Source organism: Natrialba asiatica DSM 12278 (genome assembly GCF_000337555.1).
Lineage (GTDB): Archaea > Halobacteriota > Halobacteria > Halobacteriales > Natrialbaceae > Natrialba > Natrialba asiatica.
This window is the reverse complement of sequence record NZ_AOIO01000023.1, coordinates 1-54,106: the sequence shown is the minus strand read 5'-3', so window position 1 is coordinate 54,106 and position 54,106 is coordinate 1. Positions and strand designations below refer to the sequence as shown.

Sequence of the window (54,106 nt, the reverse complement as noted above, 5' to 3'; positions counted from 1 at the left end):
CTCGAATGAGATCGAGTATCCGAACGAGCGCAGCTCGTGAGGAAGGCGATCTCGACGACGAATAATAGATGACAATGGCACTGACACCCGAGACACTCCCACGACACGAACTCAACGGACTTCCCGTCCGCATCGTCGAGAGTGACGACGCTACACGGGTCGGCCTCGAGGGCCGCGTCGTCATCGAGACGACCAATACGCTCTCGATCGAGGTTCGAGACGACGGGGAATCTCGGGTCGTCATGGTGCCAAAATCGGGCTCGGTGTTCGAGTTCACGATCACAGATGACGCCGCCGACGCCGCGAAGGGGTCGGGGACCGCGTCCAAACTGGCCGACACTCAACCTGGTGGAGTCGAGCAATCGGAAACACCAGACGGCGCTGGCGAGGATGTGGCCTACGTTACGGTCGATGGATCGCGACTGCTCTCACGACCCGCCCGACGCACGGAAACGAATGGTGACTCACCATGGCAATAGGACTAGACGTTGAAACCCCTCCGGAACCAGAAAACCCGGAGGAATACGACTACGAGAAGTGTCCGTTCTACGGCGAACTCTCCGTTCGAGGACAGATCCTCGAGGGGACCGTCGTCTCGACGGACATGGACAAGACCGTAGTCGTCGAACGAGAGTACGACGTAGCGGTTCCGAAATACGACCGCTCTATGAAACGTCGCTCGCGCATTCCGGCACACGTGCCGGGCGTGCTCGAGCCGCTCTCGGTCGGTGACACGGTCAAGATCGCAGAGACCCGACCACTGTCGAAGACCAAATCGCACGTGGTCGTCGAAGTAACTGAGGAAGCGACTGCGGCAGACATCGCCGAGTTGACCCGCCAGGCAGAGCCTGATCGGGAACTCTCGAGTAGCGATGTCACGCAGGACGCAGAACCCGAGGCAACCGAGGGTGAGCAGTGATGGAGGCGCTCAAAGCCGACGTCACGCAAGGCCTGAAGAAGGGCTCGCTGATCACGTGCGCCGACAACTCTGGCGCACGTGAACTCAAGATCATTAGCGTCTCGGGCTACCACGGCACCAAGAACCGCCAGCCGAAGGCGGGTCTCGGTGACAAGGTAACCGTCTCCGTCACGAAGGGGACCCCCGAGATGCGCCGCCAGGTTCTCGAGGCCGTCATCGTCCGCCAGCGGAAGTCGATCCGCCGACCGGACGGCACGCGGCTGAAGTTCGAGGACAATGCGGCGGTCATCATCGACGAGAACGAAGAGCCCCGCGGGACGGAGATCAAGGGACCGATCGCCCGCGAGGTCGCAGAACGCTTCGGAGCAATCGCGTCCACCGCGACGATGATCGTATAGAACCATGAGCAAGCAACCACACAAACAGCGAACGCAGACCGAGCGTGCACCGCTGCACAAGCGACAGAAGCAGCTTCACGCGACGCTCTCCGAGGACCTCCGCGAGGAGTACGACACCCGTCGCACCCGCGTCAACGCGGGTGACACCGTCGAGGTCATGCGCGGTGACTACGCCGGCGACGAAGGCGAAGTCATCCGTGCGATCCTCGAAGACGGCGTCATCCACGTCGAGGACGTGACGGTCGAGACGGCAGACGGCGAGGAAGTTCCACGCCCGCTTGACCCCTCGAACGTTCGTATCACTGAACTCGATCTGGAGGACGAGCGTCGTGAGGCACGCCTCGAAGGCGATACAGAAGGTGATAGTGAATGACGAAACACCAGAAGCGACTGTCAGTACCGAAGTCCTGGCCGGTCGAGCGCAAGACCGAGGTCTTCACGGTCAAGGCTGACGCGGGTCCGCATGGCGAGGAGGGCGTTCCCCTCGTCGTACTCCTGCGGGACGTGCTCGGCTACGTGGACTCGGCGAAGGAAGCGCGGTACGCCCTGTCGGAGGACTCGATCATCGTCAACGGCGAACCGATCAACGACGAGCAGCGACCGATCGGGATCTTCGACATTCTCGCGTTCCCCGGTCGTGGCGAGTTCTACCGCGTCTTCCCGGACGAGGGTGGCCGCCTCGCCCTTACCGAGATCGACGAGGAATCGGCAGATAGCCGCCTCGGCAAAATCGACGGCAAACGGCAGGTTCCGGGTGGCGACACCCAGCTGACGCTGCACGACGGGACGAACGTCCTCGTCGACGACGAGTTCAGTGCGAAGGATTCGGTCGTCGTCGACAACGAGGACAAGTCGATCGTGGCCCACTTCCCGTACGAGGAGGGCGCGCTCGTGACGGCTATCCGTGGCAACCACGGTGGCAAGATCGGCGAGATCGAATCGATCGACGTCACGCCCGGAAGCGGCTCGAACACCGTTACCGTCTCGACGGACGACGGTGCGTTCGAGACCGTCGAGGAGTACGTCGTCGTCATCGACGAGAACTTTACGGGTGATGGCGAATGAGCGACGCTGAGACCGGCGAATTCCACGAGATGCGCGAACCCACCGTCGAGAAGGTCGTCGTCCACATGGGCGTCGGACAGGGTGGTCGCGAACTCGGTCGAGCGGAAGACATCATCGAGGAAGTCACCGAACAGGAAAGTGTCCGGACGCAGGCAAAGCGGACCGAACCCGACTTCGGGATTCGACAGGGCGATCCGATCGGTACGAAGGTCACCCTTCGTGGCGACGACGCCTACGAGTTCCTCGAGAAGTCCCTGCCGCTTGCGGATCTGTCGGCGACGCAGTTCGACGATACGGGCAACTTCAGCTTCGGGGTCGAGGAGCACACCGAGTTCCCGAGCCAGGAGTACGACCCGAACGTCGGTATCTACGGGCTGGACGTGACCGTCAACCTGGTCCGTCCGGGCTACCGCGTGGCCAAGCGGGATAAGGCGACGCGGCCGATCCCGTCGAATCACCGGCTCACCCCCGAGGACGCCATCGCGTACCTCGAGGCGAACTTCGACGTAACCGTCTCCGCGGAGGAGGAAGACGATGAGTGAAAGCGAACAGGAACCGGAACCAGAACCGGACGAAGACGTCGCAAGCGAGCGCACAGGCGAGCACGCGGCAAAGCGCACTGGCCAGATCGAAGAGTGCCAGCGCTGTGGCCGCAAGCAGGGGTTAGTCGGCAAGTACGACATCAACCTCTGTCGGCAGTGCTTCCGTGAGATCGCCCGCGACATGGGATTCAAGAAGTATCGATAATATGACTGGAAACGATCCACTCAGCAACGCGCTCTCGGGACTCGATAACGCCGAGAGCGTGGGGCATCTCACCCACGAGGTAACACCCGCCTCGAACGAGATCGGCAGCGTGCTCGAGGTCTTCTACGACCGCGGGTACATCGACGGCTTCGAGTTCGTCGACGACGGCAAGGCCGGTCAGTTCGAGGTCGAACTGAAAGGAGCGATCAACGAGTGTGGCCCCGTCAAGCCCCGCTACAGCGTCGGTTCCGAGGACTTCGAGAAGTGGGAGAAGCGATTCCTCCCGGCTCGAGACTTCGGTGCGCTGGTCGTCACGACGAGTGACGGCATCATGAGCCATTACGAGGCTCGTGAGAAGGGAATCGGTGGCCAGGTGATCGCATACGTCTACTAACCATGCGAGTCGAACTGGACATCCCTGACAACGTAACCGTCGAGATCGACCACCTCGATGTGACCGTCGATGGACCGGAAGGCACCGTTTCCCGGCGTCTCTGGTACCCCGACGTGACCGTCGACGTGGAGGATGACACCGTGGTCATCGAGAGCGAGGCCGAGGACGCAAAGACGAACGCGACCGTCGGCACCTTCAAGAGCCACGTTTCGAACGCTTTCCACGGCGTGACCGAGGGCTGGGAGTACAAGATGGAAGTCTTCTACTCTCACTTCCCGATGCAGGTCCGCGCGGAGGGCGAGGAGGTCGTCATCGAGAACTTCCTCGGCGAGAAGGCAGCGCGACGTACGACTATCCACGGTGAGACCACCGTCTCCGTCGATGAGGAACGAATCGTCCTCACTGGTCCCGACAAGGAAAATGTCGGCCAGACGGCGGCGGACATCGAGCAGCTGACGAAGGTCAGCGGCAAGGACACCCGCGTCTTCCAGGACGGGGTCTACATCACCGAAAAACCCGCCACCGAAACCGGAGGTGCCTGATAGATGGCAGACGAAGAACTACAGGAACTCGAAGACATCAGTGGCGTCGGTGCGAGCAAGGCAGACGCCCTTCGCGAGGCCGGCTTCGAGTCCATCGCGGACGTCAAGGAAGCCGACCAGGACGACCTGGCCGAAGCCGACGGCGTCGGCAACGCGCTCGCAGCGCGTATCAAGGCCGACGTCGGCGATCTCGAGGTCTCCGAGGAGACCGAAGCCGAGATCGAAGACGAAGGTGCTGAAGAAGAACCTGCCGAAGACGTCGAGACCGAACTGCAGGCCCGCGGCCTGACCGAGAAGACGCCGGACCTTTCCGACGAGGAACAGCGCCTTCTCAACCGCCGCAAGAGCGAAGGAAAGCCGCAGTTCAACCGGCAGGACTACCACATGAAAAAGCGAACGCCGGAATCCTGGCGACGCCCGCGCGGTCAGCTCTCGAAGCAACGCAAGGGCATCAAGGGCAAGGGCCCGAAAGTCGAAGCCGGCTACCGCACGCCCACCGACGTTCGCGGAAAACACCCGAGCGGTTTCGAAGAGGTCTACGTCGAGAACGTCGACGACCTCGAGGGTGTCGACGGCGACACGGAAGCGGTCCGTATTGCCTCCGCCGTTGGCGCACGCAAGCGCGAACGCATCGAGGAGGTCGCCGAAGACGAGGGCGTTCGCGTCCTGAACCCAACCTACGAAGAGGTCGAGGTGGAACCCAATGACTGATCTTTCCGCACAGAAACGACTCGCTGCCGACGTCTTAGACGTGGGCAAGAATCGTGTCTGGCTCGACCCCGAAGCCCAGGCCGACATCGCCGAGGCCATCACCCGCGACGAAATCCGTGAACTCGTCGAGGACGGCCGTATTCAGGCTGACGACGCCAAAGGGAACTCCCGCGGCCGTGCACGCGAACGGAACGAAAAGCGTGCCTACGGCCACCAGAAGGGCCCGGGCAAGCGCCGCGGCAAGAAAGGCGCACGCCAGAACGAGAAAGAAGAGTGGCAAAACCAGATTCGCGCACAGCGACGGAAGCTGCGTGAACTCCGCGACAAGGGCGAACTGACGCCCACGCAGTACCGCGAGCTCTACAAGAAGGCTGGCGGTGGCGAGTTCCGTAGCGTCCGGTACCTGTTGAACTACATCGACGAGAACTACGGTGACCAATAATGGCGACAGGACCACGATATAAAGTGCCAATGCGGCGTCGCCGTGAGGTCCGGACGGATTACCATCAGAGGTTGCGCCTGCTGAAATCGGGCAAGCCCCGCCTCGTTGCTCGCAAGAGTAACAAGCACACTACGGCGCAGCTGATCGTTCCCGGACCTCAGGGGGACGAGACGCTCGCAAGCGCACACTCGAGCGATCTCGAGGAGTACGGCTGGGATGCGCCCACGAGTAACATCTCTGCAGCCTACCTGACCGGCCTGCTGGCCGGCAAACGGGCAGTCGAAGCCGACATCGAGGAAGCAGTCCTCGACATCGGTCTCAACACGGCAACGCCCGGAAACAAGGTGTTCGCAGTGCAGGAGGGCGCAATCGACGCCGGCCTCGAAATCCCGCACAACGACAGCGTGCTCGCAGACTGGTCGCGTACTCGCGGCGAACACATCGCCGAGTACGCCGAACAGTTAGACGAACCGCTGTACAGCGGTGACTTCGACGCAACCGAGCTCCCAGAACACTTCGACGAGGTACGAGAGGCGATTCTCGAATGAGTGGAAACAACTACAACGACAACGGATGGGAACCCGTTACCCGTCTCGGCCGGAAGGTCCAGGAGGGCGACATCGATACGATGGAAGCCGCCCTCAGCTCGGGACTCCCGCTCAAGGAACCCGAACTCGTCGACCAGCTCCTCCCCGGACTGGACGACGAAGTGCTCGACATCAACATGGTCCAGCGCATGACCGACTCCGGGCGACGCGTGAAGTTCCGCTGCGTCGTCGCCGTCGGCAACCGCGACGGCTACATCGGCTATGCGGAAGGCCGAGACGACCAGGTCGGGTCCGCTATCCAGAAGGCAATCGGTATCGCGAAACTGAACATCATCTCGGTCCCGCGCGGCTCCGGTTCGTGGGAGGACCGCTCGGACCGTCCACACTCGCTGACCCGCCAGACGACCGGCAAAGCCGGCTCCGTCGAGGTCGAAGTCATCCCGGCCCCCGAAGGGCTCGGACTAGCCGCGAGTGACACGGTCCGTGCCGTCCTCGAACTGGCCGGCATCGAAAACGCCTGGACCAAGAGCCACGGCAACACGCGAACGACCGTCAACCTCGCGAAAGCGACGTTCAACGCGCTCGAGAACGCCTCGCAGTCGCGACACTCGCAGGTACGCGAGACTACCCGTGACGAAGCCGAGGTGACCGAGTGATGAAGGCAGTCGTTCAGGTCCGTGGCGAAGTGAATCGCCAGCAGACCGTCCAGGACACCCTGGAGATGCTCAACATCCACGGCGTCAACCACTGCGCACTCATCCCCGAAACCGACACCTACCGTGGCATGATCACGAAGGTCAACGACTACGTCGCACACGGGGAACCCGACGCCGACGTGCTCGAAACGGTGCTCGCAAAGCGGGCAGAACCGCTCGAGGGCCGACAGTCCGATGTCGACGAGGAGTGGCTCAGCGAGAACACCGAGTTCAGCGACTTCGCTGAACTCGCCGAGGCGCTACTCGACGAGGAAACGACGCTTCGCGAGGAGGGGCTGTCGCCGACGCTGCGACTGCACCCGCCACGTGGCGGTCACAATGGGATCAAAAAGCCAACCGCGGAGGGCGGCCAACTCGGAAAGCATACAACCGAGGACATTAACGTCCTGTTAGAATCGATGCGATAACAATGACGAGCAAAAAACGACGCCAGCGTGGATCGCGAACCCACAGCGGCGGCTCCCACAAAAACCGACGTGGGGCCGGACATCGTGGTGGACGCGGCCGCGCCGGGCGAAGCAAACACGAGTTCCACAACTACGAACCGAAGGGGAAACACGGCTTCAAACGACCGCAGGACATCCGCGAGGATGTCGCCGAGATCGACGTTCAGAAGTTAGACGAGGACGCGATCCTGTACGTCGCCGACGATCTTGCCGCGGAGACCGACGACGGCTACGAACTCGACGCTCGCGATATCGTCGAGGACGGCCACGAGGTCGATGTCGTCAAGGTCCTCGGATCGGGACAGGTACGCAACACACTCGAAGTTACTGCAGATGCGTTCTCGGAAGCAGCTCGCGAGAAGCTCGAGGCGGCCGGCGGTGAGGCGATCGTCTCGGAGCGAGGACAAGAGCGGGCGGAAGCTGACGAAACTGCGTCCGATCAGGAAGCCGAAGAACAGGACGAGGAGTAACATATGGGATGGAAGGAAGCCGCTGAACCGGTCTTAACGCGGATGCCCGCAGTCCGCCGTCCGGAGGGACACGTTCCCTTTAAACGCAAGCTTGCGTGGACGGCTGGCATCCTGATGTTGTACTTCTTCCTGACGAACATCTCGCTGCTCGGGGTGCAGTCCGGTGGCGCAACCGACCTCTTCGGTGAGTTCCGCGCGATCCTCGCCGGCTCACAGGGATCGTTGTTGCAAGTCGGTATTGGACCGATCGTCACCGCGAGCATCGTCTTGCAACTGCTTGGCGGTGCGAACCTACTCGGTCTCGACACCGACGACCCGCGCGACCAGGTCCTCTATCAGGGCCTGCAGAAGCTCTTGGTCGTCGTTATGGTGGTGCTGACCGGGCTGCCGATAGTGTTCGCCAGCGGCTTCCTGCCAGCTCAGTCGTCACTGCAGTTCGGGGGACTCACCCTCGACCATATGCAGGTCCAGCTTCTGATGTTCGCCCAAATCTTCGCCGGCGGTATCCTCATCCTCTACATGGACGAGGTCGTCAGCAAGTGGGGCGTCGGGAGCGGGATCGGGCTGTTCATCATCGCCGGTGTGAGCCAGCGACTCGTTACTGGGCTCATCCAGCCAACTGCGGGTGGGTTCTTCTACGACTGGTATCAGATCATCACTGGACAGGTGGCCGTCGGCTCGGTCTTCGCTGGCGATGGACTGTACACCATCCTGTTTCAGGAGGGGCACATTATCGCACTGCTAACGACGGTCCTGATCTTCGCGATCGTCGTCTACGCGGAATCGGTTCGCGTGGAAATCCCACTCAGCCACGCCCGCGTCAAAGGCGCTCGCGGTCGCTTCCCGGTGAAGCTCATCTACGCGAGCGTCCTGCCGATGATCCTTGTCCGGGCGCTGCAGGCGAACGTCCAGTTCATCGGACAGATCATGTCCTCGCAGCTGGGAGCCAACATGCCCGCGTTCCTCGGGACCTACAACGCTAATGGACAACCCGTGAGCGGGTTCTTCTACTACGTCGCGCCGATCTACTCACCAAACGACTGGATGTGGTGGACCGGCGAAGTCTCCCAGGCGGCGTGGATGGTGATGATCCGCGTCTCCATCGACCTGGCATTCATGATCGCCGGCGGTGCGATCTTCGCCGTCTTCTGGGTCGAGACCACCGACATGGGCCCGGAATCCACAGCCAAGCAGATCCAGAACTCGGGGATGCAGATCCCCGGCTTCCGCCAGAACGTCGGCGTCATCGAGAAGGTCATGGAACGGTACATTCCGCAAGTGACCATCATCGGTGGTGCACTCGTCGGCTTGCTCGCCGTCTGGGCGAACATGCTCGGCACCATCGGTTCCATCAGTGGAACCGGTCTACTGCTGGCTGTCTCCATCACCTACAAGCTCTACGAAGAGATCGCCGAAGAGCAGATGATGGAGATGCACCCGATGATGCGCCAGATGTTCGGCAAGGAATAGCAGCTGTCACCGGTCTTCGGGTTTTTCTTTCTCGCAGGTTCGTAACCGTGCCTGTAGTAACAACTGCAACGATTTACACACCGCTTGCATAACCGTCGTGCGATCGGGCATACAGTAACTTGCAGTAGCTACTAGAGTCGTCCCTTCGATGGTCGTCGAGAGTGAGATCTCGGTTGTGAACTCTATCCACTGGCTGTCGAGAACAGTATCCTGAGTTGTTTGTCCTCCCCCAGCGACAAACGCGACCTGCGTGCACCTCTATTAGTCGCGTGCGGGGACCGTTCGTCATCCCGCGGTACCTAAGAGAAACCGAACCCGGTAGTCTCTACCGCCTGTTTTCGCTTTACTCTCCGTTCGCCTCGTCCCACGACCCGACCTCGTACACGTCCGTTTGTTCGTCGACGATAGGAAGGTCCACAAGCGCCTCGGTATCGAGAGCGTCGGCGTTCTCCGGGGCTGCATCTCCAAGATCATCGACAGCGACGTACGTTTTTCCGACACCGTCGTCCTGCTTATTCGTCGGTATCAGCTGATCGAGCAGTGCACCGAGATTTTCGAACGTTGCGCCCCCGTGAACGCGTATCGTCTCCCCGTCGAGTTCAACGTTCGTCCGCGTAAGATCGAGATTCCACTCGTCGAGAGCGGAAACGAATGCAGCCCCGTCCGAACCACCGAGCGGGTCGAACTGGACCGACTTGGCCAGGTAGTCCGCAGTCCGATTAGCAACAGTAGCCCGTGGCAGTTCGAACTCTCCTTCAAGATCGATGGCGCTTCGATCGGCTGTGATTTCGAGATCAAAGGCGGTATCCGCTCGCGAATCGAGTCCGCGCGCAGTGCGTTCGTCAACGTAGTCGGACCAATTCTCGGTCGCGCCGGTTATAGTCGCAGTAACGTCGTAGCGCCGGTTGGACTGTCCCCGCGTGCTTGTGTCGTGTGCTTGATTCCGTGTCGTCTCTCCCTCCGCGTTCCATTCGAGCACCGTTTGGAGGTCCGCCTCCCGCTGCGCATCGAGTCTCGCTTGGAGGTTCGTCTCGGTGTCGGTCCCGTTCGCGTTCGAGGACTCCCTCTCGAGGCGTTCCGGTTCGATAATCGCACGAAGTGCCCGCTCGTAGTTTGCCAGTTCCACGTTCCAGTCAGTTCGAGTCGTCTGTCCCGTCCCCTGGTCCGTCTGTATCGGCGTCGTCTCTTGAGTGAACTCGGCGGTCTCGATCTCGAGTTCAGCGAGCGCCGTCGTAAGGACACGCTCGTTTTCCGGGGTGGATCGCTGTATTCCCTCCGTCGCGGCCCCGTCACTTCCCGTTAGTGTCGTCGATAGCGCGCGTTCGATCCCCTCGTTGAGCCCCGTGTAGGTTACTGTAAACTCGAGGTCGAGTTCGTAGTCCGACTGTGCAGTCGTCGAAGCGGCTGTTTGATTCGAGTCGGTCGTCGTATTCGATGCCGTTTCCTCCGCCACCAGTGCGTACTGTTCGAGTTCGACGCTGCTCTCGCCGCCGAACCTGGCCGCAATCGAGGCGAACTCCGTCTCGAGGGTCTCACTGGCGTTTGCACGTGTCTGCCAGCGGGAGACAGCACTCGAATCGATCCGGGTACGGCGCTCGATGTGCATCCTGTACTCTCCGTCGGTACTCTCGCTCTCGGCGACAGAAACTGACAGATATCGCGGTGTCCCTGTCGTCGAGGACGTACTCGTGGCCGTCCCGGTCGTTGTAATCGCATCCGGCGTGAGACGGATCTCACCGTTCGTTGATCCCGAAAGGCGCTCTTCCATATGCTCTGTCGGCCCTGTCGCCGAGAGTGCGGCCTCGAACTCGTTTGTGTCCTGACTGAACTCGCCGGACACGTCGAGGTCGAGCGTCGATCCGGGAGTTGGCTGGTCGAGAACCTGTTCACCGTCAGCGAGCTGTGCCGGTGTCACTGGGATCTCCGTGCCCTCTGTTTCGCGGTCCTGTCCAGCGAGTTCGGTGGTGAGCTCAGTAAGCGCAGTCGCCGCAGTAACGCTCCGTCGAACCGGGCTCTGCGTGTCGTTGAGCGAGTTCTCGTAGACGAGGATGGCCCCACCGTCGGTTGTGAGATAGACGTCATCCGCCGGGCCGTGTCTAGCACCGGCCTCGGCAGGCGTGTCGTAGGTTGGTATGTCGTCCGGTAGCTGTGGACCGTTCTCGGAGAGAAGCGAGTCCTGCGGCGTTGAACTGTACATATATGTCAGCCCGAGACTGAACACAGCGAGACAGGTGAACCCGATAATGAGGAGGGCTGCAATCGCGTTACTGGCCTGCGTTGTTTCGGTGTCTGACCATGGCCAGCGATCCATGTCAGATGCTACTGGCTAGATGCGTATAAAGTTCAACAATTAGATGCGAGTCGACTCTCCCGCGACCGTTGGCTCACTGGATCGAGTATCCAGCGGCGATGACGAGCAGGAAGACCATGAATACAGCCGTTGCCATCATGTAACTGATCGCTCGTGGCTCCTCGATCAGGTGCTGATAGTAGCCGGCGATCAGCAGGATCTTTGTGATTGCCAAAAGGATCGTCCCGCCGATGGCCGTTGCGTACGCGAAGTTGAACTCGAAGAAGACGAATTTCCCCGTCGCCAGTGCCACCAGGAGGATGTAGATCAGGGTGTACGTTCGAAGGTTGGCCATTAGTGTGGAATGTGGGTGACGGATACTTATACCTTCCTCATACGTACTGCCACTCCTCGTACCGTGGTTTTATCCGCCGAATCGGTTCCGTTCCCGTGGAGACAAAATCGGGCGTCGAGTTCGTAACTGGGCCACGCAACGGTTCGGACGAAGACGGTGCCACAGCGGCTCAAAACAGGCGGAAAGGAATCAGTTTCGCATCGCATGCAGACCGGGATCAAGCGGTGTGACCGCTTGAGTGGTCTACATCAGGTAGAACAGTGGGAACAGGAGCACCCACACGATGTCCACGAAGTGCCAGTAGAGTCCGAAGAACTCCACCGGTCGATGGTCCTCGAGGTACGCATCGATGCTGATGATCCGGTAGATCATAAACAGCGCGACGAGTACGCCGAGGATCACGTGTAAGGCGTGGAGGCCGGTCGTCACGTAGTAGATCGAGTACTCGATGCTGTACCACCAGTAGTGGCCGTCGCCCATCTTCTGGGTGTACTCGAAGGCCTTGACGCCCATGAACGCCAGTGCGAGTAACACCGTCGCACCCATCGCACCGAGGAGTCCACTCTTGTTCTTTCGCTCGGCCATCACCAGTGCGATGATGACGGTAAAACTCGAGGTGAGCAGGATGTACGTATTGACCAACCCGGCCATCGTGATCGGGTCGAACTCCCAGTCCATCCAGCCCATGTGTAGGCGCATAAAGATGTAGGCGCCGATCGCGGCACCGAAGACGATGACGTCGGACGCGAGGAACACCCAGATGCCGAACTTGGTGTTTCCGATCCCGCCGAACGGCCAGCGTTCGGCGATGTTCATCACGGGTGCATCGAACTTCTCACGACCGAACTGGAACAGCGTAACGGCCATAATCGCCATCCCGAGGGCGATCAGCACTGGATACATGATATCCGGCTGGGTCGCAAAGCCATCCAGTCCTTCCGGCGGTTCGGCCGTTCCCTCGGCGAAGTTAGCGACGAACGGTGTCAGCCCGGACAGTCCAAGGAAGAACACGAACGTTCCGACGCCGATTCCGAACGGCCAGATACTGGCGTGGTCTGCGTGTTCGGCTTCGTGTTCGACGCTCGCTTCAGTTGTGGTGCCCTGTCCGTGTGCAACACCGCCGTCGGTTGCAGCCGGCGAGTCGTCAACGAACTCGAGTCGACCGCTAGCGTAACTCGGCCGCCCGTCCCAGTTCTCGAGCGGTGGCGGCGAGGGGATTGCCCACTCGGCCGTCCGGGAGTACTCCCACGGATTATCGGGAGCCTTGGGCCCGGAAATCCAACTCTTCGCGAACGTGAAGAACATAATCAGGAACGAGAGCCCGAGGACGAACGCCCCGACAGTCGCGATCTGGTGGTAGATCTGAGCACTCTCGCCGTAGTGGAAGACACGCCGTGGCGTTTCCCAGGCGAGGAACATCGGGAAGTACAGCATGTTGAACCCGATGAAGTAGACTGCGAAGTTTAACTTCCCGAGTGCCTCCGAGTACATCTTTCCAGTTATCTTCGGCCACCAGTAGTAGAGGCCGGCGACCAGCGCCGTCACCCCAGAGACCATCACGTAGTGGAAGTGAGCGACGACCCAGTAGGTGCCACGGAACTCGTAGTCGAGCACGACGGCCCCAAGGAAGACCCCCGTAATGCCACCGAGGATGAACAACACGAGCGCGCCGAGGCTAAAGAGGAACGGTGTCGTAAACCGAACCCGCCCCTTGACCATCGTGTAGATCAACGAGAAGACCATCAGGTCGAACGGGAGCGAAATCCCGATCGTCGTGGCCATGTACAGCGTCTTGATCTCCAGGTTGATCGTCGTCAGGAACATGTGGTGCATCCAGACGAGGAACGACTGGACTGCCACGAGAACCATCGCGATGATGACCCATTTGCGGCCGACGAGGCGCCGTCCAGTAAAGGTCTGGAACGTCTCGAACATGATCCCTAACGCCGGGAAGAAGACGATATACACCTCCGGATGGCCGAAGAACCAGAACAGGTGCGCCCATAATAGGCTCGATCCCTGATCCGTCATGAAGTACTGGGTCAGGAACAACCGGTCAATCGAGAGCAACAACAGTGCTGCAAGCAACGCTGCGAACGCAAACAGCATCATCCAGACCGTCAGGAGCCACGACCAGGTGAATATCGGCATGTTCCAGAGGCCAAGCCCTTCGGCCCGTGAGCGGTGAATCGTCGTCAGGAAGTTCACCGACCCGATCGTGATCGACATGACGAACAACGTCAGCGCGAGTATCGCTGCGTTATTGCCTGCCGTCGCGTCCATTGCAGGCGTGTACATCGGTACGTTCAGCGGCGCGTACAACGTCCACCCGCCGGCGTACGTCTGTCCCTGGAAGAACGAGAGGACGAACAGAATCCCCGAGAACAGGTAAAACCAGTAACTCAGGGCGTTCAGTCGCGGGAACGCGAGATCCTTCGCACCGATCTGGAGCGGTACCAGGTAGTTCGCAAACCCGGATGCGATCGGCGAGAGGAACCAGAAGACCATCAACAGCCCGTGCGTCGAGACTGCCTGGTTGAACTGGACCGGTTCGAGGATACCGAGTCCACCCGGCTCCCAGAGCTGCACGCGGAACAACAGCGCCATCGCACCGCCCAGCAGGAGGAAAAACAGCGCTGTCGTGATGTAGAGAATCCCAACGTCCTTGTGATTCGTCGTGACGAGCCAGCGCTTGACGGACGTCATCGGCGGTAGATCACTCATTCGCCGTCACCCCCTGTACCGTCTTGCTGTTGGTCGGTTTCGTTTCCGGCACCGTCTTCGCCACCGTTCCCGCCATCAGCGTCGTCCGTTCCGTCGTCATTACTTCCGTCACCTTCCTCACCGGAACCCGCCGTTTCGAACGTATAGGTCTCGTCGACTGGTCCGGTGAAATCGACGCTTTCCTCGATCGGTTCGTACTGATCGTCAGTCGGCGTGATCGTCAGGTTGTACTGGCCACCCTGTTCGATTTCGTTGATGGTGATCGATCCGTTCTCGAACTCATCAGCCGAGTACGTGTAGGTCAGATCCTGCTCGTACTGGTCGTTCTCCTCGTGGACGAGTTCGACTTCGTAGCCGTCGGTCACGCGCGATTCGTTTTCGTCCTCGACCGTGATCGTCATCGTGAGCTGCTCGTCGACCCACTGTTCGAACTCGTCTTCCGAGAGCACGGTAACGTCGGAGTTCATCCCGGAGTGACCGAAGCCACACAGTTCGAAGCACTCGACCGTGTAGTTCCCGCCTTCGTCCGCCTGGAACCAGGTTTCGTCGGTTTCGCCGGGGATCGCGTCGGCTTTGACGCGTAAATCTGAGATGCCGAACGTGTGCCAGACGTCCTGTGATGTTGTCTCTATCCAGATGGGCGTATCGGCAGGGATGACGAGTCCTTCATTGATGGAGCCAGTCTCGATACCGTTCTCGTAGTTAAAGTCCCAACCGAACGCGTATCCTTCGACATCGATCTCGAGCGCGTCCTCGCCGGGGGTGTCCGGGCCGTCTTCGACGACGAGCAGCATGCCGTACGACCAGACGACCAGCGAAATAACGATGATCGCGCTCAGTCCGAACGAGAGGAATAACTTCTTACCGCCCTGTCCGCCTGTCGGGAGTTCCCCAAGCGTTGGCAGATCCTCGTCGGCCTTCGTCTCGCCGTCATCACGATACTTGTACGCGTTGTACAAGGTGTAAGAGATAACGACGACGCCGACGAGTGTCCCGAGACCGAGGAACACGAGGAAGATCTCATCGAAGATATCGACTCGGGTCTGCGTCTGCATCGGGGTCGTGTATGCGTTGAAGATCGTATTCACCTCTGTTGAAGCCGTCTATATGTCGGACCGTGGTTTCCGGGACCACTTATCTATTTGGAAACGGGCCGGGATGCGCATTCTTCCGTCGTGAACGGGCTCTCCGTTTCGGCCAATGACCGGAGTCGATCCGGCCGCCCGTGACCGTCCCAACCGGCCCGCCGACATGGTCCTCTGGAGTCTTGTTGGAGTCAGTCCTTTTCTTTCTGTCGCTAATTCGCCGCGAGTTCGGTTGCAAAGACGAACTCTCACGCGCACGCGAGTGCATGATGCGAACAGGTTCGGTATGGCGAGTGCGGTATAGACAGGGATCCGACGGGTTTGCGCTGTTGTGGCTGCGATTTATGCTCGCGCGCGGTTGAAGTGGAGATGAGAGTCGAACACCGGTGCGAGTGGGGCTGCAATCGATCTCGAGGGGTCACTATTAGAGATCGACCACCCAGACGCGACCGTCCGACGGAAGGTGATAAACGGTCTGAAAGACGGCATCGATAAACTGCGCGATTCGGTTTGGATCCGCCTTTGCACTCACCCGGACGTTGATGCCTGCCGCGTCTTCGGATCGTGTGAGATCGTCGATCTTGAATACGGGAAATTCGTCGAGGAGTCCTTTGAGCCGGTCGAGTTCGTCGTCGGTGCAGTCGATGTTGATCGTGCCGTCACCGAACTGGAGCCACGGGATGCCAAGATCAGGGTCGAGGTCGGGGCCAGTGGACGCGTCAGGGTCGTGCTCCGATTCGGTGTCGCGATCGGAGTGGGACTCGGATTCAGCGTCGGACGCCGACTCGAATGCGTCCGGATCGACTTCGAACGTCACGAACCCGCTGCCACGAGTTCGGTGTGCCGTAATCGCATCGCCGTAGAGTTCCTGGCGCGCTTTCGGTGTGGTCGCATCGAATCGAGTCATACCGGGATAGATGTGCCCGTTTCTTTAAGCCTTTATGCGCCGGCGCTGAACGAGGGAATATGGTACAGCCACGAATTTTGATTCTCGGGGCACCCGGGGCGGGCAAAGGGACACAAAGTGCAAATATCGTCGACGAGTTCGACGTCGATCACATCACCACCGGCGATGCACTTCGGGCCAACAAGGGGATGGATCTCTCCGATATGGACACCGAGTACGACACCCCTGGCGAGTACATGGATCAGGGTGAACTCGTTCCCGATAAAGTCGTTAACGCGATCGTCGACGAGGCGCTCTCACAGGCGGACGGCTTCGTTCTCGACGGCTACCCGCGCAATCTGGACCAGGCCGAAGAGCTCGAGGACATGACCGATCTCGATGTCGTTCTCTATCTCGATGTCGACGAGGAAGAACTCGTACACCGACTCACTGGTCGCCGTCTGGACCCGGAAACGGGCGATATCTACCACGTCGAGTACAATCCCCCGGAGGATGCGGACGTCGAAGCGCGACTCGAGCAGCGAGAAGACGACACGGAAGAGACCGTTCGCGAGCGACTCCGGGTATACGAAGAGAATACGGAACCGGTCGTCGAGTACTACGACGAGAAGGGAACGCTCGAGCGGATCGATGGGAATCAGGCACCGGATGCGGTTTGGGAGTCCGTCGAGGAGACGATTTCGGACGCGGCCTAACGTCGTTAGTTGTTCTCGACGTCGATTTCGTACTCGGCGATATTGAGGTAGGTGAGCTGTGGTGCCGGCTCGTATCCGGGCGGGATCACCTCGATTTCCGAACTATTCATCGGCTGCTCGTTGACGTTATCGAAGTTGCTTCGCTCGGAAATGGAGTGTGCAATAATCGAGCCGTCGAACTCCGGGCTCCCCTGCATGTGGATCTGGTACTCCTCGTCGTTGTTCGAGTTCACTTGCCAGCCACCGAACCCGTCCTCACCGGGCGTTTTGTCGCTGGCGACATACAACAGCCCTTCGACGTAGCCGTTACCGAAATCGACTCCCGTCTCCGAAGTGCCGTAGAGTTGGAGATTCGATTCGTCATCGCCACACGTCTGGGTGAACTCGTTGTTACCGACGTCTATATCGCCGGTCGCGTAGATCTTTGCCTGATTCTCCCCATCGGGGCCACACGCGTCGACTGTGATATCGTAGCCGGAAATATCGTCGTCGACTACGAGTACCGCATTCCCGTCTTCGAGCGAGAAGGTGAGTTCGTCGGCACCATCTAACGATCCGGATGCAGCGAAGTACTTTCCAGCGGTGATCTCGGACCAGTCGCCGGTATCAATGTGTGACTCGTTTTCTTTGAAATCGGCTTTCATCTCGGAGATGATGCCATCTAACGGTTTGAACTGCTCGCTCCCGATATCATCGAATTCGCCGCCGGATTGGTGGGAATCGTAGTTGGATTCGTCGCTGAGAGCGACACCTCTGGAGAACGCGTTATCGATGTCTTCGTAACCAAGCCGGATCTTCAGCGTTCCGTCGTCGTTTGCAGCGTCATAACAGCCCTGTTGTAGCGCCGTATCGCCTGCTTCGCTCGTAAAGTGTTGTTCCCATCCCAGACAGTATTCGCTCTCGATTTCGATGAATACGTGGTCGTCTTTGATGTAATTCATCGAATTAGCATGCGCACTGGCCTGTTCAATCGCGATATCGCCCGAGTCGATCGTCTTGTTCTCGGTTAGTTCGACGACCGGAAACGAGAGCGTATGCGTCCGATGGTCGTAGTTGATCGGTGGAGTCGACAGTACCCGTGTTTGCGTGCCGGTTTCACGGAATACAGCACCGCCCTCGTAGGCGATTTGCGTTCCGTCATCGGCGTCGTATTCGATGGTTCCGATCGTTCCGTTCGCAATCGGGGTGGTCGTCCCGCTATTGTTTTCCGCCCAGATTTCGTACGTTGCGGAGTCGTGATGGGCGATAGCTCCGTGTTCACCGGCATCCAGATTGGAGCCGTGAGTAACGTCGTTGTTCGTCGTCGCCGTCGAAATCTCTTGGCTCAACTCGACGAACGCCTGCTCGACTCGTTCCTGTTCGGACTGTTGTTCCGTCTGCCCGATTCCCTGGCCGGCGACAAACAAGACACCGATACTACCGGCCGCCACCATCCCGATCAGGAGGACGATTCCAAGCAGGGACGATTGTGCCCGGCTTGCTTCTCCCACCGATCGCTCCCTTCGTCGAACGCTCATGGGGACTCAACTCGTGAACGTGAGTATAATACAATCGATTGATCAAATACTTCAATTCAGTTTATATCCCCCATTGAATTCATTATAACAAGTCCGAAGGAGGAGGATATTGGAATAGAGACGACTCCTGTTGTTTTCCACCGACGCGAGTAGCTGGCTTCCGAAGATAAACACTTGTATACCGAACCTGCCCTAGCCCTAGTATACCCAGATGACACGGACAGTCGAGAAGATCAATTCCCTCGTCCACGAGGATTCCTCGATGAATGAGGCACTCGAGTCTATCCGCGAGGAAGCCGATGAAAACGGCGGCGAGGTCCAGTGGGGCGACGTTAGCGACGAGCTGACGAGCGGACAGTGGGGACGACTGATCGAGAAAGGAATACTGGTCGATGGCGACGACGGCTTCGAGATCGCTGACCGGGACGCCTACGATGAGGCACTTGACGGTGATGGTTCCAGTAGCGGGGTCAGTACAGACGTCGATATCGACGCCGAGGCATCCAAGTGGTCTCAATGGGACAAAATAGCCGGAGCCGCCTCGTTGCTTTTGATGTTCGGCTACTGGCTCGACCCAATTAAGCAGGTCGTCGGCAGTACACTTAACAATGCGCTCGGCCCGCTCGATGCTGCGTTACCGTTCTATGCCGTCATCCTCTCTATTGCCCTGATAACCGGCCTGTACTCGACGCTGTTGCAAGCGAACCTGATGAACCCCGAGATCATGAGCAAGTACCAACAGCGAATGCAGGCGATGCAGGACAAACAACAGGACGTTCGCGAACGCAAGGAAGAAGCCGAAGAACGCGGTGCAAGCGAGGCCGAAATCGAACGGCTCGAAGATGAACTCGAAGACGTTCGCGAGGAGCAGATGGAAGCGATGGCGGAGAACATGGGCATGTTCAAAGAGCAGATCCGACCGATGGTCTGGATTATGCTGTTGACCATTCCGCTGTTCCTCTGGATGCACTGGAAGATCAACGGTGTCGGGCTTACCGGAACCGAGGCGACCGTCGTTATGCCGATCGCCGGAGAAGTCCAGTGGACCGAGTCTATCGCCGGTCCGATGCAGGCCTGGATCGTCTGGTACTTCCTGTGCTCGGTCGGCTTCCAGCAACTTCTTCGCAAGTCGCTGAACATCGATATGACGCCATCGGGAACCTGAACGGTCCGACCACTCACCGACTGTCGCCATCGTTCTCGCGATTCAAAACCCATTTTACCTACCACACCGCAGATCGGATATGTTACTCACCGTCTCTGGTCCGCCAGGAAGCGGAAAGAGCACAACTGCAGCGTTACTCGCCGACGCGTTCGACTTGGAACACGTCAGCGGCGGCGACATCTTCCGCCAACTCGCGGACGAACGCGGGTACACCCCTCTCGAGTTCAACAAACTCGCCGAGGAGAACGACCAGATCGATCGCGATCTCGACCGACGACTTCGGGAAATCGCGGTAGATGAGGACGATCTCGTGCTCGAATCTCGGCTCGCGGGGTGGCTTGCGGCCGAACAGGCGGACTTTCGGTTCTGGCTCGATGCGCCCCCGCGCGTTCGAGGACAGCGGATTGCAGAGCGCGAGGAAAAAGCGCCCGAGCGGGCGACGGAGGAGACCCAGGCGCGTGAGGCGAGCGAAGCACAACGGTACGAGGAATATTACGGCATCGATATCCGGGACTTGACGATCTATGACCTCTCGGTCAATACGGCGCGTTGGGACCCTGATTCCGTGCTCGATATGCTCGTGACTGCTGTCGAGGAGTACGATGCTACGGCTGATGAGGGACAGGCACAGATCGCTCTCGACGACGAGTTCTAGGGATGACACGACGCCTTCGCGGTCCACCCGCCGATCGCTCGCCGGCAGAACTGCTCACCTTCGGTGTCGTCAACCTCGATAAGCCGCCGGGACCGTCCTCGCATCAGGTCAGCGGCTGGTTGCGCGACGCCGTCGCCGAGACGCTTGCCGAACGCGATACCGGCGAAACTATCGATCAGGCTGCTCACGCCGGCACGCTCGATCCTAAGGTGACGGGCTGTCTCCCGACGATGCTGGGGGAGGCGACCCGCCTCGCGCAGGTCTTTCTCGAGGGCGAGAAAGAATACGTCGCCGTCCTCGAGTGCCACGGGACGATACCGACTGACGCGAAATCGGTTCTCGCTGCGTTCGAAGGGCCGATTTACCAGAAGCCTCCCCGAAAGAGTGCCGTCTCGCGCCGACTTCGCGTTCGCGAGATTTACGACCTCGATGTGCTCGAACGGGACGGTCGCCAACTTCTCCTGCGGATTCGCTGTGAAAGTGGGACGTACGTCCGCAAACTCTGTCACGACCTCGGACTCGCGCTCGGAACCGGCGGGCACATGGGCCATCTGCGCCGCACTGCGACGACGCCGTTCGACGACACGGACCTGTACACGGCCACCGAGTTCCTCGACGCGCTCGCGTTCTGGATAGAGGACGCCGACCCCGAACCGCTTCGGGCCGTCGTCGACCCTGCGGAGCGAATTCTCGAGGGGATTCCACGACTTACCATCGCAGACAGCGCCGCCCGCGAGGTCGCAAACGGTGCGCCGGTCTACGCGCCGGGCGTCCTCGATAGCGACGTATCCCCCGACGATCCGTCGACCGATCGACCGCTCGTTGCTTGCTACACGCCGAACGGTGCGGCCGTCTGTCTCGGTGAACTCGTCGGTGACCCCGAGGCTACATCGGGCGTTGTCGTCGATCTAGAACGAGTACTCGTCTGATCGATGGAGGGGTGGTCTGGTAGTCGCACGGACGATCGTCGTAACTGGCAGTCGCTCCTCAATCGACGGCTGCAATGTACTGTCCGTCCTTGTCTCGACGGTGTCTCCCACTCGGTGTGCAGTGGCGAGTTGTGGTATCGGGTTAAAACGACACTCTTAAACGGCAGACACTCGTCCTATCACGTGCGGGACCGTGGGGTAGTGGTATCCTCTGCGGATGGGGTCCGTAGGACCCGAGTTCAATTCTCGGCGGTCCCACTCGAAATTTTCTAATCGTTCAACTCTTAGCCGCTCGTACCCCCGAGGCTGGCGAAAATCCAGTTCTCGGGTTCGATATATTACCAGTTAGCGGACAGACCGTCCGGAGGTGGTCGGCGTGACGGTCGCTCCATGACCGTCGACGGGCAGTGAGTCGACGTGTGACACTGCGGAGAGCACGTTACGGAGTGTTTTTCTCGGGTCTACGGCGATGGTAGCAACCGCGTTCACCGCTGCCCCGAGTGCGACAACTATCGGCGACTGACCCGCGGGTCCGCTGCGGGAGTCGACGTCGTGATTCCGGATCCGGAGACGTCACCCGGTCGGCACGGAGGTGAAGCCAATGTCTGAGGGGTTCGTCCCGGCGAGTCGACTGTACGACATCGAGAGTCGGACGCCCATCGCCATCCGGCCAATCAAGCAACCGATGCTGATGTTCGCCGCGCCCCCGAAGAGCGAGAGATCCGTACCGACGGCTAACGCGAGCAGCGGCACTCGTTTCGAACGGTGATCGCGACCCGGACGGATCGGCCCGGATGCTCTCGCGATGGACGTTCGAATACACTCCGGCACGAGAGTTCGTCGAGAAGCGACTCGAGAGACGGATTCTGAACGCGTGTACCGGTCGAACGAAACTCAAATACGACGGCGAGATAGTTCGTAATGACTGGAATCCCGACCGAGACGTCGGTACTCATTTTGACGGCGCGGAGATCGCTGACTACTTTGAGCCGCAGTCGTTCGATACGGTCGTCTTTGATCCGTCGTTCGATCACAAGCAGGCAGAGACGAAACGGACGAGTAGGTTTAATTTGGTCGCGGTAAATCGCTGGTATGGGATGATACGGTCTCAAACCGGACCGGGCCGCCGCTCCTTTGTCACAGCACCCGTCCATATCGAGACTTTTCGGGCTGCACCCTATCCGACAGTCGCCACTTGGCAGATCTACTCCGCTAAAAATTGAAAATCGGGTAGCGTTACGCTGACGGGAGTTCGTGGCTGCTGTCCGTGATAGTCGTGTCAGATGGGACGTGAATTAACTGAATAGTGACCTCACCGCCGTGGCCACCCGAATAATCGACGTACCCACCGCTGGCAGTGCCATCGACCTCCCCATTGAACGAGACCGTCATGGTTGAACCACCGTCTAAAGTACCATCAGATACCGAAAACGCAGCATTAGCGCTTCCACTGACGGTATCTCCTTCTTCAATGGTGGTGATTTCGCCTCCATCGTCATCGCGAAGGACGACTTTCAGATCGCCTGCCTCAACACTGTCTCCCGAGGAATGCTGGATGTAGAACGCCTCAGCATCATTACTGCCGGCATCCCAGTCAGAATTCACTGACGTTTGGACCGCCGTATTCGGCGCTGAATTCCCTATACTGTCACCCATATCGAGCACGAATGCTGCGATCACGGCTGCAAGAATGACGGTAATTGCAACCATCAGAATAACTCCAATAACGGGCGATACTGCACGCTCTTCTTCGTTGCCAATCAGCTTGGCTCGGTATTTTGTAAGGTCCATTGTTTGCTTCGTTTACGCACCCACCAACGGTGAGAAGACTTATTCCGGATACCTGGGTAGACATTCGGTGACGTTCGAGGGGGTTGGAGATCGTATCCTCGATCGTCGTCTTCTCGTCGCCTTCTGGTGCTGATAGCAACCAGTAGAGTACCGGTATATATAACTAATCGATAGTGTACGCTTTCGGGTCACATCAGGAACTCCATGGGTTTCAAATTTGATAATCAAGCCACTGCAGAGCAGTTACAGTTCCCTCTTGAACCGACGCCGTCTTGCATTCTCACATTTGATAGTGTCGAAGGCAAGAATTTTGTTGATCTACTCTGACTGCATCTCTGGACTGAGACTAGCCGGTGATCGACGAACGCGAACTCGCGCGCACACCGACGATTGTGGTGCGTATGCCGATCCGTGGGCCGCCGTTCTCGACTCCCAGCCATCATGCATTACGCGAGTCACCACCAAGACAAAGGCTCCTCCGCGATCTCGACGAACTGGCTGCGCTTATCGAAGACGTTTCCAAGGAAGCGGTGACTCGTGGGTGCACAACAGGTAGCGATCTCGGCTGCCGCTGCACGCTCACTTTGGCTCCAGACACGATATCGAACGTCGGCGACGACATCGGAATAACCGAATACAAGCGGATGTCATAGAAGTTCTCTCACCCTCTGTGTAAGCAGTCGACGAATGGGAAGTACAGTGGAAACAGGTAACGATCTCAAACACTTCATCGGTAATTTCACTGTTCGGGTAGCGGTGCACTTGGTGTCAATTTCCGGCCCGGGAGAGCGGGCATCGGGAACAGCGGCGTCGTGAGCACGGTCCGATCAGTCGTAGGCCTTTACATCTGGAAGCCAACGGTACAAACGATGGCTACCGAGGCGACGTTCACGGTTCCGTTCGACCAGTTTCCCCTGGGGACGGTGTTCGAACAACTACCGAACGTGACGGTCGAACTGGAGCGAATTATCCCCGCGCAGGACGTGGTGATTCCTTACCTGTGGGTGCGGGGAACTAAAGTCGACGACATCGAGAGCGCGTTCACCGCGCACCCGGGTGTGAACGACATTCGACTCGTCGACTCTGTCGAGGACGAATACCTATTACGCGTCGAGTGGGCGCTGGACTACGAGGACGTGCTGACCGTACTGGCGGAGACGGAAGTGCCGCTCATCGAGGCCACTGGAACGGACAAGAAGTGGACGTTCGAGGTTCGTGGCGACGAGCAAAGCGACATTGCGGCCTTGCAACGACGCTGTCGAGAGCTAGACATCCCGATCACGCTGACCGAACTGCACGCGCTGACACCAGTCGAGACCGCGACCGAAGCCGCCCTCACCGACACCCAGCAAGAAGCACTGATACTCGCCTACGAGCGCGGCTACTTCGAGTCCCCGCGCGAGGTCACGTTGGGAGATCTCGGCGAAGAACTCGGCATCTCACAGCAAGCCGTTGGCTCCCGCCTCCGGGGTGGGATCAAGCACGTCCTCGGGAGTACGCTCTCCGCCTTCACGGTCGACTCCTGATCGACTGCTTAAAAGGAATTTGTATACGAAAAAGTGATCCTGATTGTTGTCGACCGGCTGCATTGAATTGATGACCGGGAATGCCCTCCCAGATGACTCGATACTCTCTCTGTGTCAAGACAAGCATCGCCGAATCGTGCTTGCGATGATTGCTCACGAAAAGCGGTCGTTGACGCTGAACGACCTCACGAAGACCGTCCTCAAGTACAATCATCATACACCGATTACAGAGGTGCCCGAAGATGTACTCGTAGAGATTCGTCGCTCGCTATATCACATCCACCTCCCAAAGCTGTCCGCGGCAGGACTCATCACCTACGATCAAGAGCGCCAGTTCGTGGAACCGACCGAACAGTTCGATCAGGTCCAGCCGACCCTGTCTAAGATCCTTGATGTCGATCCCGAACTCGAAACGCCGATTAAACTGTAGTAGCGATGAACCCCTTCCATCCCCGTCCAGCACCGGAGCATTCCACCGGGAAATGAAGACGACCCACTGTACGCGGGCCTACTTAGCGGTCAGTTTACCGTAAAAGAGAGTGGAATTACCACTGTGGAAAGTATGGAAACTATCACGGCTGTCCTTCTAGATCCTCGGCGTCGAGTTCTCCTGTGAGATACGCGCCCGTGATCAGTAATCTGATACGGCCCCTCGTCGACGCGATCGACGAGTTCGGCGTCGCGCAATTTTCCGAGCCGCGTGCTCAGGGAGTGCCGCGAGTAGCCGGTGGTAACCCAAGAACTCGCGATGAGAGGATAAGGCCGCTGTCTGAGAGGTTTCGAGAATGCGGTCATCAGCCCGTGTCATCCACGAAATCCCCGGTCTTCGCATCCGTTGTTCTAGCTCCTGCAAACGCAACTGATGAACGGTTCGTCTAGTCGCTGTTATCACAAGGTCCTTCGAGGTTCCGTCCGTAGACGCTACATGGCTCAGGATGCGTTAGATGAGACTGACCGTGGCATTCTGTATATGCTCCAGCAGAACGCACGGAAGACGACGGCAGCCGAAATCGCTGAGGCAGTCGGGGTATCTGCGGGGACCGTTCGAAATCGAATCGATCGACTCGAAGAACGGGGGGTTCTCGAAGGGTACATCCCGGATATCGATTACGAAACGGCAGGCTTCGAGCTTCATATTTTGTTTACGTGTACGTCCGAAACCCAGCCGACGACCGAGTTCGTCGAGGAAGTGCTCGACCAGCACGGGGTCGTGACTGTTCGCAAACTGCTTGCTGGAGACCAAAACCTCCACGTTGAGGCCGTTGGGACGAGTACAGCCGATATCTCCCGGATTGCAAAGATACTCCAAGAATGCGGGCTCGATATCAGTCGATCGGAGGTTCTCGAGACGGAGTTTCGGCAACCGTTCAATCACTTTGGACAGCAGCTCGCGGACGAGGGCTGAGACGCTGTCCGAGACGGTCACCGTCTCCCCTCGCGTTGCGTTCGACAGTTCGCTCTAACAGATGCACTGGATTTTTCCCTCCGAAAAACCCAGTAATATGGGCGCCAATACCGGTTATCGAGAATGCCGGGACCATTCTTATGACTATCGAGTTCTGGTATCCAGCCATGGCACCCCGTCCTAAATCACATCCCTCAGAGACGGATGAATTCTGTACGAAAATCGTCGAGGCGGTCGCTGAACGAGAACAGTGTGATACGACCGAGTTACCGCCGCTGTACGACACCATCGATCCCGCTGCGATCACCGGCCTCTTCGGATCGACACCGACCCACTCTCGGCCCGCCGGACGGCTCACGTTCGAATACTGCGAGTATCGTGTCGCGGTCGATGCGGGAGGATCGGTTTCGATCACACCACGTGAGTGACCCGCCTGTCAGCGTCGGGACCGTGGCTGTTTTCTCGCTTCCGCGTGGTCGTTCACTCGGAAATATCCCCTTCGTCCATCGCTCGCGTTTCCGAGGCGACGAATTTTGCGAGTTTTCGTTTCGTATGGACTGAGACGAGATGCTCCTCGAGTTCTTGCTCTTGCACCGGAGATTCACGGCACAGTGGACATTCGATGGGTGTTCTGGACGCCATAGAAGAGGCACGGTCGTCTACAGGAAAAGCGTTCGCCGGTAGTGTGGATCGAGTGATTTAATCTATCACTGCTCGTACTGAGAGGAACTGATGACAGTCGTCCTCGCCGGGATCGGTGCCGACAGTACGAACCTCGGTGCACTCGGGCCGCTGTACGACGATAACCGCTTCGAATACGTTCCGATTCCGGAGAAGACTCGTAACACGAGCGAGACAGCGACGCTCGGATCGTGGACCCTCCGCTACGATGACCGGGTCGCCGCAGACCTGACGACTCGGATCGAGCCACAACCGATCCGAAACGGTGTCGACACGGTCTCTGGCGATGCACTCGCGGAGTGGCCGCTGCACCGTGATCCGAACTTCGAGGCGCTAACCTACGGTGAACATCGATCCAATGGCTACGTCTCTCGTCTTCGCTCGCTCGAACCGGGCGATCTCGTTGGCTTCTACGCCGGCCTGCGTCGACCAGGGGGAGACCGGGCACACCGGTACCTGATCGGATACTTCACCGTCGATAGCGTCGCCGTTATCACCCCCGAAATGCGCGAGACGGACCGCGAGGCGATTCTCGCGGCCAATCCGGAGAACGCACACGCGAAACGCGCACGGGAACGAGACGGTGAACTCTACCGGCAGGACAAACCGGTTGTGATCGTCGCCGGCCGCGAGCCAGGCGGCCTCTTCGACCGCTATCCCATCCGTCTCAGCGACTACTACGTCAAACCGGACAACGTACAAGCGCAGTATTATCTTCGTGAGGAAATCGAAGCGGAATGGAACGTTCGCGCGGGTGGACAGAACATGCTCTTCAAGCCGGCCTACCGATGTGACCTCTCGAGCGAGGCGTTTCGGCAACTGGTCGGCCCCCGTACTGATCGAACGCCAGCCGACACGGTGGTTGACGGTTCGACCGGTACGTAACCCGACAGCTGCCGGTGAGTGACCCATGTTAGAATCGGTCAGTTTCTTGTAGTACTCGACCGACAACCCAGACGTGACAGCCGATGACTCCCGTTCCCGCCACGATCGCATTCGACGCCACCCCACCCCTGGCGTTCGGAACTCGCTTGCTCACTGGACGCGGGCAAAGCACCCGCTTCGGGTTGCGCTCAACTACCTCTTCGTCTGGCTTGCTCGCATTTCTCCAAGCCTCCGCCTGCGGCGGTGGTGCTTGCGCCGACTCGGTGTCACCGTTGAACCCGGTGTTTCCTGGGGTCTTGAGGCGACGCCTGACGTCTTCTGGCCGGAACTAATCACGGTGGAGAAACACGCGATCGTCGGCTACGACGCAACACTGCTCTGTCACGAGTTCTTGCAGGATGAGTACCGGACGGGTGAGATCGTCGTCGGCGAACGAGCGATGATCGGTGCTGGGGCGATCGTATTGCCGGGCGTCGAGATCGGTGCGGATGCAAGCGTCGCGGCGAACTCGCTGGTGACGAGGGATGTCGAACCGGGGACTACCGTCGCGGGTGTACCGGCGCGGAAGATGGGCGGTGGGAGTAGGAATGAGTGTGAGAGTTAGTGCCAGAGTTGGGATCGGAGTCGGACAGCGTACACGGCGGATCAAAAACGAACGGAGTGGGGGCAAACGGGTGTTGCGGGCGGAGATAACGGAAACGGCAACGGATCCGGAGACGTCGAAGAGAGCGAGGAGTCGAGAAACGCGTAATCGGCCGTGTCGAGTTCAGCGCGGGCGTCGATGTGTGTTGGTTACTGGGTGCTGGGTACCGGGTGGCGGGCGGCGAGCGTTCGTCGACTACAGTGCCGACCAGGATTTGCGGGCTTCGTTCCAGGAGGTGATGTCGGCGATCCAGCGGGCAGCGATCATCTTCTTCAGGTTCTTTGCGGCGATGCCACCGAAGGTGTCGACGGGCAGTGAGATGCCAAGGGCCGGCTTGACTTCGTGAGCGACTGCCTTCTCGCCGACGGAGATAACGGTCCCTTTGTCGTCGTATTCCCAGGTTTTGAGCGGGCGGTTTTCGATCGCCCGGGAGATGTTTTCACCGACGATCTCGGCGGCCTGCCAGGCGGCCTGTGCGGTCGGCGGCGCGGGCTGGTCGCCTTGGTCGATGAGCGCCGTGTCGCCGATCGCGAAGACGTTGTCGACGGAGGTCTGGAAGTTCGCCGCGACGTTGACGCGGTTGTGTTCCTTTTCGAGTGCAGCGTCGTCGAGTGCGTCGCGGCCGGTAATACCGCCGGTCCAGATGAGCACGTCGTGGTCGAGTGGCTCGCCTTCATCGAACTCGATGACCTCGTCAGTCGCTTCGGTAATCGGGTCGTCCGTGTGGATGCGAACGCCGGCGTCTTCGAGAAGGTCTCGGAGGGCCTGCTGGATTTCCGGGTCGTTTCCGGGGAAGATTTCGTTGAGCGCTTCGACGAGGTGGATTTCGAGCGGCGCGCGGTGGGCATCGCGGAACTCGGCGATTTCGCCGGCGGTCTGGATGCCGGAGAGTCCGGCACCGCCGACGACGACCTGTGCGGGTTCGCCGCGAGTGGCGTCCTGGCTTGCCTCTTTGACGGCGTCGTGGATTTCCAGAGCGTCGTCGAGATTTTTCAGCGTGAGCGAGTGCTCCTCGAGCCCGGGGATGCCGTAGTAGGCGGTCTGGCTGCCCAGTGCGACGAGGACGTAGTCGTATTCGACGGGATCGCTGTCCGCGAGTTCGACGAGTTGGTCGTCAGTATCCAGGCCGACGACTTCGTCCTGAATGAACCGAGTCGACGGATCGGCAACCTGGGTAACGGGGAACGTGATGTCGGATTGCACGTCCGGGTCGCGGATCACGCGGTGGGCCTCGTGTAAGACGAGGTGGTAGTCGACATCAGCGATCCAGGTTAGTCGTGCGTTGCCGCCGAGTTCCGACTGGAGCTTGCTGATCGCACCGGTACCAGCGTATCCGGCACCGAGTACGACGACGTTTTCAGTCATACGTCACAGTCGGAAACACTACGATACAAAGGTGTTGGAACTCGTATCAGTGTGTTTCACGTTGACACGGTGGGGTGATGGGGCGCACCGTAGCTGTGGCCGTCGGTCATATCGGGCTTGACAGGGATCGTCGTCGACAGGTTTAGGGTTAGATGGATCTAAACCGGTGTACGATGATGCTGAGCGACGTGATGGAGGATTACCTCAAGGCGATCTATCAGCTCCAGGGTGAGCACGAGGAACGGATTAAGACCTCTGCGATCGCCGATGCGCTCGAGGTCACGTCGCCGACCGTTACCAGCATGCTCGAGAAATTAGAGGAACGCGGGTTGGTCGACCGCGAAAAGTACCGCGGCGTCACGCTCACGGACGAAGGTGAAACCGTCGCTCTTGAAGTCGTCCGTCACCACCGCCTGCTTGAAGCCTACCTCACCGAACATCTCGATTACGATTGGTCCGAAGTCCACGCCGAGGCGGATCGTCTCGAACACCATATCAGCGAGGACTTCGAGGCCCGCGTTGCAGATGCCCTCGACGAACCGAAGGTCGATCCGCACGGCTCGCCGATTCCGAGTGCCGATCTCGAACCACCTGACCGCTCGGCGGACAAGTCGGTTACCGAGTTCGCCGAGGGCGATGTCGTCGTCGTCGAAGAGGTAGCCGACCACGACCCGGAAGTCCTGTCGTATCTCGCCACTCACGGTGTCGAACCCGGCGTCGAACTCGAGATTCTCGAAGTCGCTCCCTTCGGAATGGTTACTGCACGGTCGAGCGAGACTGTCGACGACGTTTCGTTACCGGAGGGTGTCGCCCATCACGTCCGCGTTACGCCCCTTCCGCAAGCGGAGTCATAACGACGCACCTGCAGTCGAGTTGGTTCTCGACATCCTCCCGCACCCGTGCCCTGATCGTTCCTCGCAATTGGCCTGTGCGATTCTGCTCGCGTTCTCTCCGTCACGAATCCGCCGCCGCGGTTGTGCGGATCTCTCATGTCCACTGTTCGTTCGTTTGAGGCTGTACTGGTATGCTTTCGCACGTCAAAATCGATTCAACGGCCAACCGTACCCGCCGGGTTTAAGGAATTCAACTACGAATAATCCGCTATGTCATCAATCGAGCTGACCCCCAGTCAGAAGAAAATCCTGCGTGCACTGACGAATCTCCACAAAGAATCCGAAGACGCGATCAAAGGCGAGGACATCGCCGAACAGGTCGACCGAAACCCGGGTACCATCCGCAACCAGATGCAGAGTCTCAAGGCGCTCCAGCTCGTCGAAGGTGTCCCCGGCCCCAAAGGCGGTTACAAGCCGACCGCTGCCGCCTTCGAAGCGCTCGAAATCCAGCAGATGGACGATCCGGCCTCCGTGCCGATCAAACACGAGGGTGAACCGATCACTGACGTCATCGTCGAAGAAATCGACCTCTCGAGCGTTCACCATCCTGAACTCTGTCGCGCGGAGATCCACCTGCAAGGTGCTATCAGCGGTATTCACGAGGACGACGCCGTCACCGTCGGCCCGACGCCGCTCTCGAAGCTCCTCATCGACGGCCGTGTCGACGGCAAGGATGACACGAACAACATCCTCATTCTGCGCATCGAGGATATGGTCGCTCCTGCCGAAGAAGCCGCACACTGAGGGGTCACGGAGCGAATTCGTTCTCTCGTCTGTCGTTTTCTCGTTCCGCACAGCGACGCGACTGTTACTGTTGCTCGAGTTCAGCGCGGAAGCGACCGCACTGGCTCCGGTGAACGCGTCCTATCGGCGTACTCTCAGTGAGCTTTCCATCCGCTGATTTCGTCCGCGGATGCCACGTGCGCGAACGCGTTAGCATCCCCGGCCCTGTGAATAGTGATAGACTGTGACACTAAACGACAGCGCGTATCCACAGCCTGAAGGCCGTGGTATTGGCCTGTTCAGCACAGAAACAGCGGTCCTCAATCCGAACACCGAATCGAGCGAGCTGTCGGGTGCGGGTCAGTTGGGTGCGTCCGCTTCAGTCTCCTCGGTTGCGTCGGCCGCCTCGCCCACCGACGCCGGAACCACGTCGACGCTTGCGACCGCGTCGTCGGCCTCGACGTCCATCACGATCACGCCCATCGTGTTGCGGCCGACCTCCGAAATTTCGTCGACGCGCGTGCGGACGATCTGCCCGCGCTCGCTCATCATCACTAGCTGATCGTCCGCCGACACCGCCTTCGCGGCCGTCACGGGACCGTTTCGGTCGCCAGTCTTGATGTCGATCAGGCCCTTTCCGTACCGCGATTGGGTGCGATACTCCGATAGCGGCGTCCGTTTTCCGTAGCCGTTCTGCGTGACGGTCAGCAGATCCTGCTCGTCGCCCTCGTCGGTCGCAACCAAGCCGGCAACGGCGTCGTCGCCCTCGAGTTCAATGCCGTTGACCCCGCGGGCGTTGCGCCCCATCGATCGGACTTCGTCCTCGTCGAACCGGATCGTCATGCCGCCCTCGGTGGCGATGACGAGGTCCTGGCTGCCGTCGGTGACCTCGACGTCGACGAGTTCGTCGTCCTCCTGCAGGTCGGCTGCGATGATCCCGGTCGAGCGGATGTTGTCGAACTCCGAGCCGGCGGTCCGCTTGACGTAGCCGTACCGGGTTGCCATCGTGACGAACTCGTCGTCGCCGAAGGCGTCGGTGTCGACGATCGCCGTGATGTCTTCGCCCGGATCGAGATCGAGAATATTGACTGCCGATTTCCCGCGTGCGGTGCGGCCCATCTCGGGGATTTCGTAGGTTTTGAGCTGGTAGACTTTGCCCTGATTCGTAAAGCAGAGCAGGTAGTCGTGGGTATTCGCGCGGAAGACGGTCGACACGCGGTCGTCCTCTTTGACATCGGCGCCGATGATCCCTTTACCGCCTCGACCCTGGGGGTCGAAGGCCTCGATCGGCATCCGCTTGACGTAGTCGTCTTCGGTCATAACGACGAAGACCTCTTCTTCGGGGATGAGGTCCTCGTGGGTAACCGTGCCCTGATCCTCGATGATCGAGGTGCGCCGATCGTCGGCGTACTCGGCTTTGATCTCGCGGAGTTCGTCTTTGATGACGCCCAGTAATTCGGACTCGCTCTCGAGGATCGTCGTCAGACGCTCGATCTCGGCTTGCACGTCTTCGTACTCGTCCTTGATCTCGGCGGCTTCTATCGAGGTGAGGCTGCCGAGTTGCATCCGAACGATGTGGGTCGCCTGTTCCTCGGAGAACTCGTAGACCTCCTGCAGCGCCGCTTTCGCGTCATCACGCGTCTCGCTGTTTCTGATCAGTTCGACGACATCCTCCGCGTTCTCGACCGCTTTCAGTCGCCCTTCGAGGATGTGGGCCCGATCCTCGGCTTCGGCGAGGTCGTACTCGCTGCGTCGGCGCACGACCTCGCGGCGGTGGGCGATGTACTCCTCTAGGGTTTCCTTGAGCGAGAGCACCTGCGGCTGGCCGTCGACCAGCGCGAGGTTGATAACGCCGAAGGTCTTCTCCAAGTGGTTCTCGAGGAGTTTGTTCTTGACGACCTCGACGTTCGCGCCGCGATTGCACTCGACGACGATGCGGACGCCGTCGCGGTCGGACTCGTCGCGCAGGTCCGAAATCCCCTCGATATCGCCCTCGGTTACGTCCTCGGCGATGCGCTCGACGAGGCGAGCCTTGTTGGTCTGGTAGGGCAGTTCGGTGATGACGATCCGTTCGCGGCCCGACTGCCACTCCTCGACTTCGAACTCGGCCCGGACGCGGATGCGCCCGCGGCCGGTCTTGTAGGCGGAATAAATGGCGTCTCGGCCGACGATGTTCGCGCCGGTCGGAAAGTCCGGCCCCTTCACGTGGTCCATCAGGTCCTCGACCGTCGCCTCGGGGTCGTCGATCAACTCGATCGTCGCGTCGATGACCTCTCCGAGGTTGTGCGGCGGAATATTCGTCGACATCCCGACGGCGATCCCCGAGGAGCCGTTGACCAGCAGGTTCGGGAACGCCGAGGGCAATACCTCGGGCTCTTGCAGGCGGTCGTCGTAGTTCGCGGAGAAGTCGACCGTGTCCTTGTCGATGTCGGCGAGTAGTTCCTCGGAAATCGGGGACATCCGCGCCTCGGTGTACCGCTGAGCGGCCGGCGGATCGCCGTCCATCGAGCCGAAGTTGCCCTGGCCGTCGACCAGCGGGTAGCGCATCGAGAAGTCCTGGGACATCCGGACCATCGCGTCGTAGATCGGGCTGTCGCCGTGAGGGTGGTAATCACCCATCGTCTCCCCGACGATCGAGGAAGATTTGCGGTGGGAAGAACCCGAGGTGACGCCCATTTCGTGCATCGCGTACAAGATGCGCCGGTGGACGGGCTTGAGACCGTCCTCGACGCGCGGGAGCGCACGACCCGCGATGACGGACATCGCGTAGTCGATGTAGCTCTGCTCCATCTCGTCTTCGATGCGGATGTTTTCGACCGAACGAGCCTCTACGTCTGTCGGATCGGGTACGTCTGAACTCATGTTTGTCTCACCCTATATATCGATCCACTCTGCTTCCGGTGCGTTCTCCTTGATGAACTGCTTTCGCGGTTCGACCGCGTCACCCATCAGCACCGAGAACATCTTGTCCGCGGCAGCCGCGTCCTCGATCGTGATCTGCTTTAAGATGCGGTTGTCCGGGTTCATCGTCGTCTCCCAGAGCTGTTCGGGATTCATCTCGCCCAGCCCCTTGAACCGCTGGACCTGCGAGGGATTACCGTTGCACTTCTCCTCGACGATTTCATCGCGTTCCGCGTCCGTCATCGCGTCGTAGGTCTCGCCGCGATAGCGGATGCGATAGAGCGGCGGCTGGGTCGCGTAGACGTACCCACCCTCGAGCAGTGGCCGCATATGTCGGTAGAAGAACGTCAACAGGAGCGTCCGGATGTGCGCGCCGTCAACGTCGGCGTCCGTCGCCATGATGATTTTCTTGTAGCGGACGTCGTCGACATTGAACTCGTCGCCGATCCCCGCGCCGATCCCGGTGATCATGTTCCGGATTTCGTCGTTCTCCAGTATCCGATCCAGACGGTGTTTCTCGACGTTCAGAATCTTCCCTTTGATCGGGAGGACAGCCTGGAATTCCGGATTCCGTGCCTGCTTTGCACTGCCACCGGCGGAATCACCCTCCGCGATGAACAACTCCGCCTTTTCCGGATCTTTCGTCTGACAGTCCGCGAGTTTCCCCGGCAAGGACGTGGAATCGAGAGCGGATTTCCGACGTGTCAGCTCTTCTGCCTTCTGGGCCGCCTTCCGTGCCTTCGCGGCCTCGACGGCCTTCATCACGATCGCCTGGGCTGTATCGGGATGTTCCTCGAAGTACGTGCCGAGACCGTCGTGCATCGCGCCCTCGACCACGCCGCGAACCTCCGAGTTCCCTAGTTTCGTCTTCGTCTGGCCTTCGAACTGCGGATCGGGGTGTTTGATCGAAATAACGGCCGTCAGCCCCTCGCGGATATCCTCGCCTTTGAGGTTCTCCTCTATGTCCGAGAGCAGATCGTTCTCGTTCGCGTAGTCGTTCACGACGCGCGTGAGCGCTGTTTTGAACCCGGTCAGGTGAGTCCCGCCCTCGCGCGTGTTGATATTGTTCGCGAAGGCGTGAATCGACCCCTGTAGCTCCTGGGTCGCCTGCATCGCCACCTCGACGCGGACGTTCTGGTCTTCGTCCTCGAAGTAGATGACGTCCTCGTGCATCGCCGACCGAGTTTCGTTCAGATACTCGACGAACTCGCGGATGCCACCCTGGTACTCGTACGTTTCCGCGAGTTCATCGCCGTCTTCGGTCGCGGACTCTCGTTCGTCACGCAGCGTAATCCGGACGCCCGAGTTCAGGAAGGCGAGTTCGCGAAGCCGGTTCGACAGCGTCGAGAAGGCCATGTCGGTCGTCTCGAAGATGTCGGTGTCCGGCCAGAAGCGGATCGTCGTCCCGGTTGCCTCGCCGGGTTCCATGTCGCGGACGCGTTCCATGTCGCCGGCGGGTTCGCCGGTCTCGAAGGTGTGTTCGTAGACACCCCCGTCGCGTTTGACCTCGGTCTCGAGACGAGCGGAGAGGGCGTTGACGACACTCACGCCGACGCCGTGGAGGCCGCCGGAGACCTGGTAGGACTTGTTGTCGAACTTGCCGCCGGCGTGGAGGACGGTGAGGATCACCTCGAGTGCGGGGCGGTCGTACTCCTCGTGCGTGTCGACGGGGATTCCCCGGCCGTCGTCCGTGACGCTGACCGAGCCGTCTTCGTGGATCGTGACGGTAATCTCGTCGCAGTACCCGGCCAGTGCCTCGTCGATCGAGTTGTCCACCACTTCGTAGACGAGATGGTGGAGTCCTCGAGAGTCGGTAGAACCGATGTACATTGCCGGCCGTTTTCGTACGGCTTCCAAGCCTTCGAGGACCTGGATCTGTCCGGCACCGTACTCGCTTTCCTGGGACATATAACTCTAAAACCTGCTTTCGCATAGCGGCCGGTCACTAATAAAACTCACGTACGCGCGCGAGCGCGACCGCCACGCACGGTCCCCCTCTGCCGTCGGAACGGCCGTTTCCAGTCCCCGGTGTGCAGGGGTCTCACCGCACCAGTGGCTCGATTTGAGTGTAGCGAGTAGTGCGTCCGTATCTACCATCACTATCTTCTCGTTACCTGTACCGGGTCCGATTGTTCCCGAATTATTCGAGGTGCCTGCAGCCGTGGGCAGCAGACTCTTTTCGACCACGGAGTGAGCCAGGTACGACCAATGACCAGACCAACCTGGGATGCCAGTGAGCACGAGCAGACTGCAAAACACGACGAGCGTGACCGGGATGCTGATGCCGTCGCCGCCCGAGACGTGATCGAACACGAACCGAACTCGGAACGGCGGGGAACGTGGCTTTCGGCGAGTATCGTCCTCTTGGGGGCCGTCGTGATCGGACAGGCAATCGCTGTCGACGGTGCGACGGGACAACGCTGGAACGCGTTTCTCACCGGAGGGACGCTGATAGTCGCTGGAGGGTACAATTACGCTCGTCGGGCAGATAGAGACCTGGGAAGTACCGGTGTCGCAGCGCTGAGTACAATCGTCGGGGTCTGGCTCGTCGTATCGCCGCTCGTAATGGGTCCAGATGGTGGGCGCAGTGCAGCGAACGAGTTCAGCGTGGCGGCGATGGTTGGCAGCGGACTCCTGGTAGTCGTGATCGGGAGCTATAGCGCGGTTGTGATCCGCAAACGCCGCCGGAACGCCGGGATGCGCCGGACGGCAGTGTACGATCGTCGGGGGCAGTGAGGTTCTACGGTGGGAGCCATGCGGACCACTGGAGGCGGTGGTCGCCAATGGTTCGAGACGGCAAAACTGCGCAGTGTAGTGTGGTCGACGGTGGTCCCGTGTGGACACTGGTCAGCGGGACGGTCCCGATAAAAGTGGTAGTGACTGGTGAGCGAACGGTGTTACCCGTGGATTCCCATCGCTTCGATCTGTTCCTGGTACCGGTTGCGGATGGTGACTTCGGTCACCTGGGCCACGTCTGCGACCTCGCGTTGGGTCTTCTTTTCGTTACAGAGCAGTGACGCAGCGTAGATCGCGGCAGCGGCGTAGCCGGTCGGTGATTTCCCGGAGAGGAGCCCTTCTTCGGCCGTCTTCTCGATGATTTCGTTGGCCTTGGTCTGGACTTCTTCGGAGAGTTCGAGTTCAGAACAGAAGCGGGGGACGTATTTTTTCGGGTCGACGGGTCGCATCTCGAGGCCGAGTTCCTGCGAGATATAGCGATACGTGCGACCGATTTCCTTTCGTTCGACGCGTGAGACTTCCGAGATTTCTTCGAGGCTGCGCGGGATCCCTTCCTTTCGACAGGCGGCATACAGCGCCGAGGTGGCGACGCCCTCGATCGATCGGCCGCGGATGAGGTCTTCTTTGAGTGCGCGTCGGTAGATGACCGAGGCGACTTCGCGGACCGACCGCGGGACACCCAGTGCGGACGCCATTCGATCGATTTCGCTGAGTGCGAACTGCAGATTCCGTTCGCCAGCGTCCTTGGTGCGGATCCGTTCTTGCCACTTGCGCAGCCGGTGCATCTGACTGCGCTTTTTGGACGAAATAGAGCGCCCGTAGGCGTCTTTGTCCTTCCAGTCGATCGTCGTCGTCAGTCCCTTGTCGTGCATCGTCTGTGTCGTCGGCGCACCGACGCGGGACTTCTCCTGTCGTTCCTGGTGGTTAAACGCCCGCCACTCAGGGCCAGGGTCGATTTTCTCCTCTTCCACGACGAGCCCACAGTCCTCACAGATGAGCTCACCCCGGTCGGAGTCCTTTACGAGATTGTCCGATTCACACTCGGGGCAGGCACGTACCCCCTCCTGATCCTCGGTCTCGTCCGTCTCACGCGTTCGCTCCCGCTGGCGGGTGGACCGTGTCATCGCACTTTTATAGTAGTATCACGATAGTACATAAACCTTTGGTAATCTGTTTCGACTATTGACGGAAAACGCGGAATATCGCCCGATATAGCGCGTCAGCACCGCAGTTTGTAATTTGAAACCGGAAAACCTTTATCCGGAACTGGCCGATCACAGGACCGAATGCCGGTTCTCGAGTGTGACGTCGACGCCGCACGTGACCGCCTCACAGACGCCGGTGTCGCCGTCGAATCCGGAAATACGGATCACGAACGCTGGCGTGCGAGTCGTGGCGGCGCAACGGCCGTGGCCTACGACGACAAAATCGTCATCCAGGGCAGCGATCCGCGCGAACTCGAAGCCCTGCTCCGCGAGGGTGGCGGGCGCGCCCACGTCTACTTCGACGGCGGCGCACGCGGTAACCCCGGCCCAGCCGGAATCGGCTGGGTGATCGTCACGGGCGATGGTATCGTCGCCGAGGGCAGTAAACGGATCGGTCGTGCGACGAACAACCAGGCCGAGTACGAGGCACTGATCGCCGCTCTCGAGGCCGCGCGCGACTACGGCTACGACGAACTTCACGTCCGCGGCGACTCCGAACTCATCGTCAAACAGGTCCGCGGTGAGTACAACACGAACGATCCAACCCTCCGCGAGAAACGCGTCACCGTCCACGAACTCTTGACCGAGTTCGACGAGTGGACCCTCGAACACGTCCCCCGCGAGGTCAACAGCCGCGCGGATGAACTCGCGAACGAGGCGCTCGATCAGGGCTGACTCGGTTTCGTTTCTCGATGACCGCGTGCAGCGACCGACGGCGAATCGACGGCAGGGAGATCAGCAAGCGGAAAGTCCTCCACCACGAACGACTCACTATGGGCGATCCGAACGGAACCGAACACGGCGAGGCGCCATCCCAGAGCGACGACACCGCCACGGCTGTCACCGATTCCACCGCAGCCGACACCGATTCTGCCACGGCGAAACCCGACGCCGAACTCCCCGCCGATATCGTCGCCGAAGCCGAACGCCTCACGCGACTCGCGCGCAAGACCCCCGACGAAAACGAGGCTGCAGCCTACGAAAACCGACGCGCCGACCTGCTCGCCGACCACGACTTCAGCGCGCGCGTTCGCGAGGAAGCCGATGCGGTGCTCGTCTGCCATCCCGAGGAGTGGCACGACGACGATGCCGGCGTCATCAGGACCGATCGGATCGACGACCTCTCGCGCGCGATCGAAATCCCGCTCGAGGGCACCGGCGATCCGGACGACTGGGACGCGGTCGACGCGCGGAATCGTGNGATCGACGACCTCTCGCGCGCGATCGAAATCCCGCTCGAGGGCACCGGCGATCCGGACGACTGGGACGCGGTCGACGCGCGGAATCGTGAACTCGTCGCGCAGGTCCGAGACGCCCACGGTGACACCCACGGCGAGAACGCACGCCTCCTCGCCGATTTTGCGGGCAATCACTACGCCAAGCCGATCCAGTCGCTGACGGCGGCTGAACTCGAGGAGTTCCTGGTGGAGTATGTCGTCCGCAACGCCTGGCCCTCGGACGCACAGCGGACCCACCTCAGTGAGTCAGTTGAACTGGTTTTCGAGACCGCTGGCGAGTCCGTGACCATCGACGGAGCCGTCTCGGAAGACGCAAGCGGTGTGCGAGTGACGCGCGAGGAGAACTCGTAGGGCTTTGTCCGCTGCTTTCGACGTTTTCGCCGCTCACCCACGTTGTAACTCGTCGCTGCTGGCCGTCGCTTTCGGTTCGTCGACGCCAAAAGAGTTCAGTATCGAACGCGGTGGCGTTCAGTAGCTGCTCTCGATGATGTCGCGGATCTCGTCGGCGCGGTCGTCGCCGGTGACGACTTTCGAGAGCGTCCAGTTGATGCCGTCGAGGACGGCCTCGTAGCCGTCGTCGGTCAGCGAGTACTGGTTGGTTCGCTTGTCGAGTTCACTCTTTTCGACCAGTCCGAGGTCGACGAGTTCGTCGAGGTTGGGGTAGAGACGGCCGTGGTTGACTTCGGTGCCGTAGTAATCCTCGAGTTCACGCTTGATCGCCAGGCCGTACATCGGTTCCTTGGCGAGGATGATGAGGATGTTGTTCTGGAACGCCGTAAGTTCTCGTGCGATACTCTGTTCGCCGGTGATTGATTGTGCCTCTGACATACCTGTGCAAATGTCACCAGACTATTTAAGGCTTGCCAACCATTCGGCGATCTCGCCGGTTTCGGCGGGATTTGCGGGTTGGCGGCGAATGTGGGGTGGGTCCACATCTGGTGCCCGTGTGTCGGCTGTCTGGCAACCGTCACGTAGAACGTGAAACGTGATTAGGAAAGTACTTTTTGATCCACCGTAGAGTGTGCGGTGCATGGTCAATCTCTGGGAAGATGTAGAGACCGGACCGAATCCGCCCGAAGAGATCTACGCCGTCGTCGAGTGTCTCAAGGGCGAGCGGAACAAGTACGAGTACGACAAGGACGTCCCGGGCGTCGTCCTGGACCGCGTGCTCCACAGCAACGTCCACTATCCCAGCGACTACGGTTTCATCCCGCAGTCGTACTACGATGACGAAGATCCGTTCGACGTGCTCGTGCTCGTCGAGGACCAGACGTTCCCCGGCTGCGTCATCGAAGCGCGCCCCGTCGCGCTGATGAAGATGGACGACGACGGCGAGCAGGACGACAAGGTCATCGCCGTTCCCACCGAGGACCCGCGCTACGATCACATCGAGGATCTCGACGACATCCCGCAGCAGCAACTCGACGAGATCGACGACCTCTCGCGCGCGATCGAAATCCCGCTCGAGGGCACCGGCGATCCGGACGACTGGGACGCGGTCGACGCGCGGAATCGTGNATCGCCGTTCCCACCGAGGACCCGCGCTACGATCACATCGAGGATCTCGACGACATCCCGCAGCAGCAACTCGACGAGATCGACGAGTTCTTCTCGACCTACAAGAACCTGGAGGCGGGCAAGGAAGTCGAGACGCAGGGCTGGGAGGACAAGCAGGCCGCCTACGACGCGATCGAACACGCACAGGATCTCTACGAAGAGCGCTTCGAGTAACCGTTCTCGCAGCGCCGGCGTTCACACTCCACGTTCTCTTCGTCCGGCCGTCGATTCACCCGAGTTATTCGATGCTATCCGACTCATGCATTATGAGCATGGGTAATTTTAACCGGGTACGGGTCGTAGATCGAATCGTCATGGCAGCAACGAACCCGTCCCCACGCGAGTCAGAGCCGGCCGACGACCAGTCCAGCGCCGGCGTCGGGATGCGCCACCTGACGGTGGTTCCGACGAACTTTGAACCCGAGCCGACCGACCGCGACGACGAGCACTGACTCCGTTCTCTCCGCCGCCTGGTGTCCCGTTTCGATCCCCTCCGTCCTCCCGCTCTGCCGACGGACGGTTTTCCGTTAGAGCCAGCGGAAGACGGGAGCGAGAAATCCGTACAGGAACTATCCCCCTTCTCAAAAGAGTGTCTCGAAACGAACCTTCTTGTATGCGGTCGAACTACGTCCGCCTATGGGTCTCTTCGATCGACTGCGGGGCGACGAATCACCCCGTGTCGCCTTTATCGGAATCGACGGTGTGCCGTATAGTCTCCTCTCGGAGAACGAGGACCTGTTCCCCAACATGGCCGAACTCGCGGCCGACGGCACCGCAAGCGAGATCTCGAGCATCGTGCCGCCCGAATCGAGCGCCTGCTGGCCGTCGCTGACGACCGGCGTCAATCCCGGCGAAACGGGCGTCTACGGTTTTCAGGATCGCGAAGTTGGGACCTATGACACCTACGTTCCGATGGGCAGCGAAGTCCAGGCCACCCGCGTCTGGGACCGCGTCCAGGAGGACGGTCGCAAGGCGACCGTCATGAACGTCCCCGTCACGTTCCCGCCACAGCGCAACGTCCAGCGGATGGTCTCCGGATTCCTCTCGCCAGGTCTCGAAAAGGCAGCCTACCCCGACGACGTTCGGGACTACCTCGACACGCTCGACTACCGGATCGACGTTAACCCGAAACTGGGGCACGACGAGAACAAGGACGCGTTCATCGAGGACGCCCACGAGACGATCGACGCCCGATTCGAGGCGTTCAAACACTACCTCGAGGAGGACGACTGGGACCTCTTCTTCGGCGTCTTCATGACGACCGACCGAGTCAACCACTTCCTCTTCAAAGACTACGAGCGCGACGGCCAGTACAAAGACGAGTTCATCGAGTTCTACCAGGCGGTCGACGACTACATCGGTCGCCTGCGCGAGACGCTGCCGGAGGACGTGACCCTCATCGTCGCCTCGGACCACGGCTTTACCAGCCTGGATTACGAGGTCCACTTCAACGAGTGGCTTCGGGAGAACGGCTGGCTCTCCTTCAATACCGACGAGCCGGAAGAACTGGGCGATATCGCCGACGAAACGAGGGCCTACTCGTTCATCCCCGGCCGGTTCTACATCAATCTCGAGGGCCGCGAGCCCCGCGGCTCGGTCCCCGAAGACGAGTACGATGCGGTCCGCGACGAGTTGAAAGCCGAACTCGAGGCCCTCGAGGGGCCGGAGGGACGGCCGGTCGTCGACCGCGTCGTCGAGAAGGAAGACGCCTTCCGCGGCGACCACGACGACATCGCGCCGGACCTGGTCGCGATTCCGAGCAACGGGTTCGACCTGAAGTCCGGGTTCAAAGCGGATTCGGAAGTGTTCACGACCGGGCCGCGAAACGGCATGCACAACTTCGACGATACCTCGCTGTACATCGACGATCCGGACGCCTCCATCGGCGACGCCGACCTCTTCGATATCGCGCCGACCATTCTCGATCTGATGGACATCGAGTTCAACCGGAGCGAGTTCGACGGCGCGAGTTTGCTGTAATTTCGCGCGACGTCGATATCTCGCGGGTCGCAAGGACCGATCGAAGTCGCACCTGTTTTCTGCACCAGGGTCCGTCGCTCGGGTATGACCGGCGATTCGGACGACGGGGGCGAGAGCTACGAGGAAATCATCCACGCGACGGGACACGAACACGTCAGCGCCGCCCACGCGAGCACCTTCGAGATAACGACCGACGACTACCTGACCCCCGCGGGCGACTGCATCCTCGCGATCGACGCCGACCGCGCGCCCGCCGATTTCGACCCCGAGTTCGTCGCCGCGTGCCGGGACGCGGACGCGACGATCACCGTCACCGTCGAGGCCGACGGCCACCGCGAGTCGGTCACGGGTCGCGGCCATCCCGACCTCGAGTTCACCAACGAGCGCAGCGCGGTCGGGCGGACCAGCGACTACGTCGACGATCGAACGGTCGTGGTCGGGGCTTCGTTCGCCGCCGAGGGATTCGATCGTGAACTCGTTGCAGCGCTTTCCTCGGGTGCCGAGGTGACGGTGACGGTGACGGTCGAGTAGCGACTCGGCAGACGGCCAGAACACCGATATGGGAGAGCGCTCATCGATCAGTATGTCACAACGCGTTATCTGTCCGCACTGCGAGACGAAAGTCGGCGTCGATATCAACCGCACGGTCCTTCGAACGCGCGAACGGACCGGTTCGCTGACCGACGGCTACGATCGGTCGGCGACGTGTGGCGAGTGCGGGGAGAAATTCGCCTGCAAGGTCGAAGATCCGCTCAGCCACTAAGCGTCCCGGAAGGCGCGTTTTCTGGAGTCCAATAGCTGAACGGTGGATGCGGCCACGGCAAGACCGCGCGCGAGAGAGAGAGGGAGAGAGAAAGACCGATGAGCGTTCCGTACTGATTTCGTCCTATGCGCGACGATTCGAATCCGGGACGCTCGGAGTCGAACGCGAACTCGAATTCGGACCCGGACGCAAAGTCGGATTCCGACCCCGAACCCGCCGTCAACATTAGCGGTGGAACCACGGGTGGTGGCGTCGCCGCCGAGTTCAACCCCGCAAGCGCGGATACCCGGGCCGAACGCGTCGTCGATCGACTCGGCGAACGATACTGGCAGAAAACCTACGGCGGGCAGGACGCCTTTACCTGTCTCGTCCGCACCATCTTGAGCCAGAACACGAGCGACAAGGCGAGTCAACCGGCTCACGACGCCCTGATCGACCGCTACGGCGGTTCCGATGTCGATCTCGCCGCTGAACTCGGCGCTGCGGAGCAGACGCAACTCGCCGAAACGATCAGTTCCGCCGGGCTCTACAACCAGAAATCCGAGGTGATAATCGGTGCTGCCGAGCGGGTTTGTGACGAGTTCGGCTCGGCGGCCGCGTTCGACGCTTTTGTCACGGACGAAGCGCCCGGCGAGGTCCGCGAGACGCTGCTCGACGTTCGTGGCGTCGGCCCGAAGACGGCCGACTGCGTGTTGCTCTTTGCTGGCGGTCGTAGCGGCGTCTTCCCCGTCGATACCCACGTTCACCGAATCTATCGGCGGCTGGGGATCGCACCGCCGGACGCGGATCACGAGGACGTGCGCGAGGTGTTAGAAGACGAGGTGCCGACCGCGAAGTGCGGGTTCGGCCACACCGCGACGATCCAGTTCGGCCGCGAGTTCTGTACGGCGCGGAAGCCGGCCTGTCTCGACGATCCGGAGGCGTGTCCGATGGCCGATATCTGCGACCAGGTTGGCGTCTACCCCGCAACCGGCGAGGTCGTTGATCCCGCCGAAACAGTAGAGTGAGTACGCCGGCCCAGTAGCGGGTATCTTTTCCGGACGGTTGCGCTCGGAGTCGCCGACTCCGCTCCTGAACTCGTTTCGTGTCGCCGAGATGTCTTTCGAATATCACAACGGTTTTATGTCGCAACCCGGGTAGAACCGGGGCACCAATGGCTGCAGGCCCAGAACGGGATGCAGAGACCAGTAAAACGAAGTCAGCGATTGAGTCGAAAACCGAATCTGTGGGCAAATCGACATCGAGACGCCGGCTACTGTCCGCAACGGCAGTGGGATCTGTTACCGCACTCGCTGGGTGTGCCAAATTGCTCGGGCACGGAGATCCGTTGCGCGTGAGTATCTGGAGCGGGAATTATGCGGATCGCTTCGAAGAGGGCGTCGTCGGACGGTACGAAGACGAGTTCGAAACGCCGATCGAGATCTATCCCGGCTGGAGCAACATCCTCACGGATATCCAGACGGCACCAGCGGACGACCCGCCGTTCGACGTGACCGTCGCCGAGGGGAATTTCTACTACTACGGTCGCCAGGACGATCTCTTCGAACCAATTCGGACGGAGAACGTTCCCAACGCCGAGGAGATCATCGACTTCTATCGGGAGATGCGAAACACGGAGTACGGGTTGCCGGTCGACGGCGCGCCCTGTACGATCATCCACCGCGAGGATGGGGATGTCGATCCCGAAACCTGGGGCGACCTCTCGTCGGCTGCGATCGAATCGAGTTCGGGAATCGGCGTCGATACCGGGTTCTGGTGGTACCCCCTCTACGCTGCGGCGATCGGCATGGACGAGGAGGACGGTGCTGAGGAGATGCACGATACGGCGTACCACGAAGATGTGCTCGCCCAGGTCGCAGACTGGAACGTCCAGAGCTGGGCGAGTTCGGGCGAGGACATCTGGCAGGCGTTCGAGAACGGCGTCATCGACGCGGCCCAGTGGTACTACGATCAGACGGCCTACGACATCCAGGACTACGACGGGCTGACCCACACGATGCCAGAGCAGACGACGGGCTGGCTCAACAACTGGTGTGTCGTCCGCGGAACCGACAAGCGAGACGAGGCCGAGCAGTTCATCAACTTCCTGCTCGATTCCGACGTGCAGTCTACCTGGTCCGAGAGTCATCCGATGGTGTTCAGCAACGAGAACATCGAGTACGCCAGCGGCCTGGAGGAGGACCTCCCGACGACGACCGAGGAAGCACAGAACATCGCGTTCCCCGACTGGGAGTTCCTCTCCGAACACAACGCGACCCTCTCCGACGAGTTCACGAGTATCCAACAGCGTTCCTGATTGCACCAGCGAAAGAGCACACACGAGTGTCCAAGTTCTGAGTGAACACGATACCAGATACCAATGTCAGAGATCACGCTACACGACCTCGAAAAGCAGTATGGCGAAACGACCGCCGTCGAAGACGTTTCGGTCGAGATTCGGGACGGCGAACTGTTGTGCCTGCTCGGCCCGAGCGGAAGCGGAAAGTCCACGACGCTCCGCATGATCGCCGGGCTCGAGACGCCGACGAGCGGCACCATCTCGATCGAGGCGGACGACGTTACCGACCAGCCAGCCTACGAGCGAAACACCTCGACCGTCTTCCAAGACTGGGCGCTGTTCCCGCACAAGTCCGTCCTCGAAAACGTCGCGTTCGGACTGAAGATGCGCGGCATGTCGAAAGACGAGCGCCACACCCGAGCCCGGTCGATGCTCGAACGCGTCCAGATGGGCGGCTACGGCGACGACGACCCGACGAATCTGAGCGGCGGTCAGAAACAACGCGTCGCGCTCGCCCGCTCGCTCGCGGTCAATCCAGACGTGCTCTTGCTCGACGAACCGCTGTCGAACCTCGACAAACGGCTCCGCGAGGACATGCAGATCGAACTTCGCGAAATCCACGAGGACCTGGAGGAAACGTTCGTCCACGTCACGCACGACCAGGACGAGGCGTTCACGCTCGCCGACCGGATCGGCATCATGAACGAAGGCGAACTCGTCCAGGTCGGCGACCCCGACGAGGTCTACGAGAACCCGAAGAATCGCTTTATCGAGGCCTTCCTCGGCGACACCAACTTCGTCGACGCCGTCGTCACGCGCACGAGTTCGGACGCCGTTCACGTCGATACCGAACTCGGTACCGAACTCGTCTTACCGACGGACGCCGAACCGGCCGTCGACGAGGGAACCGGCCTCACGCTGTCGCTGCGTCCCGAAATCCTCTCGATCGACGGCGAGACCGGTCGCCACGAACCGGCTGGCAAACAGGCGGTCGCCACGGACGGAAGCGCACACAACGCCGTCACCGGCACGGTCGAAAACGTCATCTACCGCGGGTCGACCGTGCGCTACTCCGTCTCGATCAACGGATCGTCCATGTTCGCCGAACGAACCGACGCGAGCACCGGTGCCCACGCCGCCGGCGACGACATTCGACTCGAGTGGGACGGTGAGGACGTGCTCGCGTTCAGTGACGATGGCACGCGCGTTACCCTATAATACCTGAGATACCAATGACTACTACGAACACGCACGACCCGAGTTCACTCGACCGAATTCGAGATGCGGTCGTCGGCCAGTCGAACTCGCGGCGGGCGCTGCTGTTGATGGCACCGCTGATCGCGTTCGAGTTGCTGGTCTTCGTGATTCCGTTCTTCATCCTGCTGCGGATTAGCGTCGCATCCGGATCGGCCGATCTCCCCTACGAACCGGGGACGTGGTCGCTCGATGCGTATTCGTCGGTGATCGAGAACATCCTCTCGTTCGATCTATTCTGGAGTATTCTCGTCTACTCGTTCGTCTTGGGCGGGGCCGTGACGATCGTAACCGTCGGTATCGCCCTGTTCTACGCGTACGCGATCTGGCGCTCGAACGGCCTCGTCAAGTCGCTCCTGTTGTTCTCGGTTATCCTGCCGCTGCTTACGACGTTGGTCATCCGGACCTACGCGTTCACGCCGCTGCTCTCGCCGACGGGCACGGTAAACGATATTCTGCTCTCGTTGAACCTCCTCTCGGAACCGATTCAGTTCGTGCCGGGCACAGTCGGTGCCGGGATCGGTCAACTCTACATCGTCCTCCCGTACGCCGTCCTGGCGATTTACAGCGTTATGGCGACGATCGACTGGGACATCGTCGAGGCGGCGCGCGACCTCGGCGCGAGTCGACCGCGGTCGGTGGTCGAAGTCGTCGTCCCTCAGGTGATGCCGGGCGTGATCGTCGCGACCGTCATTTCCTTCGCCTGGAGCGTCGGCTCGTACGCCGCGCCGGGGCTGCTCTCGGACAATTACACGTTCGCAATCTACATCGAGAGACTCCTCCTGACCGACCAGCGCTACCCCACCGCCGCCGCCTTTTCGGTCATCATGCTCGTCCTGATGCTCATCAGCACGGGCGCTCTCTTTGCGATCCTCAACCGCTTCGGAGGTGACTTCGACCTTGCATAGAGAAACCGTCGAAAACCGCGTGTTCCGCGCCAGCTACCTGGCACTGCTAGTGTTCATGCTGCTGCCGCTGTTCGTCGTCGTCGTCACGTCGTTCTCGCAGGCGGGCCGGCTCGCCTTCCCGCCCGAGAGCTACTCGCTCGTCTGGTACGGCGAGTTCTTCGAGAGTACGCGCTGGCTCAGAGCCTTCACGAACAGCATTATCATCGGTGTCGGGACGGCGCTGCTCGCGTCGTTCCTCGGCGTGACGGGTGCCTTCGGGCAGGAACTCGACACCGACGACTCCCTCGGGGCGATACTGCAACCGCTCGTGCTGATCCCGCTGTTGATCCCGCCGGTGGTCCTCGGCATCACGCTGTTGATGTACTTCAGCGAGGTCGGCCTGCGCGGCTCCTACGCGAGTATCATCCTGGCGCACACGCTCTGGGCGACGCCGCTGGTCTACTTCGTCATGCGATCGGTCTTCAGCCGGTTCGACTGGCAGCAACTCGACGCGGCCCACGACCTCGGTGCGGGACCCGTGCGCTCGTTCGTCCACGTCGTCCTGCCGAACGTGAAACACGGCATCCTCGTCGGCGCGCTGCTCGCGTTCATCATCAGCCTCCAGGAGTTCGTGATGGCGTTGTTCCTCTCGACGCCGAGCACGACGACGATTCCGGTGCTCGCCTGGACGCAGATCCGCCAGGCGCTCGATCCGATGGTGAGCGTCGTCTCGACGTTCTTGATCCTGATCTCGATCGGGGCGATCGTTCTCGCGGCGATCGCGACGAATCTGGAGTGGCTGTCGAAACAACTGTCCTAAACTCGGCGTTTCCGAACGCAACGGCCGTTCTCCGCGTTTCTCTCGGCGCTCTCGAAACCGCGTGCTGTCGATGGGGATGAGGCGTCCGGTGACGAGTTCAGTGAAGCGCGTGCGAGTTCACCCGAGCGTCGCGTTTGCGGGCCGAGTTGTGCGGTAGTGTCGGTAGCTGTCGCCGTGGTTCCGATGGCTGTGGTGGTGACGGTGATGGTGGTCGTCTCGAACACCCCTGCCAACTCGGCTGCCCGCCGCGACCCGAGTTCACCAACGCGGCTGCGACGCGGCTGAACTCGGATCGCGAGGATCAGTCGGACCCGGGTCGGTCGGGGTCCGGCGGGGCGACGCGACAGCCGCAGGGGCTGGCGACGGCCTCGCCGGGGCCGAGCATAGTGGTCTGTGCGACGGGTCTGTCACAGCGGGGACAGCGCGGGAGTTCACACTGGGCGAGTCGGTCGGGGTGGCCGGTGTCGTCCTCGTTGCCACTATCGGCGGTGTCGTTGGCGTCGTTGATCATGACAACTGACACCTCGTTGTGCTCGTACTCCGGCAGGAGAATCGCGTTGCTGATCGAATTGATCGATGCGTCAGTCGTGCGGGATGTTTATATCCCGTGAGAATGTACGCAAACATGGCTTCGAGCTGCGCGTTAGAAGCCACGTCTCGGGTGTTACAGCACCCGGGGCACTTTCGTACCCGGCGTCGTGGCTTCCGTTCTAATTGTTGAACGGTAGTGACTTATATCTACCGTTGACCGGCAGGAACGAGTTCGTGCGGACGGCGCCGACCGGTGGGAGCCAAGCGGAATTCTCATCGGGTTGGGGGCACAACTGACGGGCAATGCGAATCGAACTCCGCGTCTGTCAGCACTGTCTCGACGGCGATCACGCGAGCGCCCAGAAGTCGGAACTCCTCCAGGACATGGTCGACTGCGCCGAGAAGATCCAGGAGTACAAGGAGGTGCTCGATCTCGACGCCGTCCACATCCGTCGCGTCCGCGACGACGAACCCGGCAAGCCCGAGGCGCTGCCGGTCGTCGCCGCGACGATTCAGAACAACCAGATCGTCCTGAACGACACGCAACTCGTCGCCGAGGGACAGGACGGAAACATGCTCCTGTACGCAAATCCCGACGACATCCTGACGGTGCTTGCGGGCAATATCGACGAGATCAGCAAGGCCGTCACCGAAGACGTTACCGTCGACCTCTCCGACCGCGGCGCACAGATCGTCTCCCAAGCCGATCTGGGTGCCAATCGCGACCGGCAACCCGACCCGTGACGTAACCTCTCGAGACCGGCTGTTCTCGCTGCGATGGGGTTATTTGCCCGTTCGACCCCTACACTCTCCATGGCCACGGCCACCTCCAGCGGGGCGTTCAAACAGCGGTTCGTCCTCGATACCTCGCTGTTTCTCACCGAGGAGATTCGACAGGACGACGAATCGCTCGAGTCGGCCATCCTTCGACTCCTCGAGTTGATCGCGAACGCCCGACTCAACCTCGGCATCTCGTGTTACGTCCCGCCGACGATCCACGACGAGCTCACGACGATACTCGCGGACCGCGAGGTCGACGACGCGGTCTTCTCCCGGCTCAACACCTGGATCATCCGCAAACACCCGGACCGGTACGCGGTCACCATTCCCGCCCACGTCGTCTACAGTTTCGTCGACGAGATGAGCGGCCGCGTCGACCGCGGCCTCCGCGTTTCCGAAACCGCAGTCCGGCGCGCCGAAACCGCAACCGACGAGACGGTTCCGGAGCACGACCACAAGACCGAGACCGACGCGATCATCTCCGACCTCCGCGAGAAGTACCGCAACGCCATGCGAACCGGCGTGCTCGACTCCCGGGAGGACTTCGACCTGCTGATCCTCGCTCGTGAACTCGACGCCGGCGTCGTCACCGAGGACACGGGTATCATCGACTGGACCGAGGACTTCGGCCTGCGCTACATCAGGGGCCGAGAGTTCCCGGATCTCCTCGAACAGTACCTCACGGCGATCGATTCCGACGCCAAACGAACCGTCGACTAACCGAACGAATACCCTCGCGAAAAGCGATCCGCAATCTGCAGTAGCGCGTTATATCCGACCGACGTTGTCGACATCGACGCTTTCGACGCCGTCAACGCCAGTGAAGTTCTCCTCGACGGTTTCCGTGCCGCCCGCACCGTCGGGGACGATCACGGTCGGGTACAGTGCGACGAGGCCGAATGCGACCTCCTCACGCTCGACGCCGTTGATCTTCGCACCCTCCGGAAGGGCGGTCTCGAGACGCTCCTGGAGCGCGTCCAGGTCGATCTCTGGGCTGTCCGGCATGACCTTGATTTTGGCAGCTACTTTTCCCATCGTAACACCTCAGGGCCCGGTAAACCCGCAGTCGGGGCACTCGTACAGGTTGCTCTGCTTGCGACACTTGGCACAGCGGTAAATCTGCTGGCCACACTCCGGGCACTTGAACGCGGCTGCGTTCGTGCCGGCGATATTGATCCCACAGGAGACGCAGGACCGTGTCTGGCGATCGTCCGTCGTACTCATACCCCTCCCTTTCCGCCCGCCGTTTTTAACGGTTGTCTTTTGCGTGTTCCAACTCGAACTCGAATCCGAACCCGAATCCGAACCCGAATCCGAACGAAGGATCTCAACGCGCACGTGCATCCGGTTCAGCGGCTACCGATCCGACCCCCTGCCGTCAACTCCCTCCCTCTTCGAGGATTATCTGACTCAGAAAACGCCCGGGAGGTTACTTTATGACCTGGGGGAAAGCAGTAAGTGCGGCCTGGTGCCCGCTGTCTGCTAGCCACTGGCTGCTGGCTGATTGGCGATGGTCGACACCCGGTACGATACTCGATCACCTCGCCCGCTTGCCGGGCCGCTGCCTCTGACATTTCGCCTGGGGGCCACCGAGCACTACAACTCTAGCGATCGCTCGCGTGGGCCACCCGGCAACTCAACATTCAAACCCCAGCGCTCCCTATAGCGAGTGAATGCGCCTCGACGACTACATCGAGGAACTCGAACCCGACGAGGAGGCAAAACGCCGCCGCCTCGCAAAGGAAAAGTCCTACGCGATTACGGACCACTTAGAGGAGTTCGAACGGCGGTTTGACGACGCCCTCAGCGGCGACACCCTCGTCGGATCGACGGCACCCTCCATCTTCGTCGGTCGATCGAACTACCCCGACATTCCGATCGGCGTGCTCTCACCCGTCGGCGACGAGGACGCCGCCGAGGAGTACGTCACCGACGGCAACTGGTACCAGCAGGGGTACGCCATCGACGACGTGCTCCAGCGCCGGACCGGCCTGCTGAACTCGAACAAGCGCGCGAACGTGGACTCGCCGAGCATCGCCAGCCGGCTCACCCCCTCGGTCCACGACAGCTGGGACGGCTTTGTCGGCGTCCAGCGCGAGGTCGCCATCGCGGATCGACCGGTCGACCTGGAGATCGGACTCGACGACACGCCCGATCTCAGCCTCGATGCGGGGACGGACGTTGCGACGCCACGGGGCCCGCGTGCAAACGCTCGCAACGCCGAACTCCGGGAGAACCCTTACGTCCCGAAACCGGTCAAGAAGACCCTGGAGGACGACGACTGGCAGGCCCAGGGCGCGATGACCTACCTCTACCGGCGCGGCTTCGACGTCTACGACATCAACTCGATCCTCTCGGCCGGCGCGCTCGGCGAGACCAAACAGCGTCGGCTCGTCCCGACACGGTGGTCGATTACCGCCGTCGACGACACCGTCAGCCAGTTCCTCCGCGGCCGTATCCGGTCCGAACCGAGCATCGACGAGGTGCAGGTCAGGGTCAACGAGTACATGGGCAACCGCTACTGGATCGTCCTCGCCCCCGGCAACTGGGAGTTCGAACTCGTCGAGATGAAAGCACCGGGCAGCATCTGGAACCCGAACCAGAACGGCGACATCTGGCTCCAGAGCGCGAGCGAGGGCTACGACGGCCGCACGAGCTACGTCGAAGAAACCGCCGGCGCGTACTACGCCGCGCGACTCGGCGTCCTCGAATACCTCGAATCGATCGGCCGCCAGGCGAAGTGTCTCGTCCTCCGCGAGGTATCGGACGACTACTGGGCCCCCGTCGGCGTCTGGCAGGTCCGCGAAAGCGTCCGCAACGCCTTCGACGGCACGCCCGGCAGCGCGAGCACCCAGCCAGCCAGCGAGCGAGAATCGCTCGCGGGCGAGTACGGCGAAGCCGAAACCTTCCACCAGGCGGTAGCGGCAATCGCACCGCAGTTGCCGGTCTCCTACGCCCGACTCCAGCGCAAATCCGAACTCGCGGCGGGACTGCAGACGAACCTGAGCGCCTTCTCACACTGACTCCTGCTCGTCCCAACGTCGATACGAACCGGCGAGGTGATGGGACGACACAGCCGAAACGGGGGAACGCCTTTGACCGCACGGCGTCTCGATACCGGTATGCTCACACCGACTCCTGGGGCTCTCCCGCCCGACATCGGGACCGCACTGGCCGCCCTTTTTCTCCTGTTCGGCGTCCCCGCGCTCATCTTTGGCTTCATCTTCCTCTACACCGGGTACGTCCGCTACGATGCCGAACAATACCTCGCTGAACTCGACGCGACCGAGGACACCGACACGACACCGAGTTCAGACCGGGCGCACACGAGTTCCCAGTCGCGGTCACAATCACGATCGCGTTCGGAGGACACGGAATCGCCACAAACCGACGGCGAATAACCGGGTTTCGCTCGAGCAACGACCGGAACGCGGACGCTGATCACTGAGACGCGGCGATTCGCCGCCGACCGCCCCGGTTCCCGTTCGATCGGTAGACTGTGTGTCGTGCATCCACGGTTCTCGGTACCAGATTGCATGCTTAGGGGTAATAAACCATTGTCCTTTTATTCTCGTGCTGCATATCACGGCCAATGGCACTCGACTTTACGCCGACGTCGATCGACGAACTCGACCCGGATCGCCGGCCCTCGTTCAGGCTGGCGCTCGTTCCGGTCTTGCTGGTCGTCGTCTTCCTCGGCATCGGCTCGGCCGTGCTCGGACTCGATCCGCACGCGCCGTTGCTCTGGAGTATCGTCGCAACAGGGGCCTACGGGTACTACCTTGGCTACTCCTGGGATGAACTCTACGAGGGAATTTCGAACGCCCTCATGATGGGGCTGCAGGCGCTTTTGATTATTTTCACCATCTACGCGCTCATCGCCACCTGGATCGACGCCGGGACGATTCCCGCGATGATGTACTACGGCCTCGAGCTGCTGTCGCCGTCGGTGTTCCTCCCCGCTGCGGCGATCCTCGCCGCCGTCGTCGCGTTCGCGATCGGCTCCTCCTGGACGACGGTCGGGACCCTTGGCGTGGCGTTCGTCGGCATCGGTTCGGGACTCGGCGTCCCCGC

The 54,106-nt window shown here is 60.5% G+C and carries 62 protein-coding genes, 1 tRNA gene and 4 pseudogenes (1 of these 67 cut by a window edge); 52 read left to right on the top strand and 15 right to left on the bottom strand.

Annotation, left to right across the window (positions count from 1 at the left end):
- The 17 genes from rpmC to secY form a co-directional block, all read left to right on the top strand.
- Nucleotides 1–9: the 3' end of a 50S ribosomal protein L29 gene (gene rpmC / locus C481_RS09405; RefSeq protein ID WP_006108956.1), read on the top strand. 198 nt of this gene lie to the left of the window's left edge; 9 of the gene's 207 nt are visible here — the last part of the coding sequence; its start codon lies off the left edge, out of view; it ends in the stop codon at nt 7–9.
- A gap of 65 nt (nt 10–74) precedes the next feature.
- Nucleotides 75–479 carry a ribonuclease P protein component 1 gene (locus tag C481_RS09400; protein WP_006108955.1) on the top strand — a complete coding sequence of 135 codons (405 nt, stop codon included), beginning with the start codon at nt 75–77 and terminating at the stop codon, nt 477–479.
- Nucleotides 470–919 (top strand): 30S ribosomal protein S17, encoded by a 450-nt coding sequence (locus C481_RS09395; protein ID WP_006108954.1) that lies wholly within the window; start codon nt 470–472, stop codon nt 917–919. The genes C481_RS09400 and C481_RS09395 overlap by 10 nt, the downstream gene beginning before the upstream one ends.
- Nucleotides 919–1,317 (top strand): 50S ribosomal protein L14, encoded by a 399-nt coding sequence (locus C481_RS09390; RefSeq protein WP_006108953.1) that lies wholly within the window; start codon nt 919–921, stop codon nt 1,315–1,317. The genes C481_RS09395 and C481_RS09390 overlap by 1 nt, the downstream gene beginning before the upstream one ends.
- Nucleotides 1,318–1,321: 4 nt before the next feature.
- A complete protein-coding gene (gene rplX, locus C481_RS09385) occupies nt 1,322–1,690 on the top strand; it encodes a 50S ribosomal protein L24 (protein WP_006108952.1) in 369 nt (122 codons plus the stop codon).
- Nucleotides 1,687–2,382, top strand: a complete 696-nt coding sequence (locus tag C481_RS09380) for a 30S ribosomal protein S4e (protein ID WP_006108951.1) — start codon at nt 1,687–1,689, stop codon at nt 2,380–2,382. Before rplX ends, C481_RS09380 begins: the two co-directional genes overlap by 4 nt.
- Nucleotides 2,379–2,924, top strand: coding sequence for a 50S ribosomal protein L5 (locus C481_RS09375; RefSeq protein WP_006108950.1), 546 nt, complete (start codon nt 2,379–2,381; stop codon nt 2,922–2,924). Before C481_RS09380 ends, C481_RS09375 begins: the two co-directional genes overlap by 4 nt.
- On the top strand, nt 2,917–3,129 hold the full coding sequence (locus C481_RS09370; protein ID WP_006108949.1) for a 30S ribosomal protein S14: 213 nt from the start codon (nt 2,917–2,919) through the stop codon (nt 3,127–3,129). The genes C481_RS09375 and C481_RS09370 overlap by 8 nt, the downstream gene beginning before the upstream one ends.
- 1 nt (nt 3,130) lies before the next feature.
- Nucleotides 3,131–3,523 carry a 30S ribosomal protein S8 gene (locus tag C481_RS09365; RefSeq protein ID WP_006108948.1) on the top strand — a complete coding sequence of 131 codons (393 nt, stop codon included), beginning with the start codon at nt 3,131–3,133 and terminating at the stop codon, nt 3,521–3,523.
- A gap of 2 nt (nt 3,524–3,525) precedes the next feature.
- Nucleotides 3,526–4,065 carry a 50S ribosomal protein L6 gene (locus C481_RS09360; protein WP_006108947.1) on the top strand — a complete coding sequence of 180 codons (540 nt, stop codon included), beginning with the start codon at nt 3,526–3,528 and terminating at the stop codon, nt 4,063–4,065.
- A 3-nt stretch (nt 4,066–4,068) separates the two neighbouring features.
- Entirely contained in the window at nt 4,069–4,776 is a 708-nt protein-coding gene (locus C481_RS09355) for a 50S ribosomal protein L32e (protein ID WP_006108946.1), read from the top strand.
- Nucleotides 4,769–5,218, top strand: a complete 450-nt coding sequence (locus tag C481_RS09350) for a 50S ribosomal protein L19e (RefSeq protein ID WP_006108945.1) — start codon at nt 4,769–4,771, stop codon at nt 5,216–5,218. Before C481_RS09355 ends, C481_RS09350 begins: the two co-directional genes overlap by 8 nt.
- The gene (locus tag C481_RS09345) at nt 5,218–5,766 is read left to right on the top strand and encodes a 50S ribosomal protein L18 (protein WP_006108944.1); all 549 of its coding nucleotides are present in this window, start codon (nt 5,218–5,220) and stop codon (nt 5,764–5,766) included. Before C481_RS09350 ends, C481_RS09345 begins: the two co-directional genes overlap by 1 nt.
- Nucleotides 5,763–6,422 (top strand): 30S ribosomal protein S5, encoded by a 660-nt coding sequence (locus tag C481_RS09340; RefSeq protein WP_006108943.1) that lies wholly within the window; start codon nt 5,763–5,765, stop codon nt 6,420–6,422. Before C481_RS09345 ends, C481_RS09340 begins: the two co-directional genes overlap by 4 nt.
- Nucleotides 6,422–6,889: a 50S ribosomal protein L30 gene (locus tag C481_RS09335; protein ID WP_006108942.1), complete on the top strand. Its 468-nt coding sequence runs from the start codon at nt 6,422–6,424 to the stop codon at nt 6,887–6,889. The genes C481_RS09340 and C481_RS09335 overlap by 1 nt, the downstream gene beginning before the upstream one ends.
- Nucleotides 6,890–6,891: 2 nt before the next feature.
- Nucleotides 6,892–7,398 carry an uL15m family ribosomal protein gene (locus C481_RS09330; protein ID WP_006108941.1) on the top strand — a complete coding sequence of 169 codons (507 nt, stop codon included), beginning with the start codon at nt 6,892–6,894 and terminating at the stop codon, nt 7,396–7,398.
- A 3-nt stretch (nt 7,399–7,401) separates the two neighbouring features.
- Nucleotides 7,402–8,868, top strand: coding sequence for a preprotein translocase subunit SecY (gene secY / locus C481_RS09325; RefSeq protein WP_006108940.1), 1,467 nt, complete (start codon nt 7,402–7,404; stop codon nt 8,866–8,868).
- Nucleotides 8,869–9,211: 343 nt separating this feature from the next.
- Here the strand turns inward: secY and C481_RS09320 are convergent, their stop codons facing one another.
- From C481_RS09320 to C481_RS09300, 5 genes are all read right to left on the bottom strand, one after another.
- Nucleotides 9,212–11,179, bottom strand: coding sequence for a hypothetical protein (locus tag C481_RS09320; RefSeq protein ID WP_006108939.1), 1,968 nt, complete (start codon nt 11,177–11,179; stop codon nt 9,212–9,214).
- Nucleotides 11,180–11,252: 73 nt separating this feature from the next.
- Nucleotides 11,253–11,513 carry a cytochrome C oxidase subunit IV family protein gene (locus C481_RS09315; protein ID WP_006108938.1) on the bottom strand — a complete coding sequence of 87 codons (261 nt, stop codon included), beginning with the start codon at nt 11,511–11,513 and terminating at the stop codon, nt 11,253–11,255.
- 243 nt (nt 11,514–11,756) lie between these two features.
- A complete protein-coding gene (locus C481_RS09310; RefSeq protein WP_006108937.1) occupies nt 11,757–14,237 on the bottom strand; it encodes a cbb3-type cytochrome c oxidase subunit I in 2,481 nt (826 codons plus the stop codon).
- Nucleotides 14,234–15,292 (bottom strand): cytochrome c oxidase subunit II, encoded by a 1,059-nt coding sequence (gene coxB / locus C481_RS09305; protein ID WP_049904572.1) that lies wholly within the window; start codon nt 15,290–15,292, stop codon nt 14,234–14,236. Before coxB ends, C481_RS09310 begins: the two co-directional genes overlap by 4 nt.
- 454 nt (nt 15,293–15,746) lie before the next feature.
- Nucleotides 15,747–16,229, bottom strand: a complete 483-nt coding sequence (locus C481_RS09300) for a hypothetical protein (protein WP_006108935.1) — start codon at nt 16,227–16,229, stop codon at nt 15,747–15,749.
- Between the two features lie 59 nt (nt 16,230–16,288).
- Here C481_RS09300 and C481_RS09295 point away from each other — a divergent pair, with 59 nt between their 5' ends.
- Nucleotides 16,289–16,924: an adenylate kinase gene (locus C481_RS09295; protein WP_006108934.1), complete on the top strand. Its 636-nt coding sequence runs from the start codon at nt 16,289–16,291 to the stop codon at nt 16,922–16,924.
- A 5-nt stretch (nt 16,925–16,929) separates the two neighbouring features.
- Here the strand turns inward: C481_RS09295 and C481_RS09290 are convergent, their stop codons facing one another.
- A complete protein-coding gene (locus C481_RS09290; RefSeq protein ID WP_449406454.1) occupies nt 16,930–18,441 on the bottom strand; it encodes a DUF7289 family protein in 1,512 nt (503 codons plus the stop codon).
- A 211-nt stretch (nt 18,442–18,652) separates the two neighbouring features.
- On the opposite strand from C481_RS09290, the gene C481_RS09285 reads away from it, so the two are divergent.
- The 6 genes and pseudogenes from C481_RS09285 to C481_RS22180 all read left to right on the top strand — a co-directional run bounded on the left by C481_RS09285 (nt 18,653) and on the right by C481_RS22180 (nt 21,959).
- Nucleotides 18,653–19,606: a DUF106 domain-containing protein gene (locus C481_RS09285; RefSeq protein ID WP_006108932.1), complete on the top strand. Its 954-nt coding sequence runs from the start codon at nt 18,653–18,655 to the stop codon at nt 19,604–19,606.
- A gap of 79 nt (nt 19,607–19,685) precedes the next feature.
- Nucleotides 19,686–20,261 (top strand): (d)CMP kinase, encoded by a 576-nt coding sequence (gene cmk, locus C481_RS09280; RefSeq protein ID WP_006108931.1) that lies wholly within the window; start codon nt 19,686–19,688, stop codon nt 20,259–20,261.
- Nucleotides 20,262–20,263: 2 nt separating this feature from the next.
- Nucleotides 20,264–21,190, top strand: coding sequence for an RNA-guided pseudouridylation complex pseudouridine synthase subunit Cbf5 (locus C481_RS09275; RefSeq protein ID WP_006108930.1), 927 nt, complete (start codon nt 20,264–20,266; stop codon nt 21,188–21,190).
- A gap of 187 nt (nt 21,191–21,377) precedes the next feature.
- Nucleotides 21,378–21,448: transfer RNA gene (locus tag C481_RS09270), tRNA-Pro, on the top strand.
- Nucleotides 21,449–21,557: 109 nt separating this feature from the next.
- A pseudogene (locus tag C481_RS22675) lies at nt 21,558–21,799 on the top strand (DUF7563 family protein).
- Nucleotides 21,792–21,959, top strand: a complete 168-nt coding sequence (locus C481_RS22180; protein ID WP_169331455.1) for a hypothetical protein — start codon at nt 21,792–21,794, stop codon at nt 21,957–21,959. The pseudogene C481_RS22675 and the gene C481_RS22180 overlap by 8 nt, the downstream one beginning before the upstream one ends.
- Nucleotides 21,960–22,426: 467 nt before the next feature.
- Here the strand turns inward: C481_RS22180 and C481_RS21190 are convergent, their stop codons facing one another.
- Nucleotides 22,427–22,981, bottom strand: a complete 555-nt coding sequence (locus tag C481_RS21190; RefSeq protein WP_006108928.1) for a type IV pilin — start codon at nt 22,979–22,981, stop codon at nt 22,427–22,429.
- Nucleotides 22,982–23,334: 353 nt separating this feature from the next.
- Here C481_RS21190 and C481_RS21675 point away from each other — a divergent pair, with 353 nt between their 5' ends.
- The 7 genes from C481_RS21675 (at nt 23,335) to C481_RS09225 (ending at nt 28,082) form a co-directional block, all read left to right on the top strand.
- On the top strand, nt 23,335–23,634 hold the full coding sequence (locus C481_RS21675; RefSeq protein ID WP_152422163.1) for a hypothetical protein: 300 nt from the start codon (nt 23,335–23,337) through the stop codon (nt 23,632–23,634).
- A gap of 216 nt (nt 23,635–23,850) precedes the next feature.
- Complete coding sequence (locus C481_RS09250; protein WP_006108927.1) at nt 23,851–24,507, top strand: helix-turn-helix domain-containing protein; 657 nt, start codon at nt 23,851–23,853, stop codon at nt 24,505–24,507.
- 46 nt (nt 24,508–24,553) lie between these two features.
- Nucleotides 24,554–24,937 carry a DUF7344 domain-containing protein gene (locus tag C481_RS09245; protein ID WP_338043585.1) on the top strand — a complete coding sequence of 128 codons (384 nt, stop codon included), beginning with the start codon at nt 24,554–24,556 and terminating at the stop codon, nt 24,935–24,937.
- A 495-nt stretch (nt 24,938–25,432) separates the two neighbouring features.
- Nucleotides 25,433–25,912: an Lrp/AsnC family transcriptional regulator gene (locus tag C481_RS09240; protein WP_006108925.1), complete on the top strand. Its 480-nt coding sequence runs from the start codon at nt 25,433–25,435 to the stop codon at nt 25,910–25,912.
- A 167-nt stretch (nt 25,913–26,079) separates the two neighbouring features.
- Entirely contained in the window at nt 26,080–26,340 is a 261-nt protein-coding gene (locus C481_RS09235; protein WP_049904570.1) for a HalOD1 output domain-containing protein, read from the top strand.
- Between the two features lie 304 nt (nt 26,341–26,644).
- Entirely contained in the window at nt 26,645–27,478 is an 834-nt protein-coding gene (locus tag C481_RS09230; RefSeq protein WP_006108922.1) for an Nmad3 family putative nucleotide modification protein, read from the top strand.
- 73 nt (nt 27,479–27,551) lie between these two features.
- A complete protein-coding gene (locus C481_RS09225; RefSeq protein ID WP_049904551.1) occupies nt 27,552–28,082 on the top strand; it encodes an acyltransferase in 531 nt (176 codons plus the stop codon).
- A gap of 234 nt (nt 28,083–28,316) precedes the next feature.
- On the opposite strand, the gene C481_RS09220 is transcribed toward C481_RS09225, so the two are convergent.
- Nucleotides 28,317–29,486: an NAD(P)/FAD-dependent oxidoreductase gene (locus C481_RS09220; protein WP_006108920.1), complete on the bottom strand. Its 1,170-nt coding sequence runs from the start codon at nt 29,484–29,486 to the stop codon at nt 28,317–28,319.
- A 173-nt stretch (nt 29,487–29,659) separates the two neighbouring features.
- Here C481_RS09220 and C481_RS09215 point away from each other — a divergent pair, with 173 nt between their 5' ends.
- Nucleotides 29,660–30,340, top strand: a complete 681-nt coding sequence (locus C481_RS09215) for a metal-dependent transcriptional regulator (protein ID WP_049904569.1) — start codon at nt 29,660–29,662, stop codon at nt 30,338–30,340.
- Nucleotides 30,341–30,589: 249 nt separating this feature from the next.
- Nucleotides 30,590–31,123, top strand: a complete 534-nt coding sequence (locus C481_RS09210) for an Rrf2 family transcriptional regulator (RefSeq protein WP_006108918.1) — start codon at nt 30,590–30,592, stop codon at nt 31,121–31,123.
- Nucleotides 31,124–31,462: 339 nt separating this feature from the next.
- Here C481_RS09210 and gyrA read toward each other — a convergent pair whose 3' ends face one another.
- The gene (gene gyrA / locus C481_RS09205) at nt 31,463–33,964 is read right to left on the bottom strand and encodes a DNA gyrase subunit A (RefSeq protein ID WP_006108917.1); all 2,502 of its coding nucleotides are present in this window, start codon (nt 33,962–33,964) and stop codon (nt 31,463–31,465) included.
- 12 nt (nt 33,965–33,976) lie between these two features.
- A complete protein-coding gene (gene gyrB / locus C481_RS09200; protein ID WP_006108916.1) occupies nt 33,977–35,911 on the bottom strand; it encodes a DNA topoisomerase (ATP-hydrolyzing) subunit B in 1,935 nt (644 codons plus the stop codon).
- 300 nt (nt 35,912–36,211) lie between these two features.
- On the opposite strand from gyrB, the gene C481_RS09195 reads away from it, so the two are divergent.
- Nucleotides 36,212–36,739 (top strand): hypothetical protein, encoded by a 528-nt coding sequence (locus C481_RS09195; protein ID WP_006108915.1) that lies wholly within the window; start codon nt 36,212–36,214, stop codon nt 36,737–36,739.
- 161 nt (nt 36,740–36,900) lie between these two features.
- Here the strand turns inward: C481_RS09195 and C481_RS09190 are convergent, their stop codons facing one another.
- The gene (locus C481_RS09190) at nt 36,901–37,863 is read right to left on the bottom strand and encodes a transcription initiation factor IIB (protein ID WP_006108914.1); all 963 of its coding nucleotides are present in this window, start codon (nt 37,861–37,863) and stop codon (nt 36,901–36,903) included.
- A gap of 162 nt (nt 37,864–38,025) precedes the next feature.
- Here C481_RS09190 and rnhA point away from each other — a divergent pair, with 162 nt between their 5' ends.
- Entirely contained in the window at nt 38,026–38,619 is a 594-nt protein-coding gene (gene rnhA / locus C481_RS09185; RefSeq protein WP_006108913.1) for a ribonuclease HI, read from the top strand.
- A gap of 98 nt (nt 38,620–38,717) precedes the next feature.
- A complete protein-coding gene (locus tag C481_RS09180) occupies nt 38,718–39,533 on the top strand; it encodes a DUF7108 family protein (RefSeq protein WP_049904567.1) in 816 nt (271 codons plus the stop codon).
- Between the two features lie 117 nt (nt 39,534–39,650).
- Here the strand turns inward: C481_RS09180 and C481_RS09175 are convergent, their stop codons facing one another.
- Complete coding sequence (locus C481_RS09175) at nt 39,651–40,010, bottom strand: PadR family transcriptional regulator (protein ID WP_006108911.1); 360 nt, start codon at nt 40,008–40,010, stop codon at nt 39,651–39,653.
- Nucleotides 40,011–40,212: 202 nt separating this feature from the next.
- On the opposite strand from C481_RS09175, the pseudogene C481_RS09170 reads away from it, so the two are divergent.
- The 11 genes and pseudogenes from C481_RS09170 to C481_RS09125 form a co-directional block, all read left to right on the top strand.
- Nucleotides 40,213–40,620: pseudogene (locus tag C481_RS09170) on the top strand (inorganic diphosphatase); the annotation flags it as partial.
- 77 nt (nt 40,621–40,697) lie between these two features.
- Nucleotides 40,698–40,913: pseudogene (locus C481_RS21180) on the top strand (inorganic diphosphatase); the annotation flags it as partial.
- Between the two features lie 140 nt (nt 40,914–41,053).
- Nucleotides 41,054–41,191, top strand: a complete 138-nt coding sequence (locus C481_RS22165) for a hypothetical protein (protein ID WP_006108909.1) — start codon at nt 41,054–41,056, stop codon at nt 41,189–41,191.
- A gap of 184 nt (nt 41,192–41,375) precedes the next feature.
- Nucleotides 41,376–42,719, top strand: coding sequence for an alkaline phosphatase family protein (locus tag C481_RS09160; protein WP_006108908.1), 1,344 nt, complete (start codon nt 41,376–41,378; stop codon nt 42,717–42,719).
- 84 nt (nt 42,720–42,803) lie between these two features.
- Nucleotides 42,804–43,250 carry a DUF371 domain-containing protein gene (locus C481_RS09155; protein ID WP_006108907.1) on the top strand — a complete coding sequence of 149 codons (447 nt, stop codon included), beginning with the start codon at nt 42,804–42,806 and terminating at the stop codon, nt 43,248–43,250.
- Nucleotides 43,251–43,302: 52 nt separating this feature from the next.
- On the top strand, nt 43,303–43,482 hold the full coding sequence (locus C481_RS09150; protein ID WP_006108906.1) for a hypothetical protein: 180 nt from the start codon (nt 43,303–43,305) through the stop codon (nt 43,480–43,482).
- 125 nt (nt 43,483–43,607) lie between these two features.
- Entirely contained in the window at nt 43,608–44,489 is an 882-nt protein-coding gene (locus C481_RS09145; protein WP_006108905.1) for an endonuclease III domain-containing protein, read from the top strand.
- Nucleotides 44,490–44,635: 146 nt separating this feature from the next.
- Nucleotides 44,636–45,778, top strand: coding sequence for an ABC transporter substrate-binding protein (locus C481_RS09140; RefSeq protein ID WP_049904550.1), 1,143 nt, complete (start codon nt 44,636–44,638; stop codon nt 45,776–45,778).
- A 63-nt stretch (nt 45,779–45,841) separates the two neighbouring features.
- Nucleotides 45,842–46,978, top strand: coding sequence for an ABC transporter ATP-binding protein (locus C481_RS09135; RefSeq protein ID WP_006108903.1), 1,137 nt, complete (start codon nt 45,842–45,844; stop codon nt 46,976–46,978).
- 14 nt (nt 46,979–46,992) lie between these two features.
- The gene (locus C481_RS09130) at nt 46,993–47,922 is read left to right on the top strand and encodes an ABC transporter permease (protein WP_006108902.1); all 930 of its coding nucleotides are present in this window, start codon (nt 46,993–46,995) and stop codon (nt 47,920–47,922) included.
- Nucleotides 47,915–48,721, top strand: coding sequence for an ABC transporter permease (locus C481_RS09125; RefSeq protein ID WP_006108901.1), 807 nt, complete (start codon nt 47,915–47,917; stop codon nt 48,719–48,721). Before C481_RS09130 ends, C481_RS09125 begins: the two co-directional genes overlap by 8 nt.
- A 301-nt stretch (nt 48,722–49,022) precedes the next feature.
- Here the strand turns inward: C481_RS09125 and C481_RS09120 are convergent, their stop codons facing one another.
- Nucleotides 49,023–49,232 carry a hypothetical protein gene (locus C481_RS09120; RefSeq protein ID WP_006108900.1) on the bottom strand — a complete coding sequence of 70 codons (210 nt, stop codon included), beginning with the start codon at nt 49,230–49,232 and terminating at the stop codon, nt 49,023–49,025.
- 323 nt (nt 49,233–49,555) lie between these two features.
- Here C481_RS09120 and C481_RS09115 point away from each other — a divergent pair, with 323 nt between their 5' ends.
- Together C481_RS09115 and C481_RS09110 are read left to right on the top strand one after the other, a co-directional pair.
- Nucleotides 49,556–49,996: a hypothetical protein gene (locus C481_RS09115; RefSeq protein ID WP_006108899.1), complete on the top strand. Its 441-nt coding sequence runs from the start codon at nt 49,556–49,558 to the stop codon at nt 49,994–49,996.
- 69 nt (nt 49,997–50,065) lie between these two features.
- Nucleotides 50,066–50,752, top strand: coding sequence for an RNA ligase partner protein (locus C481_RS09110; RefSeq protein WP_006108898.1), 687 nt, complete (start codon nt 50,066–50,068; stop codon nt 50,750–50,752).
- Nucleotides 50,753–50,800: 48 nt separating this feature from the next.
- On the opposite strand, the gene C481_RS09105 is transcribed toward C481_RS09110, so the two are convergent.
- Together C481_RS09105 and C481_RS21175 are read right to left on the bottom strand one after the other, a co-directional pair.
- Complete coding sequence (locus C481_RS09105; protein ID WP_006108897.1) at nt 50,801–51,067, bottom strand: elongation factor 1-beta; 267 nt, start codon at nt 51,065–51,067, stop codon at nt 50,801–50,803.
- 9 nt (nt 51,068–51,076) lie between these two features.
- Nucleotides 51,077–51,256: an HVO_2753 family zinc finger protein gene (locus C481_RS21175; protein WP_006108896.1), complete on the bottom strand. Its 180-nt coding sequence runs from the start codon at nt 51,254–51,256 to the stop codon at nt 51,077–51,079.
- A 449-nt stretch (nt 51,257–51,705) separates the two neighbouring features.
- Here C481_RS21175 and C481_RS09100 point away from each other — a divergent pair, with 449 nt between their 5' ends.
- The 3 genes and pseudogenes from C481_RS09100 to C481_RS09090 all read left to right on the top strand — a co-directional run.
- Nucleotides 51,706–53,055 carry an Nre family DNA repair protein gene (locus C481_RS09100; protein ID WP_006108895.1) on the top strand — a complete coding sequence of 450 codons (1,350 nt, stop codon included), beginning with the start codon at nt 51,706–51,708 and terminating at the stop codon, nt 53,053–53,055.
- Nucleotides 53,056–53,154: 99 nt separating this feature from the next.
- Entirely contained in the window at nt 53,155–53,433 is a 279-nt protein-coding gene (locus C481_RS09095) for a hypothetical protein (protein WP_006108894.1), read from the top strand.
- A 191-nt stretch (nt 53,434–53,624) separates the two neighbouring features.
- Nucleotides 53,625–54,106 (top strand): annotated as a pseudogene (locus tag C481_RS09090) (arginine:ornithine antiporter); the annotation flags it as partial.

Excerpts from the sequence above, each read along its gene's own strand:
- C481_RS09400 (WP_006108955.1), top strand. The coding sequence starts at position 75 with ATGGCACTGACACCCGAGACACTCCCACGACACGAACTCAACGGACTT.
- C481_RS09395 (WP_006108954.1), top strand. The coding sequence starts at position 470 with ATGGCAATAGGACTAGACGTTGAAACCCCTCCGGAACCAGAAAACCCG.
- C481_RS09390 (WP_006108953.1), top strand. The coding sequence starts at position 919 with ATGGAGGCGCTCAAAGCCGACGTCACGCAAGGCCTGAAGAAGGGCTCG.
- rplX (WP_006108952.1), top strand. The coding sequence starts at position 1,322 with ATGAGCAAGCAACCACACAAACAGCGAACGCAGACCGAGCGTGCACCG.
- C481_RS09380 (WP_006108951.1), top strand. The coding sequence starts at position 1,687 with ATGACGAAACACCAGAAGCGACTGTCAGTACCGAAGTCCTGGCCGGTC.
- C481_RS09375 (WP_006108950.1), top strand. The coding sequence starts at position 2,379 with ATGAGCGACGCTGAGACCGGCGAATTCCACGAGATGCGCGAACCCACC.
- C481_RS09370 (WP_006108949.1), top strand. The coding sequence starts at position 2,917 with ATGAGTGAAAGCGAACAGGAACCGGAACCAGAACCGGACGAAGACGTC.
- C481_RS09365 (WP_006108948.1), top strand. The coding sequence starts at position 3,131 with ATGACTGGAAACGATCCACTCAGCAACGCGCTCTCGGGACTCGATAAC.
- C481_RS09360 (WP_006108947.1), top strand. The coding sequence starts at position 3,526 with ATGCGAGTCGAACTGGACATCCCTGACAACGTAACCGTCGAGATCGAC.
- C481_RS09355 (WP_006108946.1), top strand. The coding sequence starts at position 4,069 with ATGGCAGACGAAGAACTACAGGAACTCGAAGACATCAGTGGCGTCGGT.
- C481_RS09350 (WP_006108945.1), top strand. The coding sequence starts at position 4,769 with ATGACTGATCTTTCCGCACAGAAACGACTCGCTGCCGACGTCTTAGAC.
- C481_RS09345 (WP_006108944.1), top strand. The coding sequence starts at position 5,218 with ATGGCGACAGGACCACGATATAAAGTGCCAATGCGGCGTCGCCGTGAG.
- C481_RS09340 (WP_006108943.1), top strand. The coding sequence starts at position 5,763 with ATGAGTGGAAACAACTACAACGACAACGGATGGGAACCCGTTACCCGT.
- C481_RS09335 (WP_006108942.1), top strand. The coding sequence starts at position 6,422 with ATGAAGGCAGTCGTTCAGGTCCGTGGCGAAGTGAATCGCCAGCAGACC.
- C481_RS09330 (WP_006108941.1), top strand. The coding sequence starts at position 6,892 with ATGACGAGCAAAAAACGACGCCAGCGTGGATCGCGAACCCACAGCGGC.
- secY (WP_006108940.1), top strand. The coding sequence starts at position 7,402 with ATGGGATGGAAGGAAGCCGCTGAACCGGTCTTAACGCGGATGCCCGCA.
- C481_RS09320 (WP_006108939.1), bottom strand. The coding sequence starts at position 11,179 with ATGGATCGCTGGCCATGGTCAGACACCGAAACAACGCAGGCCAGTAAC.
- C481_RS09315 (WP_006108938.1), bottom strand. The coding sequence starts at position 11,513 with ATGGCCAACCTTCGAACGTACACCCTGATCTACATCCTCCTGGTGGCA.
- C481_RS09310 (WP_006108937.1), bottom strand. The coding sequence starts at position 14,237 with ATGAGTGATCTACCGCCGATGACGTCCGTCAAGCGCTGGCTCGTCACG.
- coxB (WP_049904572.1), bottom strand. The coding sequence starts at position 15,292 with ATGCAGACGCAGACCCGAGTCGATATCTTCGATGAGATCTTCCTCGTG.
- C481_RS09300 (WP_006108935.1), bottom strand. The coding sequence starts at position 16,229 with ATGACTCGATTCGATGCGACCACACCGAAAGCGCGCCAGGAACTCTAC.
- C481_RS09295 (WP_006108934.1), top strand. The coding sequence starts at position 16,289 with ATGGTACAGCCACGAATTTTGATTCTCGGGGCACCCGGGGCGGGCAAA.
- C481_RS09290 (WP_449406454.1), bottom strand. The coding sequence starts at position 18,441 with ATGAGCGTTCGACGAAGGGAGCGATCGGTGGGAGAAGCAAGCCGGGCA.
- C481_RS09285 (WP_006108932.1), top strand. The coding sequence starts at position 18,653 with ATGACACGGACAGTCGAGAAGATCAATTCCCTCGTCCACGAGGATTCC.
- cmk (WP_006108931.1), top strand. The coding sequence starts at position 19,686 with ATGTTACTCACCGTCTCTGGTCCGCCAGGAAGCGGAAAGAGCACAACT.
- C481_RS09275 (WP_006108930.1), top strand. The coding sequence starts at position 20,264 with ATGACACGACGCCTTCGCGGTCCACCCGCCGATCGCTCGCCGGCAGAA.
- C481_RS22180 (WP_169331455.1), top strand. The coding sequence starts at position 21,792 with ATGTCTGAGGGGTTCGTCCCGGCGAGTCGACTGTACGACATCGAGAGT.
- C481_RS21190 (WP_006108928.1), bottom strand. The coding sequence starts at position 22,981 with ATGGACCTTACAAAATACCGAGCCAAGCTGATTGGCAACGAAGAAGAG.
- C481_RS09250 (WP_006108927.1), top strand. The coding sequence starts at position 23,851 with ATGGCTACCGAGGCGACGTTCACGGTTCCGTTCGACCAGTTTCCCCTG.
- C481_RS09240 (WP_006108925.1), top strand. The coding sequence starts at position 25,433 with ATGGCTCAGGATGCGTTAGATGAGACTGACCGTGGCATTCTGTATATG.
- C481_RS09235 (WP_049904570.1), top strand. The coding sequence starts at position 26,080 with ATGGCACCCCGTCCTAAATCACATCCCTCAGAGACGGATGAATTCTGT.
- C481_RS09230 (WP_006108922.1), top strand. The coding sequence starts at position 26,645 with ATGACAGTCGTCCTCGCCGGGATCGGTGCCGACAGTACGAACCTCGGT.
- C481_RS09220 (WP_006108920.1), bottom strand. The coding sequence starts at position 29,486 with ATGACTGAAAACGTCGTCGTACTCGGTGCCGGATACGCTGGTACCGGT.
- C481_RS09215 (WP_049904569.1), top strand. The coding sequence starts at position 29,660 with ATGATGCTGAGCGACGTGATGGAGGATTACCTCAAGGCGATCTATCAG.
- C481_RS09210 (WP_006108918.1), top strand. The coding sequence starts at position 30,590 with ATGTCATCAATCGAGCTGACCCCCAGTCAGAAGAAAATCCTGCGTGCA.
- gyrA (WP_006108917.1), bottom strand. The coding sequence starts at position 33,964 with ATGAGTTCAGACGTACCCGATCCGACAGACGTAGAGGCTCGTTCGGTC.
- gyrB (WP_006108916.1), bottom strand. The coding sequence starts at position 35,911 with ATGTCCCAGGAAAGCGAGTACGGTGCCGGACAGATCCAGGTCCTCGAA.
- C481_RS09195 (WP_006108915.1), top strand. The coding sequence starts at position 36,212 with ATGACCAGACCAACCTGGGATGCCAGTGAGCACGAGCAGACTGCAAAA.
- C481_RS09190 (WP_006108914.1), bottom strand. The coding sequence starts at position 37,863 with ATGACACGGTCCACCCGCCAGCGGGAGCGAACGCGTGAGACGGACGAG.
- rnhA (WP_006108913.1), top strand. The coding sequence starts at position 38,026 with ATGCCGGTTCTCGAGTGTGACGTCGACGCCGCACGTGACCGCCTCACA.
- C481_RS09175 (WP_006108911.1), bottom strand. The coding sequence starts at position 40,010 with ATGTCAGAGGCACAATCAATCACCGGCGAACAGAGTATCGCACGAGAA.
- C481_RS22165 (WP_006108909.1), top strand. The coding sequence starts at position 41,054 with ATGGCAGCAACGAACCCGTCCCCACGCGAGTCAGAGCCGGCCGACGAC.
- C481_RS09160 (WP_006108908.1), top strand. The coding sequence starts at position 41,376 with ATGGGTCTCTTCGATCGACTGCGGGGCGACGAATCACCCCGTGTCGCC.
- C481_RS09155 (WP_006108907.1), top strand. The coding sequence starts at position 42,804 with ATGACCGGCGATTCGGACGACGGGGGCGAGAGCTACGAGGAAATCATC.
- C481_RS09150 (WP_006108906.1), top strand. The coding sequence starts at position 43,303 with ATGTCACAACGCGTTATCTGTCCGCACTGCGAGACGAAAGTCGGCGTC.
- C481_RS09145 (WP_006108905.1), top strand. The coding sequence starts at position 43,608 with ATGCGCGACGATTCGAATCCGGGACGCTCGGAGTCGAACGCGAACTCG.
- C481_RS09140 (WP_049904550.1), top strand. The coding sequence starts at position 44,636 with ATGGCTGCAGGCCCAGAACGGGATGCAGAGACCAGTAAAACGAAGTCA.
- C481_RS09135 (WP_006108903.1), top strand. The coding sequence starts at position 45,842 with ATGTCAGAGATCACGCTACACGACCTCGAAAAGCAGTATGGCGAAACG.
- C481_RS09130 (WP_006108902.1), top strand. The coding sequence starts at position 46,993 with ATGACTACTACGAACACGCACGACCCGAGTTCACTCGACCGAATTCGA.
- C481_RS09120 (WP_006108900.1), bottom strand. The coding sequence starts at position 49,232 with ATGATCAACGACGCCAACGACACCGCCGATAGTGGCAACGAGGACGAC.
- C481_RS09115 (WP_006108899.1), top strand. The coding sequence starts at position 49,556 with ATGCGAATCGAACTCCGCGTCTGTCAGCACTGTCTCGACGGCGATCAC.
- C481_RS09110 (WP_006108898.1), top strand. The coding sequence starts at position 50,066 with ATGGCCACGGCCACCTCCAGCGGGGCGTTCAAACAGCGGTTCGTCCTC.
- C481_RS09105 (WP_006108897.1), bottom strand. The coding sequence starts at position 51,067 with ATGGGAAAAGTAGCTGCCAAAATCAAGGTCATGCCGGACAGCCCAGAG.
- C481_RS21175 (WP_006108896.1), bottom strand. The coding sequence starts at position 51,256 with ATGAGTACGACGGACGATCGCCAGACACGGTCCTGCGTCTCCTGTGGG.
- C481_RS09100 (WP_006108895.1), top strand. The coding sequence starts at position 51,706 with ATGCGCCTCGACGACTACATCGAGGAACTCGAACCCGACGAGGAGGCA.
- C481_RS09095 (WP_006108894.1), top strand. The coding sequence starts at position 53,155 with ATGCTCACACCGACTCCTGGGGCTCTCCCGCCCGACATCGGGACCGCA.